This window comes from Streptomyces sp. sk2.1, from assembly GCF_008120935.1.
Classification (GTDB): domain Bacteria; phylum Actinomycetota; class Actinomycetes; order Streptomycetales; family Streptomycetaceae; genus Streptomyces.
Map to the genome: position 1 here is coordinate 67378 of NZ_RDBO01000020.1, position 42226 is coordinate 109603.

Annotated in this window: 36 protein-coding genes; 9 read left to right on the forward strand and 27 right to left on the reverse strand. The window is 72.6% G+C overall.

Going from position 1 to position 42226, the window contains the following annotated elements; genetic code table 11:
• The 4 genes from EAO76_RS03700 to EAO76_RS03715 all read left to right on the forward strand — a co-directional run.
• Positions 1-787, forward strand: a 787-nt coding sequence (locus EAO76_RS03700) for an NAD(P)-dependent oxidoreductase (RefSeq protein WP_148835558.1), incomplete at its 5' end; no start/stop codon positions are given.
• Between the two features lie 8 nt (positions 788-795).
• Positions 796-1851 (forward strand): dihydrodipicolinate synthase family protein, encoded by a 1056-nt coding sequence (locus EAO76_RS03705; RefSeq protein ID WP_148833276.1) that lies wholly within the window; start codon positions 796-798, stop codon positions 1849-1851.
• On the forward strand, positions 1835-2857 hold the full coding sequence (locus tag EAO76_RS03710) for a hydroxyacid dehydrogenase (RefSeq protein ID WP_148833278.1): 1023 nt from the start codon (positions 1835-1837) through the stop codon (positions 2855-2857). The genes EAO76_RS03705 and EAO76_RS03710 overlap by 17 nt, the downstream gene beginning before the upstream one ends.
• Before the next feature lie 36 nt (positions 2858-2893).
• Positions 2894-3742 carry a fumarylacetoacetate hydrolase family protein gene (locus tag EAO76_RS03715; protein ID WP_148833280.1) on the forward strand — a complete coding sequence of 283 codons (849 nt, stop codon included), beginning with the start codon at positions 2894-2896 and terminating at the stop codon, positions 3740-3742.
• Positions 3743-3862: 120 nt separating this feature from the next.
• Here EAO76_RS03715 and EAO76_RS03720 read toward each other — a convergent pair whose 3' ends face one another.
• Both EAO76_RS03720 and EAO76_RS03725 read right to left on the reverse strand, forming a co-directional pair.
• The gene (locus tag EAO76_RS03720; RefSeq protein WP_148833283.1) at positions 3863-5557 is read right to left on the reverse strand and encodes an NAD(P)/FAD-dependent oxidoreductase; all 1695 of its coding nucleotides are present in this window, start codon (positions 5555-5557) and stop codon (positions 3863-3865) included.
• Positions 5558-5615: 58 nt separating this feature from the next.
• Positions 5616-6431, reverse strand: coding sequence for a carbon-nitrogen hydrolase family protein (locus tag EAO76_RS03725; protein WP_148833285.1), 816 nt, complete (start codon positions 6429-6431; stop codon positions 5616-5618).
• 242 nt (positions 6432-6673) lie between these two features.
• On the opposite strand from EAO76_RS03725, the gene EAO76_RS03730 reads away from it, so the two are divergent.
• Both EAO76_RS03730 and EAO76_RS03735 read left to right on the forward strand, forming a co-directional pair.
• Positions 6674-10057, forward strand: a complete 3384-nt coding sequence (locus tag EAO76_RS03730) for a CHAT domain-containing protein (protein ID WP_148833287.1) — start codon at positions 6674-6676, stop codon at positions 10055-10057.
• Positions 10058-10060: 3 nt separating this feature from the next.
• Positions 10061-11050, forward strand: coding sequence for a hypothetical protein (locus EAO76_RS03735; RefSeq protein WP_148833289.1), 990 nt, complete (start codon positions 10061-10063; stop codon positions 11048-11050).
• A 10-nt stretch (positions 11051-11060) separates the two neighbouring features.
• Here the strand turns inward: EAO76_RS03735 and EAO76_RS03740 are convergent, their stop codons facing one another.
• The 3 genes from EAO76_RS03740 to EAO76_RS03750 all read right to left on the reverse strand — a co-directional run bounded on the left by EAO76_RS03740 (position 11061) and on the right by EAO76_RS03750 (position 14871).
• On the reverse strand, positions 11061-11555 hold the full coding sequence (locus tag EAO76_RS03740) for an Lrp/AsnC family transcriptional regulator (protein ID WP_148833291.1): 495 nt from the start codon (positions 11553-11555) through the stop codon (positions 11061-11063).
• A 183-nt stretch (positions 11556-11738) separates the two neighbouring features.
• Complete coding sequence (locus EAO76_RS03745; RefSeq protein WP_148833293.1) at positions 11739-13196, reverse strand: aldehyde dehydrogenase family protein; 1458 nt, start codon at positions 13194-13196, stop codon at positions 11739-11741.
• A 208-nt stretch (positions 13197-13404) separates the two neighbouring features.
• Positions 13405-14871, reverse strand: coding sequence for a GuaB1 family IMP dehydrogenase-related protein (locus EAO76_RS03750; protein WP_148833295.1), 1467 nt, complete (start codon positions 14869-14871; stop codon positions 13405-13407).
• 307 nt (positions 14872-15178) lie between these two features.
• Here EAO76_RS03750 and EAO76_RS03755 point away from each other — a divergent pair, with 307 nt between their 5' ends.
• Entirely contained in the window at positions 15179-16201 is a 1023-nt protein-coding gene (locus tag EAO76_RS03755) for a terpene synthase family protein (RefSeq protein ID WP_148833297.1), read from the forward strand.
• Between the two features lie 82 nt (positions 16202-16283).
• On the opposite strand, the gene EAO76_RS03760 is transcribed toward EAO76_RS03755, so the two are convergent.
• The 4 genes from EAO76_RS03760 to fmt all read right to left on the reverse strand — a co-directional run bounded on the left by EAO76_RS03760 (position 16284) and on the right by fmt (position 20798).
• The gene (locus EAO76_RS03760) at positions 16284-17300 is read right to left on the reverse strand and encodes a sugar-binding transcriptional regulator (RefSeq protein ID WP_148835559.1); all 1017 of its coding nucleotides are present in this window, start codon (positions 17298-17300) and stop codon (positions 16284-16286) included.
• A 151-nt stretch (positions 17301-17451) separates the two neighbouring features.
• Positions 17452-18135, reverse strand: coding sequence for a ribulose-phosphate 3-epimerase (rpe, locus tag EAO76_RS03765; RefSeq protein ID WP_148833299.1), 684 nt, complete (start codon positions 18133-18135; stop codon positions 17452-17454).
• A gap of 190 nt (positions 18136-18325) precedes the next feature.
• Positions 18326-19759 carry an RsmB/NOP family class I SAM-dependent RNA methyltransferase gene (locus EAO76_RS03770; RefSeq protein ID WP_148833301.1) on the reverse strand — a complete coding sequence of 478 codons (1434 nt, stop codon included), beginning with the start codon at positions 19757-19759 and terminating at the stop codon, positions 18326-18328.
• 106 nt (positions 19760-19865) lie between these two features.
• On the reverse strand, positions 19866-20798 hold the full coding sequence (gene fmt, locus EAO76_RS03775) for a methionyl-tRNA formyltransferase (RefSeq protein WP_148833302.1): 933 nt from the start codon (positions 20796-20798) through the stop codon (positions 19866-19868).
• Between the two features lie 281 nt (positions 20799-21079).
• On the opposite strand from fmt, the gene EAO76_RS03780 reads away from it, so the two are divergent.
• Positions 21080-21616 carry a hypothetical protein gene (locus EAO76_RS03780; RefSeq protein ID WP_148833304.1) on the forward strand — a complete coding sequence of 179 codons (537 nt, stop codon included), beginning with the start codon at positions 21080-21082 and terminating at the stop codon, positions 21614-21616.
• Between the two features lie 142 nt (positions 21617-21758).
• On the opposite strand, the gene EAO76_RS03785 is transcribed toward EAO76_RS03780, so the two are convergent.
• The 14 genes from EAO76_RS03785 to pyrR form a co-directional block, all read right to left on the reverse strand.
• The gene (locus EAO76_RS03785; protein WP_148833306.1) at positions 21759-23903 is read right to left on the reverse strand and encodes a primosomal protein N'; all 2145 of its coding nucleotides are present in this window, start codon (positions 23901-23903) and stop codon (positions 21759-21761) included.
• An 88-nt stretch (positions 23904-23991) separates the two neighbouring features.
• Positions 23992-25200 (reverse strand): methionine adenosyltransferase, encoded by a 1209-nt coding sequence (gene metK, locus EAO76_RS03790; protein WP_148833308.1) that lies wholly within the window; start codon positions 25198-25200, stop codon positions 23992-23994.
• A 241-nt stretch (positions 25201-25441) separates the two neighbouring features.
• Entirely contained in the window at positions 25442-26644 is a 1203-nt protein-coding gene (gene coaBC / locus EAO76_RS03795; protein ID WP_148833310.1) for a bifunctional phosphopantothenoylcysteine decarboxylase/phosphopantothenate--cysteine ligase CoaBC, read from the reverse strand.
• Between the two features lie 132 nt (positions 26645-26776).
• Positions 26777-27049, reverse strand: coding sequence for a DNA-directed RNA polymerase subunit omega (gene rpoZ / locus EAO76_RS03800; RefSeq protein ID WP_003970369.1), 273 nt, complete (start codon positions 27047-27049; stop codon positions 26777-26779).
• A 165-nt stretch (positions 27050-27214) separates the two neighbouring features.
• A complete protein-coding gene (gene gmk / locus EAO76_RS03805; RefSeq protein WP_148833312.1) occupies positions 27215-27826 on the reverse strand; it encodes a guanylate kinase in 612 nt (203 codons plus the stop codon).
• Positions 27827-27864: 38 nt separating this feature from the next.
• Positions 27865-28188, reverse strand: a complete 324-nt coding sequence (locus EAO76_RS03810; protein ID WP_014157387.1) for an integration host factor — start codon at positions 28186-28188, stop codon at positions 27865-27867.
• Between the two features lie 244 nt (positions 28189-28432).
• Positions 28433-29272: an orotidine-5'-phosphate decarboxylase gene (pyrF, locus tag EAO76_RS03815; protein ID WP_148833314.1), complete on the reverse strand. Its 840-nt coding sequence runs from the start codon at positions 29270-29272 to the stop codon at positions 28433-28435.
• A complete protein-coding gene (locus EAO76_RS03820; RefSeq protein WP_148833316.1) occupies positions 29269-30378 on the reverse strand; it encodes a quinone-dependent dihydroorotate dehydrogenase in 1110 nt (369 codons plus the stop codon). Before EAO76_RS03820 ends, pyrF begins: the two co-directional genes overlap by 4 nt.
• A 65-nt stretch (positions 30379-30443) precedes the next feature.
• Positions 30444-33752, reverse strand: a complete 3309-nt coding sequence (gene carB / locus EAO76_RS03825; protein ID WP_148833318.1) for a carbamoyl-phosphate synthase large subunit — start codon at positions 33750-33752, stop codon at positions 30444-30446.
• Positions 33745-34887, reverse strand: coding sequence for a glutamine-hydrolyzing carbamoyl-phosphate synthase small subunit (gene carA, locus EAO76_RS03830; RefSeq protein ID WP_148833320.1), 1143 nt, complete (start codon positions 34885-34887; stop codon positions 33745-33747). Before carA ends, carB begins: the two co-directional genes overlap by 8 nt.
• Positions 34884-35465 carry a hypothetical protein gene (locus tag EAO76_RS03835; protein WP_148833322.1) on the reverse strand — a complete coding sequence of 194 codons (582 nt, stop codon included), beginning with the start codon at positions 35463-35465 and terminating at the stop codon, positions 34884-34886. The genes carA and EAO76_RS03835 overlap by 4 nt, the downstream gene beginning before the upstream one ends.
• Positions 35462-36748 (reverse strand): dihydroorotase, encoded by a 1287-nt coding sequence (locus tag EAO76_RS03840; RefSeq protein WP_148833324.1) that lies wholly within the window; start codon positions 36746-36748, stop codon positions 35462-35464. Before EAO76_RS03840 ends, EAO76_RS03835 begins: the two co-directional genes overlap by 4 nt.
• A 2-nt stretch (positions 36749-36750) precedes the next feature.
• Positions 36751-37737, reverse strand: a complete 987-nt coding sequence (locus tag EAO76_RS03845; protein WP_148833328.1) for an aspartate carbamoyltransferase catalytic subunit — start codon at positions 37735-37737, stop codon at positions 36751-36753.
• Positions 37738-37829: 92 nt separating this feature from the next.
• A complete protein-coding gene (gene pyrR, locus EAO76_RS03850; protein WP_148833331.1) occupies positions 37830-38414 on the reverse strand; it encodes a bifunctional pyr operon transcriptional regulator/uracil phosphoribosyltransferase PyrR in 585 nt (194 codons plus the stop codon).
• A 223-nt stretch (positions 38415-38637) separates the two neighbouring features.
• Between pyrR and bldD the strand changes: the two genes are divergently transcribed.
• Positions 38638-39138, forward strand: coding sequence for a transcriptional regulator BldD (bldD, locus tag EAO76_RS03855; protein WP_014044812.1), 501 nt, complete (start codon positions 38638-38640; stop codon positions 39136-39138).
• 186 nt (positions 39139-39324) lie between these two features.
• On the opposite strand, the gene nusB is transcribed toward bldD, so the two are convergent.
• The 4 genes from nusB to EAO76_RS03875 all read right to left on the reverse strand — a co-directional run.
• Positions 39325-39756: a transcription antitermination factor NusB gene (gene nusB / locus EAO76_RS03860; protein ID WP_148833333.1), complete on the reverse strand. Its 432-nt coding sequence runs from the start codon at positions 39754-39756 to the stop codon at positions 39325-39327.
• A gap of 2 nt (positions 39757-39758) precedes the next feature.
• The gene (gene efp, locus EAO76_RS03865) at positions 39759-40325 is read right to left on the reverse strand and encodes an elongation factor P (RefSeq protein WP_148833335.1); all 567 of its coding nucleotides are present in this window, start codon (positions 40323-40325) and stop codon (positions 39759-39761) included.
• Between the two features lie 50 nt (positions 40326-40375).
• Entirely contained in the window at positions 40376-41482 is a 1107-nt protein-coding gene (locus EAO76_RS03870) for a M24 family metallopeptidase (protein WP_148833338.1), read from the reverse strand.
• A 75-nt stretch (positions 41483-41557) separates the two neighbouring features.
• Positions 41558-42226 (reverse strand): AAA family ATPase (locus tag EAO76_RS03875; RefSeq protein ID WP_187438457.1); only part of this gene is annotated, 669 nt, incomplete at its 5' end.

The following is a 42226-nucleotide window of genomic DNA, read 5'->3' on the forward strand; positions in this document are numbered from 1 at the left end:
CTCCACCGTCGCCTTCGACCTGATGAACCCCACCGCCGACCTGACCGAACTGCCCGACGCCGGGAACATCGTCTTCATGGTCGGCGCCAAATTCGGCTCCGCCGGAGCACCCTCGCACGCCTGGGCCGTGAACGCCGCGATGCCGGACCGGGTGACACACCGCTGGCCACACGCACGAATCGCCGCCTTCTCCACCGGCAACGTGTACCCACTGGTCCCGGTCTCCTCCGGCGGCAGCACCGAGAGCGACCCGGTGGGCCCGGTCGGCGAATACGCCATGTCCTGCCTGGGCCGGGAGCGGATCTTCGGCCACGCGGCGCTGACCCGCGGCACCAAGGTCGCCAACATCCGCCTCAACTACGCGGTCGACCTGCGCTACGGCGTCCTCGCCGACATCGCGTACCGGGTACAGACCGGCGAGAGCGTCGACGTGACGACCGGTCACGCCAATGTGGTGTGGCAGGGCTACGCCAACGAAGTCGCCCTGCGCTCGCTGCTGCACGCCACCGACGGCGAGGCGTTCACCCTCAACCTCACCGGCCCCGAGACCGCTTCGGTGCGCCGCATCGCCCGGTGGTTCGGCGAGGAGTTCGGCAAGGAGCCGGTCTTCGCCGGCGAGGAGGCGCCCACCGCGCTGCTCTCCGACGCGAGCCGCTGCCACGCGCTGTTCGGCTATCCGGACGTCACGCTGCGCACCCTCGTCGAATGGCAGGCCGACTGGCTGCGCCGCGGGCTGCCGCTGTCCGGCAAGCCCACCAAGTTCCAGGTCCGCGACGGAAGGTTCTGATCCACCCCATGTCCACTCCCTCCCTCGCACCGACCCCCGCCCTGGACGCACTCGCCCACGGTGCGGTGATCCCCGCGCACCCGCTCGCCCTGCACGACGACGGCTCCTTCGACGAGCGCCGGCAGCGGGCGCTGACCCGCTACTACCTCGCCTCGGGCGCGGGCGGCGTCGCCGTCGCCGTGCACACCACCCAGTTCGAGATCCGCGAACCGGAGGTCGGCCTGTTCCGGCCGGTCCTGGAGCTCGCCGCCGAGACGATCGACGCCGAGGCCGGCCGGCCGTTCATCAAGGTCGCCGGTGCCTGCGGCTACACGGCGCAGGCCGTCGCGGAGGCCGAGACCGCCGCCGAGCTCGGTTACGACGCGGTGCTGCTCAGCCCGGCCGTGCCCGGCGCGGACGAGAAGGGCCTGCTGGACCGGGCGCGGGCGGTCGGCGAGGTGCTGCCGGTGATCGGCTTCTACCTCCAGGAGGCGGTCGGCGGACGCTACCTGTCGCCGCACTTCTGGTCCTCGTTCACCGATCTGCCGAACACGGCCGCGGTGAAGATCGCCCCGTTCGACCGCTACCGCACCGCCGATGTCGTACGCGCCGTGGCCGCCGCCGACCGGGCCGACGAGGTGGCGCTGTACACCGGCAACGACGACGACATCATCGGCGACCTGCTCACCCCGTACGAGACGGCGGGCGGCGGGCCGCGCTGGTTCGCGGGCGGGCTCCTCGGCCAGTGGGCCGTGTGGACGAGCTCCGCGGTGACGCTCCTCGACGACGTCCGCAGGGCACGCGGCGGGGACCACGAGGCGATGGTGCGCTGCCTGGGCCGCCGCCCGGAGCTCACCGACGCCAACAGCGCGGTGTTCGACGTGCGCGGCGCGTTCCGCGGCTGCATCGCCGGGGTCCACGAAGTGCTGCGCCGCCAGGGCCTGCTGGCGAACATCCGGTGCCTGGACCCGGCCGAGACGCTCTCCCCCGGACAGGCCGAGGAGATCAGCCGGGTCGCCGCGGCCTACCCCTGGCTGACCGATGACGCCTTCGTCGCGGAGCACCTCGATGACTGGCTCTCCTGACCCGGCCGGCCGGCCCCGGGTGGTCGTCGCCGTGCCGCCCGCGCTGCGCGCCCAGCTGTTCACCGCCGAGGTGTGGCGGGAGCTGGAGCGGGCGGCGGAGTTGGCGGTCCCGGACAACCATCGCGACCGGGCGGCTGTGGCGGCGGCGCTGCCCGGCGCCCGTGCGCTGATCACCTCGTGGGGGGCGCCGCGGGTGGACGCCGGGCTCCTCGCGTCGGCCGACCGGCTGGAGCTGGTGGCGCACACCGGTTCGGCGGTCGCGCCGTACGTCACCGAGGAGGTGTTCCGGCGGGGCGTCCTGGTCACCCAGGCCGGTGACGAGATGGCCCGCCCGGTCGCCGAGGTCGCGCTCGCGTTCACCCTGTCCCTGCTGCACCGCGTGCACCGCTTCGACCACGCCCTGCGCGGCGGGGCGACGTGGGAGGCGGCCGGCCAGGCCCCGCCGCGCCACGAGATCCACGGCAGCGACATCGGGGTGATCGGCGCCTCCCGCACCGGCCGCGCGTACATCGCCCTGGTGCGGGCGATGGGGGCGCGGGTGGGCGTGGCCGACCCGTACCTCTCCGAGGCGGACGCGCGGGAGCTCGGCGTGGAGCGCGTACCGCTCGACGTGCTGCTGTCGCGCAGCCGGATCGTGGCCGTGCACGCCCCGGTCACCGAGGAGACCCACCGGATGATCGGTGCCGAGCAGCTGGCCCTGATGCCGGACGGGGCCGGCCTGGTGAACACCGCGAGGTCGTGGCTGGTCGACGAGGAGGCGCTGCTCGCCGAGTTGTCGTCGGGCCGACTGGACGCGGCGATCGACGTCTTCGAGGCGGAGCCGCTGCCGGTGGACCATCCGTTCCGCTCCCTGCCGAACGTGCTGCTCACTCCGCACCAAGCGGCGGGCAGCGTCGAGTGCCGGCAGCGGCTCGGGGCGAGCGCCGTCGACGAGGTGCTGCGCCTGCTCTCCGGGCGGCCGCCGCTGCACGCCGTCACGGCCGACGCCCTCGCCCGTCTGCACTGAACCCCCGATATTCCACCCGTTGAGAAAGTTCCTCCCATGCGACTGATGCGCATCGGCGAGCCGGGCCACGAGCGCCCGGTCCTCGTCTGCCCCGAAGGCCGTCACCACGACCTGTCCGGCATCACCGACGACATCGACGGCGCGTTCCTCGCCGCGCTCGCGGACAACCCGCGGCTGGTCCCCGCCGAACCCGTGCTCCCCGAGATCGACATCACGGGTCTGCGGATCGGTGCCCCGGTGGCCCGGCCCTCCGCGCTGCTCTGCATCGGCCAGAACTACGCGGCCCACGCCGCGGAGTCGGGTGCCGAACCGCCCGAGCAGCCGATCCTCTTCTACAAGTCGCCGAACACGGTCGTCGGCCCGTACGACGACGTGCTCATCCCGCGCGGTTCGAAGAAGACGGACTGGGAGGTGGAGCTGGCCGTCGTCATCGGCCGCCGCGCCTCCTACCTGGACTCCCCCGCCGACGCCGCCGCGCACATCGCGGGCTACGCCGTCAGCAACGACGTCTCCGAACGCGCCTTCCAGCTGGAGGAGTCGGGCGGTCAGTGGTCCAAGGGCAAGAGCTGTGCCACGTTCAACCCGCTGGGCCCGGTGCTGGTGACGGCCGACGAGGTCGGCGACCCGCAGGACCTACGGCTGCGCAGCTACGTCAACGGCGAGCCGCGGCAGGACTCCGTCACCGCGGACATGATCTTCAGCGTGGCGCACCTGGTGCACCACCTGTCGCAGTACCTGGTGCTGGAGCCCGGTGACGTCATCAACACCGGTACCCCGCAGGGCGTGGCGCTGTCCGGCCGCTTCCCCTACCTGGGTCCGGGCGACGTGATGGAGGTCGAGATCTCGGGCCTCGGCCGGCAGCGCAGCGTCTGCCGGCCCGCGTAGCACCGGCCGGATCATTCGAAGGACGGGCGCACGGGGGTTGGGGGCCTCCCGTGCGCCCGCCGGTCTCGGGGTCGCCCGGCGGGCTCTCGGAGCCTGCCGGGCGTTCGGTTCTCCGGGAGTTCAGTCCTCCGGGAGTTCGACCGGGGCGATGTCGTCGAAGACGTCGCCGGGGCCGGGGTTCGTCGGGTCCGTCGCGCCGCCGAACTGGTGCATCACGCCCCACACCGCGTTGAGCGCGGTCTGCACGGCGCCCTCGGCCCATCCGGCCGTCCAGGAGATGTCGTCGCCCGCGAGGAACAGCCCGCGCCGGTCGGCGGGCAGCCGGTCCTGCATGAAGTGGGTGAACAGCCGCCGCTGGTAGCGGTAGTGGCCGGGCAGGTTGGCCTTGAACGCCCCCATGAAGTAGGGCTCGTTCTCCCAGGAGACCGTCACCGGGTTGCCGATGACGTGCTTCCTGATGTCCACGTCCGGGTAGATCTCGCCGAGCGACTTGAGCATGACGTCCATGCGCTCGGCCGGGGAGAGCGGCAGCCACTTCAGGCTGTCGTCGCACCAGGTGTACGAGAGGCAGATGACGGCGGGCCGGTCGGGGCCGTCGTCCAGGAGGTACGTCCCGCGGGTCATCCGGTCGGTGAGCGTCATCGACATGGTGTCCCGGCCGGTCGACTCGTCCTGGTCCAGCCAGAACGGCCGGTCGACCGGGACGAACAGCTTGGACGACTCCATGTAGTGGGTGCGCTCCATCGCCGTCCAGTGGTCGATCGGGAAGAGCGCGTCGTCGCAGTCGACCTTCGAGAGCAGCAGCCAGGACTGCCCGGTGAAGATCGCGGCCGGGTAGGTGCGGATGTCGCCGGTGGCGTCGGTGATGGTGATCCGGTTGCCGGCGGTGCGGTTCATCCGGGTCACGGCCGGGCGCGGCTCGCCGCCGTGCAGCGAGGACAGCGACGTGCCGAGCGGCCAGTGGACGATCTTCTGCGGTTCGCGGTCCCACAGCCGCAGCGGGAGCTGCTGGCTGCCGCCGACGATGCCCCGGTGGTGGTCGTCCGCCTCGGTGTAGACGACGCGCAGGATCTCCAGGATGGAGTTGGGGAAGTCGGTGTCCCAGCCGCCGGTGCCGAAGCCGACCTGGCCGAAGATCTCCCGGTGCCGGAAGGACTTGAAGGCGTCGGAGTCGCAGAGGAAGCCGTAGAAGGTCTGGTTGTCGAGCTTCTCGACGAGCCTCGCCCAGATCTCCCGGATGCGCGGCACGTCGCGCTCGCGCATCGCGCGGTTCATGTCGGAGAAGTCGGCGCCCTCCTCCAGGCAGCGGTTCCAGGCGTCCATCACGTCGCGGTAGACCTGCGGGAGGTCGTCGATGGTCCGCGCGTAGTGGGACTCGCCCTTGAGGTCGACGACGGTCGACGGGGTGGCCGGGGAGAGCGGGTTGGGGAACGGCTTCGTCTCCAGGCCGACCAGGTCGATGTAGTGCTGGAGGGCGGTGGAGGACGGCGGGAAGCGCATCGCTCCCATCTCGGCGGTGAGGTCCGGGTCGCAGCCGTCGAACCCGACGGTGCGCAGCCGGCCGCCGATCCGGTCCGCCTCGTAGACGACGGGCTTGAGCCCCATCTTCATCAGTTCGTACGCGGCGACGATGCCGGACAGTCCGCCACCGATGACGGCCACCTCGGTGCCGTGCCCGGTCGCCGGGATCTGCCCGATCCCGGCCGGGTGCGCCAGGAAGTCGTCGTACGCGTAGGGGAAGTCCGGCCCGAACATGGTGATCGGTTCGGCGGTGGCGTCGGTGTGCTGGACGGCGTTGGGCACCGTGGACGTCATGGGGTACGGACTCCTTGCGCGGTGGTGAAAGAAGGTGGAACGGGGGTGCGGGCCCGGGTCAGGGAGCCGTACGGGCCGGGGCGAGGGAGCCGTACAGACCGGGGCGGCGGTCGCGCAGATACGGGTTGGCGGCGCGCGAGGCGCTCAGGAAGCCGGGGTCCACCTCGCCGACGACCAGTTCCTCGCCGCGTCCGGCGCGGGTGCGGGCGGTGCCGTCGGGTCCGGCCAGGCAGCTCAGTCCGACGAACTCGAACTCGCCCTCCTGTCCCGTCCGGTTGGCGTACGCCACGTACATCTGGTTCTCGAAGGCGCGGACCGGCACGAGGGACTCGGCGACGAACGGGAAGGGGTGCATCAGCGCGGTGGGAACCAGGAGCAGGTCGGTGCCCGCGAGGGCGTGCGCGCGGACGTTCTCCGGGAACTCGACGTCGTAGCAGATCATGATCCCGACGCGTACGCCGTCCAGTTCGGCCTGGACCACGGGCTGCTCGCCCGGGGTGAACCACTTCTGCTCGAAGTCGCCGAACAGGTGCGTCTTGCGGTAGCCGGCCAGCACCGCCCCGTCCGGGCCGACGAGCTGCGCGGCGTTGAAGATCCGCTCGCCCGCGCGTTCCGGGTAGCCGTGGAGGACGGCGAGTCCGTGGCGGGCGGCGATCTCGCCGACGGCGCGGAGGGACGGCCCGTCGGCCGGCTCGGCCAGCCGGGCGACGTCGGCCCCGATCGCGTAGCCGGTCAGGAAGAGTTCGGGACAGACCAGCAGCCGGGCACCGGCGCCGGCCGCCCGCCGCGCGGCGTCGTCGAGCGCCTCGATGTTCTCGTCCACGCGCCCGGGGCGTCCGGAGCTCTGGAGCAGGGCGGTGCGCAACGGCGGCATGGCTGACCTCGGTCGGTGCGGGCGGGGCGGGGACGTATCGACGGTACGGTCCGCCGCTCGTCGGGGACAAGGCGCGAATGTTGCGCATGGACCGTCGATTCGTTGCGTGCTCAAAGGCAGAGTGGCGATTCGTTGCGCGACGGGAAACACACAGGTCAAGGGTGTGATGGAGGCAACGGTCCCGGGTGGCCCGAGAGCTGCCGCTAGCCTGGCGTACCGCTGTACGCGAGGGAGGGGGCGCGGTGAGGGACGATGCGCGCGGGCACTGGGTGGACGAGGTGGCGGGGCTGGCGGGACGCTGGCTCGGGCCCGGCGTACTGCCGGAGGGGCCACGGACGGACGAGTGGTGGGCCGCACTGGCGACCCGCACCGCGCTGGCCGCGCTGGCCGCGCGCGAGGGGGCGGACGACGCCGCCAGGGCCCTGGCGGCCGCCGTGCGTCTCGGTCCCGACACGGGCACGGAATCCTTACCGGTACCTCGGCGCCCGGCCGTCGGGCGTTCCGCGGAGCCGTTCCCCACCCGCGGGGCGGCGGAGGACCCCGAGCGCTCCGGGCATCCGTGGCACGCCTGGTCGCCACTGCCCGGCGACCGCGATCCGGCGTCCCGCTGGCCGAGGCCGCCGGTCCCTCCCGCCCGTTACCTGGAAGTCCGGGAGGGCCCTCGGGAGGAACTGTCCGCAGCCGAGCTGGGGCGTCGTCTCCTGACGGATCACGTCCGCACCGGTGCGCCGGAGCGGCTCGACGAGGCGGAGGCCGTTCTTCGGGGCGTGGTCCGGGAGGTGCCCTCGGACGGGGTGCACCAGGAGTCCGCCCACGGCGACCTCGCGTGGGCCCTGCTCCTCCGGTTCGTCCGCTCCGAGCAGCGGGAGGACGTCGACGGGGCGATCGAGTACGCGATGATCGCCCGGGTCTTCGACCAGCCCTCCGGGGCCGGGGCCGCGCATCCGCCCCCGTGGGAGACCGTGCTCGCGATGGCGCTCCTGGCCCGCCACGACCTGACGGGCCGCGGGGTGGACCTCGACAACGCGGTCGCCGTGCTGGAGCGCTCCGCGGCACGGCTGCGCAGCGACGACCCCGACCTCGACACCGTCCTGTCGACGCTGGCGGACGCGCTGCTCTGCCGGCACGGCCAGCGCGGGAACCCGGCGGACCTGCGGCGGGCCGGGGAGCTGCGGTACGACGTCGAGCAGTATCCCTCGCTCGCCACCGCGCGGTTCGCGGCCTATCTGACCGGCGGCGCCCCGGAAGCACTCGACGATGCCGTGGCCGCGGGCACGGCATCGGTGGAACAGGCCCGGAACCCGGCGCAGCGCGCCTGGAGCCTGAACAACCTGGCCGGGTACCTGCTCGCGCGCCACGAGGCGTCACGGGATCCGTCGGATGCCGCCGCGGCGGTGGACCGGCTGAACAGTGCCCTGGAGCTGTTGCGGCACGGAACCACCGCCCGCGCGGCGGTGTCGCTGAACCTCGCCCGCGCCCTCATGACGGGCCCGACACCCCTGCGCTTCCGGGCCGCCCGGCTGATCGGCGAGGCACTGGACACGGAGCACACCACGCTCGCCCTCCAGGCGCAGGCGCTCGAACTGCTCTGCGCGGTCGCCGAGTTCGACGGCGGCCGCTCCCCCGTGACGGAGGTCCGGGCGGAGGTGCTCGACCGGCGGCTCGGCGCCCTCGTGGAACAGCTGGGCGCGGAGTCGGCCGGCGCCCGTGTCTCCTCCCTGCGCTGGGCCCGGGCCCGGCTCCGCCGGGGAATGGGGCAGCACGGGGAGAGCCGCGAACTGGCTCGGGAGGTACTCGACGACCGGGTGTGGGACGTGCTGGCCCAGCCCGATCCCGCGGAGGCCTACCGCTGGGCCCGGCAGGCCCTCGACGAGGCGGCCGAGCTGGCGTCCTGGCTGTCGGCCGACGGGCAGCCGGGCGAGGCGTTCGCCGCGGTCGAGTCCGCACGCGGTCTCGCGCTGTGCTCCGCGACCGACACGGACCCGGTCGCGGAGCGTCTCGCCGCCGTCGGCAGCGACGACCTGCGAAGGCGGTGGCTGCTCGCGCGAGAGAGCCCGGCCCTTTCCCCCGGGCCCGCGGCCCCCCGCCGGGAATTCGACGGCCCGCCACCGGCCGGACAGGATCGTCGGCGGCTCCTCGCGGAGGTCCGGCAGGCCCTGTCGTCGCGGAACCGGACCGGCCCGGCCCCGGCGGCGGGCCTCCTGGGGAGGCCCTCGCTCCGGACGCTCGCCGAGCAGGTCCGCGCCGTCGACGCCGATGCCGTCGTGCACCTGGTCATGGGACGCAACGCCGTGCCGGGAAGGGCGCTGGTCCTGCACGCGGCGGGAGATGTGACGGCGCTTCCCCTGCCGGACCTCCGCGAGGACTCGGCGCAGCTGCGTGAGTTCGTGCTGGCGCACGACAGGAGTCTGCGGTCCCCCGGGGACAAGGGGGCGGACAACAAGTGGGCCAAGGCGCTGCGAGGGCTGTACGGGTGGTCCTGGCGGGCGGTGGTGGGGCCGCTCCTGAGTCATCTGTCGTCCCGCCCGGAGCTCGCGGAGCGGGCGGTTCCGCGGGTGGTGCTGGTGCCCACGGGGGTGCTGGGCCTGGTGCCCTGGCATGCCGCACGGCGCAGGGAGGGCGGATCCGGATGGCGTTACGCGATCGAGGACGCCGGTTTCGGCTACGCGCCGTCGGCGGGCGCCCTGGGCGGCTTCGCCGACCGGGCCCAGGCCCCTCTGGACGGTGCGGGACTGGTGGTGGCCGACCCGTCCGACGATCTGCCGCACGCCCGGCAGGAAGGCGGTGACCTCCACCGCTGGTACTACGCCAAGGGCCCCCGGCTCGGCCGTTCCGGCGATCCGGCCGCTCCTCCGGCCACACCTCGGGCGGTTCTCGGCTCGCTCCTCGCGGACACGGCCTCCGGTGCCCCTCCCGTGGCCCACTTCGCCTGCCACGCCCGCAGTTGTGCTCCCGCGGCCGACTCCCACCTGGTCCTCGCCGGTGGACAGCGGCTCACGGTGGCCGCCCTGCTGCGGAGCGCCCGCCCCACCGGTCGTCGCGACGGCCCCCTGGTCGTGCTGTCCGGGTGTGCCACGGCCGTACCGGGTGATCGTTACGACGAGTCGCTCAGCCTCGCCACCGCCTTCGCTTCGGCGGGGGCCGCCTCGGTCGTCGGCACCCTGTGGGCGGTGCGCGACGAGGACGCGGCGCAGCTGATGACGGACTTCCACCACTTCCTCAACCTCGACGGGCTGCCCGCCGCCGAAGCCCTGCGCCAGGCCCAGTTGCGCGCGCTCGCGCGGGCGCGCAGCCGGACGGCGGGTGGGAGCGCGGCGGGTCGGACCAGGGCCGAGGACCCGCTGCGCTGGGGTGCCTTCCTCCACTACGGAAGGGGGGTTCCCGCCGCCCTCGGTCCGTACCCCGGTCCGGAGCCGGAGGCCGGCCGTGCCGCGGGGGAGAACGGCGGTCGACCGGCACGGACCCGCTCGCCGATCTTCGCCAGGATGCCCGGGGGCGAACGTTCCGAGGTCGTCTGGCTGTGCCCGGAGGCCGACTGCCCGTACCGGGCCGGGGGCGACGCGAAGGCGCCGTTCGACGAGGACACCTGCCCCCGGCATCCCCGGCAGGCCCTGAGGCGGGAGTAGCACGTGGGCGAACTCGTGAAGGGCATGGTGGAGCCGCTCGCCAAGCGGTGGACAGCGGCGATGAGCGGCCCGCTGGTGTTGTTCTGGCTGGCCGGAGCCCTGCTCCTCGCCCTGCGTCGGGGTGGTCTGCCGGACGTCTGCCGGACGGGGACGCGGGACCTCGCCGGGCCGGCCTGCCGGCTGGTGGAGCAGGGGTCGTGGGGGGTCGCTCTGGCCGCCGCCGCGGCGACCGCGGTGATGGTCCTCTGCGCGATGGGGCTGTCGGCCCTGGCGTCCCCGCTGCTGGAGGTGCTGGCGGGGAAGTGGGGGACGGCGGCCCCGGTGGTGTCCTTCGCCCGGCTGCGCACCGCCCGCCACGCGGTCCGCCGTGAGCGGCTCGGGGGGCGGGCCGACGACCTGTCCGGTCCCGGCGACCTGGCCGGTGACCGACTGGCCGTGTGGCGGACGCAGAACGCCTGGCGGCGTACCGGGGCCCGGCGGATGTGGTCGCACTATCCGCGGCGGCGCGACGAACTGCGTCCCACGGCGGTGGGCAACGCGCTGCACGGGGTGGCCGCCGGGATCGAGCGGAACTACGGGCTGTCGCTGCCCGTCTGCTGGGGGCCGTTCGTCGAGTGCCTGGAGTCCACGGCCCGCGAGCGCCTGGTCGCCTCGGCGACCCGTGTGTCGGGCCGCACGCAGGCGCTGGTCTGCGCCGCCGTCGCACCGCTGTGGGCCCTGGTCCTGACCGGTGCGGTGGCCCGGCTGTGCTGGCTGGTGGCCTGCGCGCTGTGCGTCTGGGGCGCGTACCGGGCCCTGCGCTCCGGCGTCGAACAGTACTGCGAGCACGTGCGGGACGTCTTCGCCGTGCACCGGGTCCGGCTCTACCGCGCGGCCGGCTTCCCGCCGCCGGCCTCGACCGAGGCGGAGGTGGCGTGCGGACGCCTGTTGAGCAGGGCGCTGGCGATGGAGCTGACCGACGACGTCGCGCACCTGTGGCCGGAGACCCCGTAGGAGGACCGGTTCAGCGCGGGGCGGCGGCCCCGGACCATTCGGGGTCCGACGTGTCGGGCGGTCCCGCCGCGTACCGCCGCAGCAGCGGCGACAGCACCAGGACGGACTTGGTCCGCTCCACGTAGGGCTCGCCCGCGATCCGCTCCAGCACCTGCTCGAAGTGGCGCATGTCCGCGGCGAAGACCTGCACGATCGCGTCGGCGTCGCCGGTCACCGTGGAGGCCGACGCGATCTCCGGGTACCGGGCGAGGCCCTGTTTGATCGCCTCCGGCGAGGTGTTGCGGCTGCAGTAGATCTCGATGAACCCCTCGGTCTCCCAGCCCAGCGCCGCCGGGTCCACCCGGACCGTGAAGCCGGTGATGGCGCCCTCGGCGCGCAGCCGGTCCACCCGGCGTTTCACGGCGGGCGCGGACAGGCCGATCATGGCTCCGATGTCCGCGTAGGAGCGCCGGGCGTCTTCGGCGAGGGCGTGGACGATGCGTTCGTCGAGGTCGTTCAGGCGCACGGCGGGTGGTTCACTTCTCTGCGATGGCCGGTGTCGGGGGCGGCACGGGCCGCCACCGAAGTAGACCACGGCCCCGTGCCGTGCGGCGCACCCACCACGGCGGCCGTGCCGCCCCCGTCCCGGGCGGTCGGAACGGGGGCGGCACGGCCGCGAAGAAGTCAAAGCGGTGGAACGGCGGAACGCTCAGAAGGGGAACCGCGAGCGGCCGTGCTGCACCGAGATCCACTTCTGGGTGGTGAATGCCTCGACCATCGAGTCGCCGTTGAGCCGACCGAGACCCGAGTTCTTCTCGCCGCCGAACGGGACGATGGGCTCGTCGTGGACCGTGCCGTCGTTGATGTGGATCATGCCGGTGCGGATGCGCTGCCCGACCCGTACGCCGCGTTCGATGTTGCCGGTGTGCACCGCGCCGCTCAGCCCGTACGGGGTGTCGTTGGCGATCCGGACCGCCTCGTCCTCGCCGTCGAACGGCACGAGGAGCGCGACCGGGCCGAAGATCTCCTGGGACAGAACCGGGGAATCGGCGGCCAGCCCGGTCAGCACGGACGGGCTCACCAGGTTGCCTTCGGTCCGGCCGTGCAGCAGCGCCGTGGCACCGGCCTCCACGGTCTGTTCCACGAGCGAGGAGACGGCCTCGGCCTGCGAGGAGTTGATCAGCGGGCCGATGACGGTCTCGGGGTCGGCCGGGTCGCCGACCTTGAGGGAGGCGACCTTCGCGACGAACTTCTCGGTGAACTCCTTCTCCACCGCCCGGTCGACCAGGATGCGGTTGGCGGCCATGCAGACCTGCCCCTGGTGCACGTACCGGCTGAAGACTGCCGCGTCCACGGCGTAGTCCAGGTCGGCGTCGTCGAGGACGATCAGCGCGCTGTTGCCGCCGAGTTCGAGCACGGCGCGCTTGAGGTTCGCCGCGCACACCGTGGCGACGTGCCGCCCCACCCGGTCCGAGCCGGTGAAGGAGATGACCTGGGGCACGGGGTGCTCCAGCAGCGCGTCACCGATCTCGGCGATGTCGGTGACCACGACGTTCAGCAGACCGGCGGGCAGCCCCGCCTCCTCGAACACCTTCGCCACCAGCGTGCCGCCGCAGACCGGGGTGTTCTGGTGCGGCTTGAGCACCACGGCGTTGCCGAGCGCCAGGGCCGGGGCCACGGACTTCAGCGACAGCAGGAACGGGAAGTTGAAGGGGCTGATGACCCCGACGACGCCGACGGGCATCCGGTAGACCCGGTTCTCCTTGCCCTCGGTCGGCGAGGGCAGTATCTGTCCCGAGGGCCGCAGCGCGAGCTGGATCGACTCCCGCAGGAACTCCTTGGCCAGGTGCAGCTCGAAGCCCGCCTTCACCCGGGTGCCGCCCAGCTCCGCGACGATCGCGTCGCCGATCTCCGCCTCGCGCTCCTCGACGACGCGCAGCGCCCGCTCCAGCACCAGCCTGCGGGCGTACGGGTTGGTGTCCCCCCAGGCCTGCTGGGCGGCCTCCGCCGCGCGGTACGCCTGGTCCACCTCACCGGCCGTGGCGACCGTGATCTCGGCGAGCTTCTCCCCGTTGTACGGGTTGAAGTCGATGATGTCCCAGGATCCCTTGCCCGGCCTCCATTCTCCGTCGATGTACTGCTGGGCCAGGTCGGTGAAGAAGGACATGAGATCCCTTACCACAGAGGAACAGGAAGCTGATTGTGGTTCATGTTACTTACATTCCAACGGGGTTGATGCGTACTGCCGTGCCATGGATTGCCGGGAACCGGACGGCCTCGGGACCTGATGCCCTCCCCCGGACGCACCGGTGCCCCTCCGGGCTCGAACGGCCCGGAGGGGCACCGGTTTCGTGGACCTCGCGGATCGCGGGAGGTCAGCTCCAGCTGGCGTGCAGCGGCTTGCCCTCGGCGTATCCGGCGGCGCTCTGCACCCCGACGACCGCCTTCTCGGCGAACTCCGCCAGGGAGGCCGCCCCGGCGTAGGTGCAGGAGGAGCGGACGCCCGCGATGATCGAGTCGATCAGGTCCTCGACGCCGGGCCTGGCCGGGTCGAGGAACATCCGCGAGGTGGAGATGCCCTCCTCGAAGAGCGCCTTGCGGGCCCGGTCGTACGCGGACTCCTCCGAGGTGCGGTTCTTCACGGCGCGCGCGGAGGCCATGCCGAAGGACTCCTTGTAGAGGCGGCCGTCGGCGGACTGCTGGAGGTCGCCGGGCGACTCGTACGTACCGGCGAACCAGGAGCCGATCATCACGTTGGAGGCACCGGCGGCGAGCGCCATGGCGACGTCGCGCGGGTGGCGCACCCCGCCGTCCGCCCAGACGTGCTTGCCGTGCCTGCGGGCCTCGGCGGCGCACTCCAGCACGGCGGAGAACTGCGGACGGCCCACTCCGGTCATCATCCGGGTGGTGCACATGGCGCCGGGGCCGACACCGACCTTGATGATGTCCGCGCCGGCCTCGACGAGGTCGCGCACGCCCTCGGCGGCGACGATGTTGCCCGCGACGATCGGCACCTTCGGGTCGAGCGCGCGCACGGCCCGGACCGCGTTGATCATGGACTCCTGGTGACCGTGGGCGGTGTCCACGACGAGCGTGTCGACCCCCGCGTCGAGGAGCTGTGCGGCCTTGCCCGCGACGTCGCCGTTGATGCCGACGGCCGCGGCGATCCGCAGCCGGCCCGTGGCGTCGGTGGCGGGGGTGTACAGGGTGGCGCGCAGGGCGGCCTTGCGGGTGAGGATGCCGACGAGGCGGCCGTCCGCGTCGACCGCGGGGGCGAGCTTGCGGTTGGCGCCGTCGAGCCGGTTGAACGCGTCGCGCGGATCGATGTCCGCGTCGAGCAGCACCAGGTCCTTGGACATGACCTCGGAGAGCTGGGTGAAGCGGTCGACGCCGTTCAGGTCGTGCTCCGTGACGACGCCGACGGGCCGGTGGTCCCCGTCGACGACGACGCCCGCGCCGTGCGCGCGCTTGGGGAGCAGGGACAGCGCGTCGGCGACGGTCTGGCCCGGGGCCAGCACGATCGGCGTGTCGAGCACCAGGTGGCGCGTTTTCACCCAGGAGATGACGTCGGTGACGACCTCGATCGGGATGTCCTGCGGGATGACGACGAGGCCGCCCCGACGGGCGACGGTTTCGGCCATCCGGCGGCCCGCGATGGCCGTCATGTTCGCGACGACGAGCGGAATGGTGGTGCCGGTGCCGTCGGGCGAGGAGAGGTCCACACCCTGGCGGGAACCGACCGCGGAACGGCCCGGAACCATGAAGACATCGTCGTACGTGAGGTCGTACGGGACCGAGGGGGAATCTGTGTAGCGACCGGTGCCGGGCTCAAGAAAACGCATAAGGCTCATTTTTTCATACAAAAAAGAGCAGGTCGTCTCCAGCAAGACACAACAAATGACCCCCGCGTTCGTATATTCCTCCGAAAGGAATCGGGCGGGGGCCCGGGCAAGCGGAACCTGCCTTGCCGGGTGACCCTACCCGAAGCGCTTTCGAATCATTCGCGATCATCTTCCCTGGACCTGGTGACAAGGGGTCAGGTAGCTTCAAAGCCGCAGGTCCCGTGGGTCACGACTACGCCCCGGAGGAACAGTCGGAAGGGCCACAACTTCCGTCACCCGTACGACCGGAGAGGATCACGACCCACCCGTGGAGAGCGAACTGCCGGACATCTACTGCCCGTTCCCCCAGCGGACCAACCCGCACGTCGGACACACCCGGGTCCACCTCGCCGAATGGATCCGCAACACCGGTCTGGTGCACCGGGATTCAGCCAGGGAGCGCTTCGAGCAGGCGGACTTCGGGGCGTTCGTCGGCATGGTCTATCCGACCGCCGACAGCAAGAACCTCGACCTCGTCGCCGACTGGTTCGTGTGGCTGTTCCTCGTCGACGACCAGCTCGACGACGGCCAGCTCGGCCGCAGCCCCGAGCGGGTGCGGGACGTGGTCGAGGTGATGCGTTCCGTGATCGAGAGCCCCGGTCCGGTCGTCCTGCCGGACGAGGAGCTGCCCGCGGCCGTGATCGCCCTGGCCGACCTGTGGGAACGCACGACGCCCGGCACGGCCGCGCACTGGCGCACCCGGTTCGCCTGGCACGTGACCACCTACCTCACGACGGCCACCACCTGGGAGGCCGGCAACCGGGCCGCGGGCGTGGTGCCGTCCGAGGAGACGTACATCGCCAAGCGGCGCCACACCGGCGCGATACACGTCTGCATGGACCTGATAGAGATCGTGGCCGGCATCGAGGCCCCCGAGTCGATACACAACGACTCCCGGTTCATCACGGCGCTGGAAGCCTCGTGCAACGTCGTGTGCTGGGCCAACGACGTGTACTCCTACGAGAAGGAGCAGGTGCTCGGGGAGATCCACAACCTGGTCCACCTGGTCCGGCACCACCGCGGCCACGGCAAGCGGCAGGCGCTCGAACACGTCTGCGCGGAGATCGAGACGGAGACCCGGCGCTTCCTCGCCGCGGAGGCCGAGCTGCTGGAGACCTACCCCCAGCTGTCGTGGATGCTCGCGCCGTACCTGGACGGGATGCGGAGCTGGATGCGCGGCAACCTGGACTGGTCGCGGCAGACGCCCCGCTACAACCCGGCCGACGTGGGGCAGTACGAGGAGCCCGAGGAGTACCTGGAGGCGACGGTCCTGGGCGTGGCCCCGGACTGAGACCGCCGCAGACCTCGCGGGAGGCCCCCGGCCCGGCACCGTGTGCCGGGCCGGGGGCCTCCTCCGTCTCCCGTCCCCGCGGTCAGTCGCCGTCCGGGTCGGCCCGCTCCAGCGCCGGACGCTGCGGCGCGGGCGACTCCGTCAGCAGGTAGTCGGCCGCCGCCGTGTCCGTCACCAGGCTGGTGACCAGCCCGGACCTCAGCACCGCGCCGATCGCCGCGGCCTTGCGCTGGCCGCCCGCGATCGCCACCACCTCGGGGATCCGGCGCAGCCGGTCGGCCTCGACCGTGATGCACCGCTCCCCCAGGTCCCGGCCGACCCGCCGCCCCTCGGTGTCGAAGAGGTGCGCGGACATCTCCGCGGCGACGCCGAGCGAGGCGTAGTGCGCCCGCTCCTCGTCCGAGAGCATGTCGTGGACGGTCGAGATGCCCGGCTCCCAGGAACCGATGGAGACCGCGGCGACGGTCACCTTGTCGAAGTAATCGAAGGCCCGGGCGATACCGGTCTGGTGCCGCAGCGCGGCGGCCGTGGCCGGGTCGGGCAGCAGCATCGGGGCATAGATGGGGTGGGCCTCGCCGCCCGACACCTGCGCCGCCCGCCGGACCGCCTCGACGGAGCCGCGCTCGGCCGTCCCCGCGTCGTACACCCCGGTGAGCTGCACGACCGTGCACGGCGGCAGCCGGTCGAGCGCCGCCGCCATGTGGATGGTCGACCGGCCCCAGGCCAGGCCGAGCACATCGCCCTCGTTCACCAGTTCGCCGAGGAGATCGGCCGCGACCTCGCCCAGGTTCTCCGGGTCGGGTGCGTCGTCCTGCTCCTCCGCGGGGGATTCGACGACGACCGCGTGGCGCAGCCCGTAGCGGGCCCGGAGCGCGTCGGAGCGCTCGGCGTCCAGCTCGGCGGGAACGCGGATCTCGATCCGTACGAGGTCGCGCTCAAGAGCCGTCTCCAGGACCCGGGCCACCTTGAAACGGCTGACGCCGAACTCCTCGGCGATCTGGATCTTCGACTTTCCCTCGAGGTAGAAGCGGCGGGCCATGGCCGCCGCCTGCACCAGCTCCGCGGGCCCCATCCGCAGGGCGGACCGACCCGCCGACATTGCAGACACCGCGATCTCCTCACTGCTGTTCACACTCTCGATACGCCGTTCATCCTGTCAGATCCGGCGCTCCCTGATCGGTCCCGTCGGACCGAGTTCATCTGCCCTTGGCCGGGCCGGCCCCCGAACGGAAACCCGGGCGCCCGGGACGTCAGTGGCCGCAGGCCCAGGCCGCCGAGGCGGTGGCCCCCTCCGCCCTGGTGCGCAGCGCCCGCACCGCTTCGGCCGGGTCCTTCGCCCCGTACACCGCCGAACCCGCGACGAACACGTCCGCCCCGGCCTCGGCGCACCGCTCGATGGTGGACTCGGAGACCCCGCCGTCGACCTGGAGCCACAGTTCGAGGCCGTGCTTGGAGATCAGCTCACGGGTGCGGCGGATCTTCGGCAGCATGATGTCCAGGAACGCCTGGCCGCCGAAGCCCGGCTCCACGGTCATGATCAGCAGCATGTCGAGCTCGGGCAGCAGGTCCTCGTACGGCTCGATCGGCGTCGCGGGCCTGAGCGCCATGGAGGCACGGGCCCCCTTGGCCCGGATCTCCCGCGCCAGCCGCACGGGCGCCGCCGCGGCCTCCACGTGGAAGGTGACGGAGCCCGCGCCGGCCTCGACGTACTGCGGCGCCCAGCGGTCCGCGTCCTCGATCATCAGATGGCAGTCCAGCGGGGTGTCCGTGGCCCGGCTGAGCGATTCCACGATCGGCACGCCGAGGGTCAGGTTGGGCACGAAGTGGTTGTCCATCACATCGACATGGAGCCAGTCGGCACCTTCGACTGCCTTCGCCTCCTCGGCGAGGCGGGCGAAGTCGGCGGACAGGATGCTGGGGTTGATCTGGGCCATGTGCCAAGCCTGCCATGTTCCGCGCCGCTTCCCCGCCCCGGTGCGTGCCAAAGCCTCACGGGATCATTACAGTTCGCGCGATCCGGGCGCTCCCGGCCGCACGATCCGGACGTTTCGGCCCGGGGCGGGCGCCCGAGGGGCCGCCGCTGCAGGAACACGCAGCGGGGCCCCGGGCCGGGCGGGCCGGTCCTCAGGCGGTGCGCCGCAGGAGCGCCAGGTACATCGCGTCCGTGCCGTGCAGGTGCGGCCACAGCTGGACGTCCGGGCCGTCGCCCAGCGCGGGCACCCCGGGCATCAGCGGGCGGGCGTCCACCCACTCCGCCTCCACGGGCCGGCCGCCGCGCCCCTTGAGCACGTCCTCGACGACGACCCGGGTCTCCGCGAGGTGCGGCGAGCAGGTCGCGTAGCCGACGACTCCGCCGACCCGCACCGCCGCCAACGCCTCGCGCAGCAGCGACCGTTGCAGCGGGGCGAAGTTCTCCAGGTCCTCCCTGCGGCGGCGCCAGCGCGCCTCCGGGCGGCGGCGCAGCGCGCCGAGGCCGGAGCACGGCACGTCCATCAGCACCCGGTCGAAGCTTCCCGGCCGCCACGGCGGGCGGGTGCCGTCGGCGGTGACCACCTGGTACGGGCCGGGGTTGCCGGACAGGGCGCGCTCGACGAGGCGGGCCCGGTGCGGCTGCTTCTCGGCGGCGAGCAGGGCGGCGCCCCGTCCGGCGGCCAGCGCACCGAGCAGGGCCGCCTTTCCGCCCGGCCCCGCGCAGCCGTCGAGCCAGCGGCTGTCGCTGCCCTCCACGGGGGCGTTGGCGAGGGCCAGGGCGACCAGCTGGCTGCCCTCGTCCTGGACCCCGGCCCGGCCCTCCCGGACCGCGTCCAGGGCGCCGGGCTCGCCGCCCTCCGCCATCCGCACGGCATGCGGCGACCAGCGGCCGGGCAGGCCGTTCCCGTCGCCGAGGGCGGTGAGCAGCTCGTCGGTGGTGGCGCGGCCGGGGCGGGCGACCAGGGTGACCTCGGGGCGTTCGTTGTCCGCCTCCAGGAGGTCCTCGATCCCGGCCCGGCCACCGCCCAGCGCGTCCCACAGGGCGGAGACGATCCAGCGCGGATGCGAGTGCACGATCGCGAGGTGGTCCTCGGGGTCCTCCTCGTACGTGGGGGCCACCCGTGCGATCCAGCCGTCGAGGTCGTCGGCGGAGACCTTCCGCAGGACGGCGTTGACGAACTTGGCCCGGCCCTCGCCGAGCACCACCCGGGCCAGTTCCACGCTGGCGGAGACCGCGGCGTGGGTGGGGATGCGGGTGCCGAGCAGCTGGTGCACGCCCATGTCGATCACGTCCAGGACCGGCGGGTCGACCTCGCGCAGCGGCCGGTCGATGCAGGCCGCGACGATCGCGTCGTACGTCCCCTGGCGGCGCAGCGTCCCGTAGACCAGCTCGGTCGCCAGCGCCGCGTCCCGGTGGTCGAAGTCGCCCTTGGCGCGGGCCTTCTTCAGCAGCGGGGGCAGGACGAGGTTGGCGTACGCGTCGCGTTCGTCGACGGCCCTGAGCGCCTCGAAGGCGAGGAACCGGACCGGATCCTTCTTGGGACGGCGATGCGGCTTGGCGGGACGGCGACGCTGCTGGTCGTTCACGTGAAAGGTGCTCCGCTGACGGTCGAGAGGACGAATCCTCCCAGCGTATCGCCGCCCCGGCCCGAAGGGCCCCGGTGCCCGCCGGCCCGCGGGCACCGGGCGGTCCTCAGACGCCCAGCAGCTCGCCGTGGGCGATGCGCACCCCGCGGGCCCAGTCGGCGGCCCGCATCGGCTTCTTGCCCTGCGGCTGGACCCAGAGCAGCTCGACGGCGTGCGACCCGGTGCCCACGTACACGTTGTTCTTGGCCGCCGACAGCTCGCCGGGGGCCAGGTCGGCACGGTCCTGCACGGGCGCCACCTGGACCAGCTTCAGGCGTTCCCCGCGGAACAGGGTCCAGGCGCCGGGTGCGGGCGTGCAGCCGCGCACCACGCGGTCGACCCGCAGCGCGGGAGCGGACCACTGCACCTGGGCGTCCTCGACGGTGATCTTCGGTGCGAGGGTGATCCCCTCGGCCGGCTGCGGAACGGCGTGCAGGGTGCCGTCCTCGATGCCGTCCATCGTCGCGGCGAGCAGCCCCGCGCCAGCGAACGCGAGCCGGGTGAGCAGGTCCCCGCTGGTGTCGGTGGGACGCACCTCCTCGGTGAGGACGCCGTACACCGGGCCGGAGTCCAGGCCCTCCTCGATCAGGAAGGTCGACGCGCCGGTGACCTCGTCGCCCGCCATGACCGCGTGCTGCACGGGGGCGGCGCCGCGCCAGGCGGGCAGCAGCGAGAAGTGGAGGTTGACCCAGCCGCGGGCGGGCACGGCGAGCGCCTCCTTGGGGAGCAGCGCCCCGTAGGCGACGACCGGGCAGCAGTCCGGGGCGATCTCCCGCAGCCGGGCCAGGAAGTCCTCGTCGCGCGGCCGGGCGGGCTTGAGCACCTCGATGCCGGCCTCCTCGGCGCGCTCGGCGACGGGGCTGGCGACCAGTCGGCGGCCCCGCCCGGCGGGGGCGTCGGGCCGGGTGACGACGGCGGCCACCTCGTGCCGGTCGGAGGCGATCAGGGCGTCCAGGGCGGGTACGGCTACCTCGGGGGTGCCTGCGAAGACGAGCTTCATGGGTGGCTGACTGCCTCTCGGGCCGGAACGTACGGTGACGAGCGACGCGTGGGACCGACCGGCAGCCCCGTGACGCCGCCCACTGTTCGCCGGTCGGCCCCACAGTCTATGGGCCGGGCCGCCGGGGGGCGTACGCACGGCCGCGCGCCCCTTTGACGGGCGCACGCGCCCCTGATGCGTGACCAGATCCACAGCTCGGGCGTTGGTCAAGAGAGATTGACCGAAGCGAGCCGCCACGATGCGGCCCGATCCCTTTCAACGCCGGTTCGAGAGGCTTCTTCATGGCCGACCACGCAACCCACGACGCCCAAGCGAGGGCCAGCCTGCATCTGTTGGTGCGGGACATCGAGCGGGTCCGGCGGCAGGTGGACGCGCTGCGCACGCTCACCGCCCAACTGGGCAACGTCTACCGTCCCCGCCGCTCCGGCCCGTCCACGGGCTTCGTCGTCTACGGCCGGGCCCCGGCCCCCACCGTCAGGCTGGCCCAGGAACTGCGCGACAGCGTCGAGACCCTGGTCACCGCGGCGGTGGACTTCGACCGTTCGCTGGGCTTCTCCTGGGACGCGGTGGGCTCCGCGCTCGGGGTCACCAAGCAGGCGGTGCACCGGCGCTACGGCGCCCGCCGCAACGCCCGGCAGACGGGGGCGGGCGAGACCGCCGCGGAGACGGCGGTGCCGCGCGCCCTGCCGGGCCCGGCGAACCCGTCCGCGCTGCCCGTGGTGCCCGCCGCGCGCTCCATGCCGCCGCAGCCGGGCGACCGTCCGGCGCTCCGGGACGACCTGCGCCCCGGCGTCTTCCCCGGTCCGCGCAACGGCTGACCGCTCCGCCCCTGCCCCGCCGTGTCCGACGCCCGGCGGGGCAGCCGTACATCCACGCACACCCCCCACCACCGAATCCACCGGCGGCCGGCCGCATCCGCGGTCGGCCGCCGTACGGGTCCTTCGGCCCTCCGCCGCCCCGTCACCCGATGTCCGGCGGGTCCACCCTGATCCGGACCTGCTCGCCGCCGCCCCGGGAGGTGCGCGCCGCCTGCGCGGCCTTCAGCGCGGCGGCCAGCGCCGCCCCGCGGCCCGGCGGCACCCGGAGGAGCGCCCGCTCCCAGGACTCCCCCTGCGGCGCCTCCCCGGGCCTGCGGGGCCTGCCCGGCACGGCGGACGGCACCGGGACCGGGCCGAGCACCTCGGCCTCCGGCGGCAGCTCGGCCGCCGTCATGAACGCGGCGAGCGCCTCCGGCGTCCCCGTCACCGCCGCCATCCGGGAGACCGGCGGGAAGCCCAGCTCGGCCCGTTCCGCCAGTTCGCGGCGGGCGTGTCCGACCGGGTCCCAGCGCACCAGGGCCTGCACCGGCCGCAGCGTCGGCTCGGCGACGATCACCACCGTGCCCCGCTCCCGCTGCCCGCGCACCAGCGCGGCCGCTGCCGTCCAGCGGCGCAGCGCCTCCTCGCCCGCCCGCAGATCGGGCCGGCCGACCATCGCCCAGCCGTCCAGCAGCAGGGCGGCCGCGTAACCGCCCTCGGCCACGGGTTCGGCGCCAGGGGTGCTGACCACCAGCGCCGGTGCCGCCGGTACGGAGTCGAGGACGTGGTCGCGGCCCGAGGTCCGCACCGGCACGTCCGGAAACGCCCGGCCCAGCTCCTCGGCCGTGCGGCGGGCGCCGACGACACTGGCCCGCAGCCGGGCCCCGCCGCAGGCGACACAGCGCCAGGCGGCCTCGGCCCGTCCGCACCAGGCGCATTCGAGGTCCTGCTGGTCGACCGCCTGGAGCGGCCCGGAGCAGTGCCGGCACCGGGCGGGTTCGCGGCAGCGCTCGCAGGCCAGCCGGGGAACGTAGCCGCGGCGCGGCACCTGGATCAGGACGGGGCCGCCGCGCAGCCCGTCCCGCACCGTCTGCCAGGCCAGGCTGGGCAGCCGCGCGGCCCTGGCGGCGCCGTCCCTGGCCAGCTCCCCGTCGCCCACCGTGCGCACCAGGGGCGCCGCGGTCCGCAGCTGCTCCCGGTCCGCGGCCAGCGGCAGCGCCCAGCCGCTCTCCACCAGCTGGGCGGCCTCCACGGTGCAGCTCGTGCCGCCGAGCAGGAACGCGCACCGGCTCTGCGTCGCCCGCAGTTCGAGCACCTCGCGGACGTGCGGGAAGGGAGCGTTGTCGTCGCTGTGGCTGGAGTCCCCGTCGTCCCAGACGGCGACCAGGCCGAGGTCGGTGACGGGCGCGAACATCGCGGCCCTCGTCCCGACGACCGCGCGCACCGAGCCGCGCCGGATCGCGAGCCACTGGCGGTAGCGCTTCTCCGGGCCGGACTCGGCGGTCAGCAGCGCGTGCCGGCCCGGACCGAGCAGCGCGGTGAGCGCCGCGTCCACCCGGCCCGCGGTCCGTCCGTCCGGCATGACGACGAGTGCGCCGCGCCCCGATGCGAGGGTCGCGGCCATGGCCCTGGCGATCTCCTCGGGCCAGTGGGGGCCGGGCAGCGCCGTCCACACGGCCCGGGGCGCCCCGCCCCCGGCCAGCGCCCGCAGGAACGCCGGCCCCTGCGGATACCGCTCCCAGCTGCCCGCCGACGGGGCGGGCGGCCGGGGCAGGGGCTCGGGCGAGGGCGCGGACTCGGCCCTGCCGTTGCGGGGCGGAACGGCCAGCTGGAGCACATCGGCGAGGCTGCCGGCGTAGCGGTCGGCGACGGCGCGCGCGAGGGCGAGCAGCTCCGGCCCCAGTACCGGTTCGGGCGACACGACGTAGGCGAGCGCGGCCAGGGCCCCGGGGTAGTCCGACTCGGCGAGCCGTTCGACGAGGAAACCGTCGATCAGCCCGCCGCCCTCGCGCCGTCCGCCCCGGACGTTGCGCCCGCCGGCCCCGAAGCGCACCCGCACCCGTACCCCGGGCCGGGCCTCGGCGTCGAGCTCCTCGGGCACCGCGTAGTCGAAGTACTGGTCGAGGTGGAGCGCGCCCTTGTTGACCAGGACGCGGGCGACGGGCAGCTCCGGGGCGAGGGCGGCACCGCGCCAGGTGCGCGGCTTGGCCCGCGGCACCTTGGCCCTGCGCACCGTCTCCCGGATCAGCGCAAGCTGCTCCGGGGCCCCGCCTTCGGGGTCCTCGGACCGCTCGTCTTCGCTGCTCACAGCCAAATTCCTACCAGACGGCACCGACAGCGGCCCCGGCCCGACAGCGGCCCCGGCGGCCCCGGCGTACGGGCGAAGTGCGGTGGGCCTACAGCCCGGCCGCCGCGCGCAGCGCGTCCACCCGGTCGGTGCGCTCCCAGGTGAAGTCGGGCAGCTCGCGGCCGAAGTGGCCGTACGCCGCGGTCTGGGCGTAGATCGGGCGCAGCAGGTCGAGGTCGCGGATGATCGCGGCCGGGCGCAGGTCGAAGACCTCGCCGATGGCGTGCTCGATCTTCTCGGTGTCGATCGCGGCGGTGCCGAAGGTCTCGACGAACAGGCCGACCGGCTCGGCCTTGCCGATCGCGTACGCGACCTGGACCTCGCAGCGGGCGGCCAGGCCGGCCGCGACGACGTTCTTGGCGACCCAGCGCATCGCGTACGCGGCCGAGCGGTCCACCTTCGACGGGTCCTTGCCGGAGAAGGCGCCGCCGCCGTGCCGGGCCATGCCGCCGTAGGTGTCGATGATGATCTTCCGGCCGGTCAGACCGGCGTCGCCCATCGGGCCGCCGATCTCGAAACGCCCGGTCGGGTTGACCAGCAGCCGGTAGCCCTCGGTGTCGAGCTTGATGCCGTCCTCGATCAGCTGCGCGAGCACGTGCTCCACGACGAACTCGCGGATGTCGGGCGCGAGCAGCGAGTCGAGGTCGATGTCGCTGGCGTGCTGCGAGGAGACGACGACGGTGTCGAGGCGGACGGCCTTGTCGCCGTCGTACTCGATGGTGACCTGGGTCTTGCCGTCGGGGCGCAGGTACGGGATGGTCCCGTTCTTGCGGACCTCGGAGAGCCGGCGCGAGAGCCGGTGCGCGAGGTGGATCGGGAGCGGCATGAGCTCGGGCGTCTCGTCGCAGGCGTAGCCGAACATCAGGCCCTGGTCGCCGGCGCCCTGCTTGTCGAGCTCGTCCTCGTCGCCCTCGACGCGCTTCTCGTAGGCGGTGTCGACGCCCTGCGCGATGTCGGGCGACTGCGCGCCGATGGACACCGAGACGCCGCAGGAGGCGCCGTCGAAGCCCTTCTTGGAGGAGTCGTAGCCGATTTCGAGGACCTTGTTGCGCACGAGGTTCGGAATGTCGGCGTAGGCCTTGGTCGTGACCTCACCCGCGACGTGCACCAGACCGGTGGTGATCAGGGTCTCGACGGCGACCCGGGAGGTCGGGTCCTCACGGAGCAGTGCGTCGAGGATGGTGTCGCTGATCTGGTCGGCGATCTTGTCGGGGTGGCCCTCGGTGACGGACTCCGAGGTGAAGAGACGGCGGGACACATCGCTCCCTGGGGTTGCAGCGGCTGCTGGCTGATCATTTGGCGGACCGCCGGGAGCTGCGCCCGACACGGTCCTGGATCAGTTTATCGGTCGCTTCCGCCCGGCGGACAGTGTGTCTCGCCCCTTGGGAGTTCTGTGACCGGCCCCACGCTCCCCCGGCGGCCGCCGACCGGCCTCCGGAAGCCGGTGTTTCCCCGTGTTTCAGGGGTTCCGGCCCGGTCGGCGGCATGAAACAAGAATTTCACCCCAGGCGTACCGACACGAGGTCCCAGACCGTGTCGGCGAGTGCTTCCTTGGGCCCGTACGGCACCTGGGTCTCGCCGCCGTCCGCCGCGAGCACCACCGCCTCGTTCTCCTCCGCCCCGAAGGTCCTGCGCTCCCCCACCTCGTTGACGACGAGGAGGTCGCAGCCCTTGCGGCGGAGCTTCTCCCGGCCGTTGGCGAGGACGTCGTCGGTCTCGGCGGCGAATCCCACGACGATCTGGCCCGGCCGGGCGCGTTCGCCGGCCACCTCGGCGAGGATGTCGGGGTTGCGGACGAGCGTGATGGGAGCGGGCTCCTGCCCGTCCTTCTTCTTGATCTTCCCCGTGGCGTACTCGGCGGGGCGGAAGTCGGCGACCGCCGCCGCCATCACGACCACGTCGGCGTCCGCGGCGGCCTTCAGCACGGCCTCGCGCAGCTGGACGGCGGTCCCGGCGTGCAGGACGTCGGCCCCGGCCGGGTCCGGCAGACCGGTGTTGGCCTCGACGAGGGTGACCCGGGCGCCGCGGGCGACCGCGGTGCGGGCCAGCGCGTAGCCCTGCTTGCCCGAGGAACGGTTGCCGAGGTAGCGCACCGGGTCGAGCGGCTCGCGGGTGCCGCCCGCGCTGATCACGACGTGGCGCCCGGCCAGGTCGGGCTCGACGGGTCCGCGGGCCAGCACCCGGCGGCAGACCTCGAAGATCTCGCCGGGGTCGGGCAGCCTGCCCTTGCCGGTGTCGACGCCGGTGAGCCGGCCGACGGCGGGCTCGATGACGACGGCGCCGCGGCGGCGCAGCGCGGCGACGTTCTCCCGGGTGGCGGGGTGCTCCCACATCTCGGTGTGCATGGCGGGCGCGAAGACGACCGGACAGCGGGCGGTGAGGAGGGTGTTGGTGAGCAGGTCGTCGGCGAGGCCGTGGGCGGCCCTGGCGAGCGTGTCGGCGGTGGCGGGGGCGACGACCACGAGGTCGGCGCCCTGCCCGATCCGGACGTGCGGGACCTCGTGGACGTCGTCCCAGACCTCCGTGGACACCGGGTGGCCGGAGAGCGCCGACCAGGTGGCCTCCCCCACGAAGTTCAGCGCCGACCCGGTCGGGACGACGCGCACGTCGTGTCCGGACTCGGTCAGCCGGCGCAGCAGCTCGCACGCCTTGTACGCGGCGATGCCCCCGCTGACCCCAAGAACGACCTTCGGCTTGTCCACTGCGTCTCCCCGCACTCGGATACGAACACCCCCATGCTGCCTCACCGTGCCCGTGCCGACGCCGTCGCCCCGGACACGCCTCGGGCCCGGCTGCCGTGGCGGCCGGGCCCGAGGTGAAGGTGCGATTCCTGCTTACTGCGCGGGGCCCTCGATGGCCTCGGAGGTGAGCAGGCCCGCGTTGATCTCGCGGAGCGCGATCGACAGCGGCTTCTCGTGGACGTGGGTGTCCACGAGCGGGCCGACGTACTCCAGGAGACCCTCGCCGAGCTGCGAGTAGTACGCGTTGATCTGGCGCGCGCGCTTGGCGGCGTAGATCACGAGGCTGTACTTCGAGTCGGTGGCCTCGAGGAGCTCATCAATCGGCGGGTTGATGATGCCCTCGGGCGTGGTGATGGAAGAGGACACTCTCTGCCTTCCGAAGGGGGTAAAGATCAAAGAAAACTTTGACGGTGCGGGGTTCCGCCGTGCTTGCCAGGGCCGGTCACGACTGCGTCGTACTGCGGTTCGGCGATTCAGTGATGCGGTGGTGCTGCGACTCGCCGAGTCGGTGATTCAGCCGTGCGTCAGTCGCTAGCCGGCACGGTGGCCGGAAGCCTCCAGCATCAAGGCTAGCAGCTCACGGGCCACGTCCTCGACGGAGGTGTTGACCAGCGTCGTGTCGAACTCGGCCTCGGCGGCCAGTTCGACCCGGGCGGCGGCGAGCCGGCGCTCGATCACCTCGGGCGCCTCGGTCCCCCGGCCGGTGAGCCGGCGGACCAGTTCGTCCCAGCTCGGCGGGGCCAGGAAGACCAGCTGGGCCTCCGGCATCGACTGCCGGACCAGCCGGGCGCCCTGGAGGTCGATCTCCAGCAGCACCGGCTCTCCCGCCTCCAGGCGGTCGAGCACGGCGCGGCGGGGCGTGCCGTAGCGGTTGCCCGCGAACTCGGCCCACTCCAGCAGCTCGCCGTTGGCGATCAGCTTGTCGAACTCCCCGTCGTCCACGAAGAAGTAGTGGACGCCGTCGCGCTCGCCGGGGCGCGGCTTGCGGGTCGTCGCCGACACCGAGAGCCAGACCTCGGGGTGGACCTTGCGCATATGGGCGACGACCGTGCTCTTGCCGACCCCGGAGGGGCCGGAGAGCACGGTCAGCCGCGGACGTACGTCCGGGGGTACGGGGGACGTCCCCCGGGATGTTGCAGCCATGCAGCGATTATCCAGGTTCTCGGGGGTGCCCGAGAACGTCAGGCGGCGCTGCCGCCGAACTCACGCTCCAGGGATGCGATCTGGTTGGAGCCGAGACCTCGGACCCGACGGCTCTCGGAGATGCCGAGCCGCTCCATGATCTGCTTGGCGCGGACCTTGCCCACGCCCGGCAGGGACTCCAGGAGGGCGGAGACCTTCATCTTGCCGATGACGTCGTTCTCCTGGCCCTGCTTGATGACCTCGTGGAGGGAGGCGCCGGAGTGCTTGAGTCGATTCTTGACCTCGGCCCGCTCCCGGCGAGCCGCGGCGGCCTTTTCGAGCGCGGCTGCGCGCTGTTCAGGGGTAAGGGGCGGAAGAGCCACGCCTACGTCACCTCGGATGTCGATCTGTCGGATACGGACCGGTGAGGACGCAGATCGCCCCGCACCAGGTGAGCGACGAACACTTCGTGCGCGTCGGCTCTCGACGGAGACTAGCGGCCAAGACCGCCCGAGTCAGCGAGAACCAACGAAAAGTCCTGGTCAGCCTTGGCCGACCAGGACATTTCAGGCATAACAACCGAGTTTTTTGGTCAGGAAACAGCCAACGGGCTGTTGCGTGGCCCGTTCACCCATCCGAGACGGCGGCCCGGATCTCGTCCGCGAACCGTTCCGCGGCCGCCCGCAGCCCCGCCGCGTCCGGTCCGCGACTCAGTACGCCGCGGCTCACGCTGGGCACCACATTGCCCACCGCGTCGCCGAAGACGCCGGGCAGATCCGCGGGGGTCGCCCCCTGCGCCCCGATCCCGGGGGCGAGCAGCGGCCCGTTGATCGCCAGGTCCGCCCCCGCGTCCCCGAGCGTCGCGCCGACCACCGCGCCCACCGAGCCGAGCGGGCTCGCCCCCGCGTTCTCGGCGGCCATGTGGTCCAGCATCAGCTGGGCCAGCGAGCGGCCGTCGGCGGCGGTGGCGCGCTGCACCTCGGCGCCCTCCGGGTTGGAGGTGAGGGCGAGCACGAAGACGCCCGCGCCGGAGGCGGCCGCCGCGTCGAGCGCCGGGCGCAGCGAGCCGAAGCCGAGGTACGGCGAGACGGTGACCGCGTCCGAGAACAACGGCGAGGCCGGGTCCAGGTAGGTCGCCGCGTAGGCGCCCATGGTGGAGCCGATGTCGCCGCGCTTGGCGTCCATCAGCACCAGCGCGCCGGCCGCCCGTGCCTCCTCGACGGCCTTCTCCAGCACGGCGATGCCGCGCGAGCCGAAGCGCTCGAAGAACGCCGACTGCGGCTTCAGCACGGCGACCCGGTCGGCCAGTGCCTCGACGACGGTGCGGGTGAAGCGCTCCAGGCCGGCGATGTCGTCGGCCAGGCCCCAGGAGGTCAGGAGCGAGCTGTGCGGGTCGATGCCCACGCAGAGCGGTCCGCGGGTGTCCATGGCGCGGCGCAGGCGTGCGCCGAAGGGTTCGGGGCTCATGCGGTGGCCTTCCGGGTTTCCGCGCCGACGGCCTCGGCGAGGGTTGCGTACGGGGAGGCGGCCAGGCGCGCGGCCAGGCCCTTGTGGATCGCCCTGGCGTAGAACGGGCCCTCGTAGATGAAGGCGCTGTAGCCCTGGACGAGCGTGGCGCCCGCGAGGATGCGCTGCCAGGCGTCCTCGGCGTTCTCGATGCCCCCGACGCCGACGAGGGTGATCCGGTCGCCCACGCGCGCGTACAGGCGGCCGATGACCTCCAGGGAGCGCGCCTTGAGGGGCGCGCCGGAGAGTCCGCCGGTCTCCCCGGTCAGGGCGGGCGCGGACCGCAGGCCGAGGCCGTCGCGGGCGATGGTGGTGTTGGTGGCGATGATGCCGTCCAGGCCCAGCTCGACCGCGAGGTCGGCGACCGCGTCGATGTCCTCGTCCGCGAGGTCCGGGGCGATCTTGACGAGCAGCGGGACCCGGCGTCCGGTGACGACCCGGTCGGCCGCCTCGCGCACGGCGCCGAGCAGCGGCCGCAGCGCCTCGGTGGCCTGGAGGTTGCGCAGGCCCGGGGTGTTGGGCGAGGAGACGTTCACGACGAGGTAGTCGGCGTGGCCGGCGAGGCGCTCGGCGGACTTCACGTAGTCGCCGACCGCCTCGGCCTCCGGCACGACCTTCGTCTTGCCGATGTTGACGCCGACCGTGGTCCGGAAGACCGGCCTGCGGGCGGCCAGCCGGGCGGCCACGGCCGCCGAGCCCTCGTTGTTGAAGCCCATGCGGTTGATCAGCGCGCGGTCCGCGACGAGGCGGAAGAGGCGCTTCTTGGGGTTGCCGGGCTGCGGCTCGCCGGTGACGGTGCCGATCTCGACGTGGTCGAAGCCGAGCATCGCCATGCCGTCGATCGCGACGGCGTTCTTGTCGAAGCCGGCGGCGAGGCCGAAGGGGCCGTGCATGCGCAGGCCGAGGGCCTCGGTGCGCAGCTCCTCGTACCGGGGCGCGAGCGCGGCGGCGACGAAGGTGCGCAGCACGGGGATGCGGGCGGCGAGGCGGATCCACCGGAAGGCCAGGTGGTGGGCCTGTTCCGGGTCCATCCGCTTGAAGACCAGCTGGAAGAAGAACTTGTACATCGGGGGTGTCCTCGGTGTCCTCACGGAGAGGGGGACACCGTTTCCGGTGTCCCCCTGTGGAGTGGCTAGTCGCGAGCCGCTGTCAGGTGTTCCGCGTGTTCCTGGAGGGAACGGACGCCGACGCCTCCGTGGGTGAGGGCGTCGATGCCCTGGACGGCGGCGGCGAGCGCCTGCACCGTCGTCAGGCACGGCACGGAGCGGGCCACGGCCGCGGTGCGGATCTCGTAGCCGTCGAGCCGGCCGCCCGTTCCGTACGGGGTGTTGACGATGAGGTCGACCTCGCCGTCGTGGATCAGCTGGACGATGGTCTTCTCGCCCTGCGGGCCCGTGCCCTCGGACTGCTTGCGCACGATCGTGGCGTTGATGCCGTTGCGCTTGAGGACCTCGGCGGTGCCGGAGGTGGCGAGCAGCTCGAAGCCGTGGGCGACGAGTTCGCGCGCCGGGAAGATCATCGAGCGCTTGTCGCGGTTGGCGACCGAGATGAAGGCGCGGCCCTTGGTGGGCAGCGGGCCGTACGCGCCGGCCTGCGACTTGGCGTACGCCGTGCCGAAGACCGAGTCGATGCCCATGACCTCGCCGGTGGAGCGCATCTCCGGGCCGAGGACGGTGTCGACGCCGCGGCCGTGGATGTCGCGGAAGCGCGACCACGGCATGACGGCCTCCTTGACGGAGATCGGCGCGTCGAGCGGCAGGGTGCCGCCGTCGCCGTTCGCCGGGAGCAGGCCCTCCGCGCGCAGCTCGGCGATGGTCGCGCCCAGCGAGATGCGGGCGGCGGCCTTGGCGAGCGGGACCGCGGTCGCCTTCGAGGTGAAGGGGACGGTGCGCGAGGCGCGCGGGTTGGCCTCCAGGACGTACAGGATGTCGCCGGAGAGCGCGAACTGGATGTTGATCAGCCCGCGGACGCCGACGCCCTTGGCGATGCCCTCGGTGGAGGCGCGCAGCCGCTTGATGTCGAAGCCGCCGAGCGTGATCGGGGGCAGCGCGCAGGCGGAGTCGCCGGAGTGGATGCCGGCCTCCTCGATATGCTCCATGACGCCGCCGAGGTACAGCTCGGTGCCGTCGTAGAGCGCGTCGACGTCGATCTCGATCGCGTCGTCGAGGAAGCGGTCGACCAGGACCGGCCGGGTGGGGCTGATCTCGGTGGACTCGGCGATGTACGAGGCCAGCCGCGCCTCGTCGTACACGATCTCCATGCCGCGTCCGCCGAGCACGTAGCTGGGGCGCACGAGGACGGGGTAGCCGATCTCGTCGGCGATGGCCTTGGCCTCGTCGAAGGCGGTGGCGGTGCCGTGCTTCGGGGCGGGCAGCCCGGCCTCGGCCAGGACCCGGCCGAAGGCGCCGCGGTCCTCGGCGGCGTGGATGGCCTCCGGGGAGGTGCCGACGACCGGTACGCCGTTGTCCTTGAGCGCCTGCGAGAGGCCCAGCGGGGTCTGGCCGCCGAGCTGCACGACGACCCCGGCGACGGGGCCCGCGAGGGTCTCCGCGTGGACGATCTCCAGCACGTCCTCGAGCGTCAGCGGCTCGAAGTACAGACGGTCGGAGGTGTCGTAGTCGGTGGAGACGGTCTCCGGGTTGCAGTTGACCATCACGGTCTCGTAGCCCGCGTCGCTGAGCGCGAAGGAGGCGTGGACGCAGGAGTAGTCGAACTCGATGCCCTGGCCGATGCGGTTCGGACCGGAGCCGAGGATGATCACCGCGGGCCTGGTGCGCGGCGCGACCTCGTTCTCCTCGTCGTAGGAGGAGTAGAAGTACGGCGTCTTCGCGGCGAACTCGGCGGCGCAGGTGTCGACCGTCTTGTAGACCGGGCGGATGCCCAGCGCGTGCCGCACCTCGCGCACGACGTCCTCGCGCAGGCTGCGGATGTCGGCGATCTGGGCGTCGGAGAAGCCGTGCCGCTTGGCCTCGGCGAGCAGCTCGGGGTCCAGCTCGTCCGCGCCCGCCAGTTCGTCGGCGATCTCCTTGATCAGGAAGAGCTGGTCGACGAACCAGGGGTCGATCTTCGTCGCCTCGAAGACCTCCTCCTGGGTGGCGCCGGCCCGGATCGCCTGCATGACGGTGTTGATCCGGCCGTCGGTCGGGCGGACCGCCTCGGCGAGCAGCGCGGTCTTGTCGCCGGGCTCGCCGGTGAAGGAGAACTGCGAGCCCTTCTTCTCCAGCGAGCGCAGCGCCTTCTGGAGCGCCTCGGTGAAGTTCCGGCCGATCGCCATGGCCTCGCCCACCGACTTCATGGTGGTGGTGAGGGTGGAGTCGGCGGAGGGGAACTTCTCGAAGGCGAAGCGCGGGGCCTTGACGACGACGTAGTCGAGGGTCGGCTCGAAGGACGCCGGGGTCTTCTCGGTGATGTCGTTGGGGATCTCGTCGAGCGTGTAGCCGACGGCCAGCTTGGCGGCGATCTTGGCGATCGGGAAACCGGTGGCCTTCGACGCGAGCGCCGAGGAGCGGGAGACGCGCGGGTTCATCTCGATGACGATGACCCGGCCGTCGTCGGGGTTCACGGCGAACTGGATGTTGCAGCCGCCGGTGTCGACGCCGACCTCGCGGATGATCGCGATGCCGATGTCGCGCAGCCGCTGGTACTCGCGGTCGGTGAGCGTCATCGCCGGGGCGACGGTGATCGAGTCACCGGTGTGGACGCCCATCGGGTCGAAGTTCTCGATGGAGCAGACGACCACGACGTTGTCGTTCTTGTCGCGCATCAGCTCCAGCTCGTACTCCTTCCAGCCGAGGATGGACTCCTCCAGGAGCACCTCGGTGGTCGGGGAGAGCGTCAGGCCCTGGCCGGCGATGCGGCGCAGTTCGTCCTCGTCGTGGGCGAAGCCGGAGCCGGCGCCGCCCATGGTGAAGGACGGGCGGACGACCACGGGGTAGCCGCCGAGCGTGTCGACGCCCGCCAGGACGTCGTCCATGGAGTGGCAGATGACCGAGCGGGCGGACTCGCCGTGGCCGATCTTGGCGTTGACGGCCTCGACGACGCCCTTGAACAGGTCGCGGTCCTCGCCCTTGTTGATGGCCTCGACGTTGGCGCCGATGAGCTCGACGCCGTACTTCTCCAGGACGCCGTTGCCGTGCATGGAGATCGCGGTGTTGAGCGCGGTCTGGCCGCCCAGGGTGGGCAGCAGCGCGTCGGGGCGCTCCTTGGCGATGATCTTCTCGACGAACTCGGGGGTGATCGGTTCGACGTACGTGGCGTCGGCGATCTCCGGGTCGGTCATGATCGTCGCCGGGTTGGAGTTCACCAGGATGACGCGCAGGCCCTCGGCCTTGAGGACGCGGCATGCCTGGGTGCCGGAGTAGTCGAACTCGGCGGCCTGGCCGATGACGATCGGGCCGGAGCCGATGACCAGGACGGACTGGATATCGGAGCGCTTAGGCACGCTGGCCCTCCATCAGGGTGACGAAACGGTCGAAGAGGTACGCGGCGTCGTGCGGGCCCGCGGCGGCTTCGGGGTGGTACTGGACGCTGAAGGCCGGCTGGTCGAGGAGCTGGAGCCCCTCGACGACCTGGTCGTTCAGGCAGACGTGGGAGACCTCGGCTCGGCCGAACTTCGTGTCGGACACCTTGTCGAGCGGGGCGTCGACGGCGAAACCGTGGTTGTGCGCGGTGACCTCGACCTTGCCGGTCGTGCGGTCCTGCACGGGCTGGTTGATGCCACGGTGGCCGTACTTCAGCTTGTAGGTGCCGAAGCCGAGGGCGCGGCCCAGGATCTGGTTGCCGAAGCAGATGCCGAAGAGCGGGGTCTTCCGCTCCAGGACGCCCTGCATGACGGAGACCGGGTGGTCGGCGGTGGCCGGGTCGCCGGGGCCGTTGGAGAAGAACACGCCGTCGGGCTCGACCGCGTACACCTCCTCCAGGGTGGCGGTGGCGGGCAGCACGTGCACCTCGATGCCGCGCTCGGCCATCCGGTGCGGGGTCATGCCCTTGATGCCGAGGTCGATCGCGGCGACGGTGAACTTCTTCGTGCCGATCGCGGGGACGACGTACGTCTCCTTGGTGGCGACCTCGGCGGAGAGGTCGGCGCCCACCATCTCGGGGGCCTCCTCGACGCGGGCCAGCAGCGCGGCCTCGTCGGCGATCGTGTCGCCGGAGAAGATGCCGACGCGCATGGCGCCGCGCTCGCGCAGGTGGCGGGTGAGCGCTCGGGTGTCGATGCCGCTGATGCCGACGACGCCCTGGCGCTCCAGCTCCTCGTCCAGCGAGCGCCGCGAGCGCCAGTTGGAGGGGACCCGGGCGGGGTCGCGGACGACGTAGCCGGAGACCCAGATGCGGCCGGACTCGGGGTCCTCGTCGTTGACGCCGGTGTTCCCGACGTGCGGGGCGGTCATCACGACGACCTGGCGGTGGTAGGAGGGGTCGGTCAGCGTCTCCTGGTAACCGGTCATGCCGGTGGAGAACACCGCCTCGCCGAAGGTCTCCCCCACGGCCCCGTAGGCGCGGCCGCGGAAGGTGCGGCCGTCCTCCAGGACGAGTACGGCGGGAGCCTTGGCAGCCCCCCGGGTGGAGATCGTCATCGTGCGGTGCCTTCCGTAGTGCGGGTGAGTTGGTCGATGGCCTCGACCCAGGCCGGGTGCTCGGCGGAGCGGTCGGAGCGGAAGCCGGAGTCGATCAGCTTGTCGCCGTGCGCCCAGGTGATGATCAGCAGGCCGCCCTCGGGCAGGACCTTGCCGGCGATGCCCTTGTCGAGCCGGGCCCCGCGCAGTGCGGCGGCCGGGACGAAGAAGTCGGCCGCGCCGGGGCGCCGGACGTCGAGGCCCTGGTCGGTCAGGGCGAGCTCGACGCGGCTGCGGGTGCCCAGGCCGTGGGCGACGATCCGGTCGAGCCACTGCCCGGCGGTGGTCGAGGCGTGGTAGCGGCCGGTCAGGGTGAGCGGCTGTTCGCCGTCCCCGAAGCCCTCGGGCGTGGTGGCGAGCTCCGGCAGTCCGGACTGGAGGCTCCCCCGCCACTTCCATCCCTGGCGCATCAGCCAGTAGACGAAGGCGATGAAGACGAGCAGTCCGACGACCCAGCTGATGCGGGCGGACCAGTCGGTCACTTCGGCCGACTTCTGCTCCGCGGCGAGTCGGAGGTACAGGTGGGTGGGTGATGTCACGCGAGCTTCCCGTCGACGACCGTGGCACGGCCCCGCAGGAAGGTGTGGGTGACTCGCCCCGGCAGCTCGCGCCCCTCGTACGGGGTGTTGCGGCTGCGGGAGGCGAAGCCCGCGGGGTCCACGACACCACGGTAAGCCGGATCGACCAGGGTGAGGTTGGCGGGCTCACCGGCCGAGACGGGCCGGCCGTGTCCTTCGAGACGGCCGATGGCCGCCGGGCGGAACGACATCCGGTCGGCGACGCCCGCCCAGTCGATCAGGCCGGTCTCGACCATCGTCTGCTGGACGACGGAGAGCGCGGTCTCCAGGCCCACCATGCCCATGGCGGCGGCGGCCCACTCGCAGTCCTTGTCCTCGTGCGGGTGCGGGGCGTGGTCGGTGGCGACGCAGTCGATGGTGCCGTCGGCGAGCGCCTCGCGCAGGGCCTGGACGTCGGCCTCGGTGCGCAGCGGCGGGTTCACCTTGTAGACCGGGTTGTAGGACCGTACGAGTTCGTCGGTGAGGAGCAGGTGGTGCGGGGTGACCTCGGCGGTGACGTCCCAGCCCTTGGACTTGGCCCAGCGGACGATCTCGACGGAGCCGGCGGTCGACAGGTGGCAGATGTGCACCCGGGAACCGACGTGGGCGGCGAGCAGGACGTCGCGGGCGATGATCGACTCCTCGGCGACGGCGGGCCAGCCGCCGAGACCGAGTTCGGCCGAGACGACGCCCTCGTTCATCTGGGCGCCCTCGGTGAGGCGGGGCTCCTGGGCGTGCTGGGCGACGACGCCGTCGAAGGCCTTCACGTACTCCAGCGCGCGGCGCATGATCACCGCGTCGTCGACGCACTTGCCGTCGTCGGAGAAGACCTTCACCCCGGCGGCCGAGTCGTGCATGGCGCCGAGCTCGGCGAGCTGCTTGCCCTCCAGCCCGACGGTGACGGCGCCGACCGGCTGCACGTCGCAGTAGCCGGACTCCTTGCCCAGCCGCCAGACCTGCTCGACGACGCCGGCGGTGTCGGCGACCGGGAAGGTGTTGGCCATGGCGTGCACGGCGGTGAAGCCGCCGACGGCCGCCGCCTTCGTCCCGGTGAGGACGGTCTCGGAGTCCTCTCGGCCCGGCTCGCGCAGGTGGGTGTGGAGGTCGACCAGGCCGGGCAGCAGGATCTGCCCCTCGGCCTCGACGACGGTCGCGCCGGCGGCGTCGAGGCCGGTGCCGACCTCGGCGATGGTCTCGCCGTCGATCAGCACGTCCCGGGGTTCGCCGCCGAGGATCTTCGCGCCGCGGATAAGGATCTTGCTCATGGTTACTTGTTCTCCTCGGTACGGGACGGGGCGGCGGGGGCGGCGGGCTCGGATCCGCCGAGCAGCAGGTACAGGACGGCCATCCGGATCGAGACGCCGTTGGCGACCTGTTCGACGGCCGTGCAGCGGTCGGAGTCGGCGACCTCGGCGGTGATCTCCATGCCCCGGACCATCGGCCCGGGGTGCATGACGACGGCGTGCCCGGGCATCTTCGCCATGCGGTCGCCGTCCAGGCCGTAGCGGCGGGAGTACTCGCGCTCGGTCGGGAAGTACGCGGCGTTCATCCGTTCACGCTGCACACGCAGCATCATCACCGCGTCGGACTTCGACAGCACCTCGTCGAGGCCGTAGCTGACCTCGCAGGGCCACTGCTCGACGCCGACGGGGACGAGGGTCGGCGGGGCCACCAGGGTGACGTGGGCGCCCAGCGTGTTCAGCAGGTGCACGTTGGAGCGGGCCACCCGGCTGTGCAGGATGTCGCCGACGATGGTGATCCGGCGGCCCTCCAGGTCCCGGCCGAGACCGCTGTCGGTCCCGACCAGGCGGCGACGCATCGTGAAGGCGTCCAGGAGCGCCTGGGTGGGGTGCTCGTGGGTGCCGTCGCCGGCGTTGACGACCGCGCCGTCGATCCAGCCGGAGGTGGCGAGGCGGTACGGGGCGCCGGAGGCGCCGTGCCGGATGACGACGGCGTCGGCGCCCATCGCCTCCAGGGTCAGCGCGGTGTCCTTGAGCGATTCGCCCTTGGAGACGGACGAGCCCTTCGCGGAGAAGTTGATGACGTCGGCGGAGAGGCGCTTGGCGGCGGCCTCGAAGGAGATGCGGGTGCGCGTCGAGTCCTCGAAGAAGAGGTTGACGACGGTACGGCCGCGCAGGGTCGGGAGCTTCTTGATCGGCCGGTCCGCGACCCGGGCCATCTCCTCGGCGGTGTCGAGGATCAGGACGGCGTCGTCGCGGGTGAGGTCGGCGGCCGAGATGAGGTGACGCTTCATCTGGGTGTTCTCCGGAGGGTGGAGGGTGAGGGCGTGCGGGCGTGCGGAAGCCGCCGTACGGGCTCGAAGGGCGTCGTACGGGTGGGGTGCGGCTACTGCTCGCCCGCCGGGGAGGCCGGCTGGACACCGAGCAGCACGGCGTCGCGGCCGTCCTCCTCGGCGAGCTGGACCTTGACCGTCTCCCGCAGCGACGTGGGGAGGTTCTTGCCGACGTAGTCGGCACGGATCGGGAGTTCGCGGTGGCCGCGGTCGACGAGGACGGCGAGCTGCACGGCGCGGGGGCGGCCGATGTCGCCCAGTGCGTCGAGCGCGGCGCGGATCGTGCGTCCCGAGAAGAGGACGTCGTCGACGAGCACGACCAGACGGCCCTCGATGCCCTCGCCGGGGATCTCGGTGCGGGCCAGGGCGCGCGCCGGGCGCAGCCGCAGGTCGTCGCGGTACATCGTGATGTCGAGGGAGCCGACCGGCATCTTTCCGCCGGTGATCTCCTCCAGCTTCTCGGCCAGCCGGCGGGCGAGGAAGACGCCCCGCGTCGGGATGCCGAGGAGCACCACGTCGTCGGCGCCCTTGGCGCGTTCGACGATCTCGTGGGCGATCCGGGTCAGTACCCGGGCGATGTCGGGGGCCTCCAGAACGGGGCGTGCCGCATTGCCGAGGGCTTCATGCTGTGCGTCCATAAGAAACGGACCTCCTTCTCCGCCTCACGGGACGGACCTTAAAGGACGTCGAAATTGCGTCATCCACGTTACCAGGGCTTGCGCGGAGCCCCGGTGGCACCCCCGGGAGGTGCCGGTACGGACCTTTCCGGCTTGACGCAGCCAAGTAACGCTGCGTAACCTCACAGTGAGTTACCAGCCACTGCGGCGGAGCCGCAGAATGTTCCAGCGTCCGGGGAGCCTTATGTCCAGCGAATACGCAAAACAGCTCGGGGCCAAACTCCGTGCCATCCGCACCCAGCAGGGCCTCTCCCTCCATGGCGTGGAGGAGAAGTCCCAGGGCCGCTGGAAGGCCGTCGTGGTCGGCTCGTACGAGCGCGGCGACCGTGCCGTGACCGTGCAGCGCCTCGCCGAGCTCGCGGACTTCTACGGGGTCCCGGTGCAGGAGCTCCTGCCGGGCACGACGCCCGGCGGTGCCGCCGAGCCGCCGCCGAAGCTCGTGCTGGACCTGGAGCGCCTCGCCCATGTCCCGCCGGAGAAGGCCGGTCCGCTGCAGCGCTACGCGGCGACGATCCAGAGCCAGCGCGGCGACTACAACGGCAAGGTGCTCTCGATCCGCCAGGACGACCTGCGCACGCTGGCCGTGATCTACGACCAGTCGCCGTCCGTGCTGACGGAGCAGCTGATCAGCTGGGGCGTGCTGGACGCGGACGCGCGCCGCGCCGTCGCCCACGAAGAGGGCTGACGCCCCGCCGAAGAAACGTACCGCCGTGCTGGTGCGGGTTCCCCCTTCCGGGTGCCCGTACCGGCACGGTTTTTTCGTGCGCGGTCCCGTGTCCGCATACGTACGGCGTACGGCTTCGGCGCCGGACGGCGAAGGGCCCGCGGTCGGGTGACTGCGGGCCCTTCGCCGGCTGAACGCCGCCGCGGGTCACTGCTCCCGGCGGAGCTTCGGCTTGAGGTCCTTGAACCGGGCGAGCAGCCCGTTCACGAAGGACGGCGACTCGTCGGTGGAGAACTCCTTGGCGAGCTGGACCGCCTCGTCGAGCACCACCGCGTCCGGGGTTCCGTCCACCCAGATCAGCTCGTACGCACCGAGCCGCAGGATGTTCCGGTCGACGACCGGCATGCGGTCGATCTCCCAGTCCACCGCGTAGGTCGCGATGAGGTCGTCGATGCGGTCCGCGTACTGCGCGTACCCCTCGACGAGCTCCATCGTGTACTCGGTGACCGGGGGCTGACGGCTGTCGGTCCGCGAGTGCCGCACCCAGTCCGCGAGGACCGTCTGCACGGACGCGCCGCGCTGGTCGGCCTCGAAGAGGATCTGGAAGGCGCGCTTGCGGGCCGTGTTACGGGCAGCCACGGTTAGCTGTTCACCCGGCCGAGGTAGTCGCTGGTGCGGGTGTCGACCTTGATCTTCTCACCGGTGGTGATGAAGAGCGGGACCTGGATCTGGTGGCCGGTCTCCAGCGTGGCGGGCTTGGTGCCACCGGTGGAGCGGTCGCCCTGGACGCCCGGCTCGGTCTCCTGGATGACGAGCTCGACGGCGGCCGGGAGCTCGACGTAGAGCACCTCGCCCTCGTGCTGCGCCACGGAGGCGGTGAAGCCCTCGATCAGGAAGTTGGCGGCGTTGCCGACGGCCTTGCGGTCGACGTGGAGCTGGTCGTAGGTCTCCATGTCCATGAAGACGAAGTAGTCGCCGTCCATGTAGGAGAACTGCATGTCGCGACGGTCGATGGTGGCCGTTTCGACCTTCACGCCGGCGTTGAACGTCTTGTCGACGACCTTGCCGGAGAGCACGTTCTTGAGCTTGGTGCGCACGAAGGCCGGGCCCTTGCCGGGCTTGACGTGCTGGAACTCGACGACGGACCAGAGCTGGCCTCCGTCGAGCTTGAGCACCATGCCGTTCTTGAGGTCGTTCGTGGAAGCCACGGTTGCGGAATCTCCTGGACTGAAGCTGGTGGAACGACCGAGGATGCGCGCTAGAGCGCGAGCAGCTCCTTGGTCGTAATGGTGAGTAGCTCGGGTCCGCCGTCCGCCTCGGGGCGCACGACGAGCGTGTCATCGATCCGGACTCCGCCCCGGCCCGGGAGGTGGACCCCCGGTTCGACGGTGACCGGCACACAAGCGTCCAGTTTACCCATGGCCGCAGGTGCCAGCTGCGGGTCCTCGTCGATTTCGAGTCCCACTCCGTGCCCGGTCCACGGCACGAGGTCCCCCCCGTGGTCCGCGGCATCCAGCAGGTGCCGGGCCGCGCGGTCCACGTCGCGGTAGGCCGCGCCCGGCACGAGGGCCTCGCGTCCGGCCCGCTGAGCGGCGAAGACGAGGTCGTAGAGCTCGATCTGCCAGTCGGCCGGTGCCGTGCCGATGACGAACGTGCGGCCGATCTCGCAGCGGTAGCCGCGGTAGTTCGCGCCGAGGCAGACGGAGAGGAAATCTCCTTCCTCCACCCGCCGGTCCGAGGGCCGGTGACGCCCCTGGCCGGAATTCGGGCCGGTGGCCACGGAGGTGGGGAAGGCGGGGCCGTCGGCGCCGTGGTCCACCAGCCGGCGCTCCAGCTCCAGGGCGAGGTGGCGTTCGGTGCGGCCGACCAGGATGGATTCGAGGAGCTCGCCCAGGGCCTGGTCGGTGATCTCGGCGGCGATCCGCAGGCAGGCGATCTCCTCCTCGTCCTTCACCACCCGCAGGTGCTCGACGGTGGCACCCAGGTCGGTCAGCCGCAGCCGGGGCGCGACCGAGCCCATGGCCCGGTGGCGGGAGACCGTCAGGTGGTGCTCCTCCACGGCCAGGGAGTCCGCCCCCGAGGATGCGGCGAGGCCGGCGGCCGCCACCGCCGGATCGCCGTCGAGGGCCGGCAGCGGGAGGACGCGCAGCCGGTCGTCGGTGCGCCCCTCGGCCGGACCGCCGGGCGGGGCCTCTGGGCGGAACAGGACGTCCCCGCCGGGCCCGAGCAGCAGCACGGCCCCCGGTGGCGCCCCGCCCGCGAGATAGCGGACGTTGGCGGGGCGGGAGACCAGGGCGGCCGCGGATCCGGCGGCGGCGCACCGGTCGCGGAGCATCCCTCGGCGGACGGCGTACACCTCTGACATGTCACGAGCCTACGAGTGGTGGCACCGGCCTGCTCGGTCAGCGCACCCGACCGGGGGCCGTCCGGTGGCGGCGGGCTACCAGGCCGGGGGGCTGGCTATGGACCGGGCGAGGACGTCGTCGAGGACGCGGGCGGTGGTCTCGACGTCGTACGTGGAGTTGTCGATGATCGGCAGCCCGGAGCCGTACCACCCGGCCATCCTGCCGTGGATCCGGGCGACCTCCTCGTCCGAGAGGCGGCGGTTCCCGCTGCGGGCGGCGTTGCGCTCCAGGACGATCTCCAGGCCCGGGAGCAGGACGACGGGCAGCAGCCCGGGGCCGACGTGGCGCTTCCAGCCGCCGAGGCCGACGACCGGCCGGTCCGGGAAGACGGCGTCGTCGAGGATGCAGGAAATGCCGTTGGCGAGGAAGTTGCGGGCGGCGAAGCCGCAGGTGCGACGGGCCAGGCGGTACTGCGCCTCGGAGTTGTCGTTCCATCCGGACTGCGGGTCGGCGAAGCCGGAGCAGACCCATTCGCGGACGTCGTCGAGGCTGACGTGGGCGGTGGGGACCCGGCGGCGGCTGGCCCAGAGCCTGGCCACGGTGGTCTTGCCCGCGCCCGCGGGGCCGATCAGCAGGACGGCGAGCGTCGTGCCGCCGGTGCCGGGTTCGGCGGGCGGCGCGGGCAGCGGGACGGGACCGGCGGGCGGCAGCTGGACGTGCCCGGTGGTCTCCCTGGCGGGCGGCGCCGGGGCGTGGCTCGGGGC

Excerpts from the sequence above, each read along its gene's own strand:
- EAO76_RS03705 (WP_148833276.1), top strand. The coding sequence starts at position 796 with ATGTCCACTCCCTCCCTCGCACCGACCCCCGCCCTGGACGCACTCGCC.
- EAO76_RS03710 (WP_148833278.1), top strand. The coding sequence starts at position 1,835 with ATGACTGGCTCTCCTGACCCGGCCGGCCGGCCCCGGGTGGTCGTCGCC.
- EAO76_RS03715 (WP_148833280.1), top strand. The coding sequence starts at position 2,894 with ATGCGACTGATGCGCATCGGCGAGCCGGGCCACGAGCGCCCGGTCCTC.
- EAO76_RS03720 (WP_148833283.1), bottom strand. The coding sequence starts at position 5,557 with ATGACGTCCACGGTGCCCAACGCCGTCCAGCACACCGACGCCACCGCC.
- EAO76_RS03725 (WP_148833285.1), bottom strand. The coding sequence starts at position 6,431 with ATGCCGCCGTTGCGCACCGCCCTGCTCCAGAGCTCCGGACGCCCCGGG.
- EAO76_RS03745 (WP_148833293.1), bottom strand. The coding sequence starts at position 13,196 with ATGTCCTTCTTCACCGACCTGGCCCAGCAGTACATCGACGGAGAATGG.
- EAO76_RS03750 (WP_148833295.1), bottom strand. The coding sequence starts at position 14,871 with ATGCGTTTTCTTGAGCCCGGCACCGGTCGCTACACAGATTCCCCCTCG.
- EAO76_RS03760 (WP_148835559.1), bottom strand. The coding sequence starts at position 17,300 with ATGTCGGCGGGTCGGTCCGCCCTGCGGATGGGGCCCGCGGAGCTGGTG.
- rpe (WP_148833299.1), bottom strand. The coding sequence starts at position 18,135 with ATGGCCCAGATCAACCCCAGCATCCTGTCCGCCGACTTCGCCCGCCTC.
- fmt (WP_148833302.1), bottom strand. The coding sequence starts at position 20,798 with ATGAAGCTCGTCTTCGCAGGCACCCCCGAGGTAGCCGTACCCGCCCTG.
- EAO76_RS03780 (WP_148833304.1), top strand. The coding sequence starts at position 21,080 with ATGGCCGACCACGCAACCCACGACGCCCAAGCGAGGGCCAGCCTGCAT.
- gmk (WP_148833312.1), bottom strand. The coding sequence starts at position 27,826 with ATGGCTGCAACATCCCGGGGGACGTCCCCCGTACCCCCGGACGTACGT.
- pyrF (WP_148833314.1), bottom strand. The coding sequence starts at position 29,272 with ATGAGCCCCGAACCCTTCGGCGCACGCCTGCGCCGCGCCATGGACACC.
- EAO76_RS03820 (WP_148833316.1), bottom strand. The coding sequence starts at position 30,378 with ATGTACAAGTTCTTCTTCCAGCTGGTCTTCAAGCGGATGGACCCGGAA.
- carA (WP_148833320.1), bottom strand. The coding sequence starts at position 34,887 with ATGACGATCTCCACCCGGGGGGCTGCCAAGGCTCCCGCCGTACTCGTC.
- EAO76_RS03840 (WP_148833324.1), bottom strand. The coding sequence starts at position 36,748 with ATGAGCAAGATCCTTATCCGCGGCGCGAAGATCCTCGGCGGCGAACCC.
- EAO76_RS03845 (WP_148833328.1), bottom strand. The coding sequence starts at position 37,737 with ATGAAGCGTCACCTCATCTCGGCCGCCGACCTCACCCGCGACGACGCC.
- pyrR (WP_148833331.1), bottom strand. The coding sequence starts at position 38,414 with ATGGACGCACAGCATGAAGCCCTCGGCAATGCGGCACGCCCCGTTCTG.
- bldD (WP_014044812.1), top strand. The coding sequence starts at position 38,638 with ATGTCCAGCGAATACGCAAAACAGCTCGGGGCCAAACTCCGTGCCATC.
- EAO76_RS03870 (WP_148833338.1), bottom strand. The coding sequence starts at position 41,482 with ATGTCAGAGGTGTACGCCGTCCGCCGAGGGATGCTCCGCGACCGGTGC.